The 57,671-nt window shown below is 31.5% G+C and carries 60 protein-coding genes and 1 pseudogene (1 of these 61 running past the window's edge); 27 read left to right on the forward strand and 34 right to left on the reverse strand.

Annotation, left to right across the window (positions count from 1 at the left end; translation table 11 throughout):
* Window positions 1-112 precede the first annotated feature (112 nt).
* On the forward strand, window positions 113-625 hold the full coding sequence (locus tag IF125_RS02880) for a GNAT family N-acetyltransferase (RefSeq protein ID WP_225541444.1): 513 nt from the start codon (window positions 113-115) through the stop codon (window positions 623-625).
* Window positions 626-664: 39 nt separating this feature from the next.
* Here IF125_RS02880 and IF125_RS02885 read toward each other — a convergent pair whose 3' ends face one another.
* Window positions 665-2,692, reverse strand: a complete 2,028-nt coding sequence (locus tag IF125_RS02885) for a M3 family metallopeptidase (protein ID WP_225541445.1) — start codon at window positions 2,690-2,692, stop codon at window positions 665-667.
* Between the two features lie 140 nt (window positions 2,693-2,832).
* On the opposite strand from IF125_RS02885, the gene IF125_RS02890 reads away from it, so the two are divergent.
* From IF125_RS02890 to IF125_RS02900, 3 genes are all read left to right on the forward strand, one after another.
* Window positions 2,833-3,759: a 2-hydroxyacid dehydrogenase gene (locus IF125_RS02890; protein ID WP_225541446.1), complete on the forward strand. Its 927-nt coding sequence runs from the start codon at window positions 2,833-2,835 to the stop codon at window positions 3,757-3,759.
* A 102-nt stretch (window positions 3,760-3,861) separates the two neighbouring features.
* On the forward strand, window positions 3,862-4,755 hold the full coding sequence (locus IF125_RS02895) for a helix-turn-helix domain-containing protein (RefSeq protein WP_225541447.1): 894 nt from the start codon (window positions 3,862-3,864) through the stop codon (window positions 4,753-4,755).
* Between the two features lie 175 nt (window positions 4,756-4,930).
* Entirely contained in the window at window positions 4,931-5,929 is a 999-nt protein-coding gene (locus IF125_RS02900) for a beta-ketoacyl-ACP synthase III (protein ID WP_225541448.1), read from the forward strand.
* Window positions 5,930-5,987: 58 nt separating this feature from the next.
* On the opposite strand, the gene IF125_RS02905 is transcribed toward IF125_RS02900, so the two are convergent.
* Complete coding sequence (locus IF125_RS02905; protein WP_225541449.1) at window positions 5,988-6,404, reverse strand: putative signal transducing protein; 417 nt, start codon at window positions 6,402-6,404, stop codon at window positions 5,988-5,990.
* A 79-nt stretch (window positions 6,405-6,483) separates the two neighbouring features.
* Between IF125_RS02905 and IF125_RS02910 the strand changes: the two genes are divergently transcribed.
* On the forward strand, window positions 6,484-7,230 hold the full coding sequence (locus IF125_RS02910; protein WP_225541450.1) for a dienelactone hydrolase family protein: 747 nt from the start codon (window positions 6,484-6,486) through the stop codon (window positions 7,228-7,230).
* Between the two features lie 39 nt (window positions 7,231-7,269).
* On the forward strand, window positions 7,270-7,692 hold the full coding sequence (locus IF125_RS02915; protein ID WP_225541451.1) for a PH domain-containing protein: 423 nt from the start codon (window positions 7,270-7,272) through the stop codon (window positions 7,690-7,692).
* Here IF125_RS02915 and IF125_RS02920 read toward each other — a convergent pair.
* A complete protein-coding gene (locus tag IF125_RS02920; protein WP_225541452.1) occupies window positions 7,682-8,596 on the reverse strand; it encodes an AEC family transporter in 915 nt (304 codons plus the stop codon). The genes IF125_RS02915 and IF125_RS02920 overlap by 11 nt on opposite strands.
* A 152-nt stretch (window positions 8,597-8,748) precedes the next feature.
* Window positions 8,749-9,171, reverse strand: a complete 423-nt coding sequence (locus IF125_RS02925; protein ID WP_171623939.1) for a PaaI family thioesterase — start codon at window positions 9,169-9,171, stop codon at window positions 8,749-8,751.
* Window positions 9,172-9,741: 570 nt separating this feature from the next.
* Between IF125_RS02925 and IF125_RS02930 the strand changes: the two genes are divergently transcribed.
* A complete protein-coding gene (locus tag IF125_RS02930; protein WP_171623938.1) occupies window positions 9,742-10,536 on the forward strand; it encodes an alpha/beta fold hydrolase in 795 nt (264 codons plus the stop codon).
* A gap of 108 nt (window positions 10,537-10,644) precedes the next feature.
* On the opposite strand, the gene IF125_RS02935 is transcribed toward IF125_RS02930, so the two are convergent.
* Window positions 10,645-11,031 carry a hypothetical protein gene (locus tag IF125_RS02935; protein WP_188319903.1) on the reverse strand — a complete coding sequence of 129 codons (387 nt, stop codon included), beginning with the start codon at window positions 11,029-11,031 and terminating at the stop codon, window positions 10,645-10,647.
* A 414-nt stretch (window positions 11,032-11,445) separates the two neighbouring features.
* Here IF125_RS02935 and IF125_RS02940 point away from each other — a divergent pair, with 414 nt between their 5' ends.
* The 7 genes and pseudogenes from IF125_RS02940 (at window position 11,446) to IF125_RS02970 (ending at window position 16,151) form a co-directional block, all read left to right on the forward strand.
* Window positions 11,446-11,595 (forward strand): hypothetical protein, encoded by a 150-nt coding sequence (locus IF125_RS02940; RefSeq protein WP_225541453.1) that lies wholly within the window; start codon window positions 11,446-11,448, stop codon window positions 11,593-11,595.
* Between the two features lie 12 nt (window positions 11,596-11,607).
* Window positions 11,608-12,156, forward strand: a pseudogene (locus IF125_RS02945) (DUF6266 family protein); the annotation flags it as partial.
* A 267-nt stretch (window positions 12,157-12,423) separates the two neighbouring features.
* On the forward strand, window positions 12,424-12,633 hold the full coding sequence (locus IF125_RS02950) for a helix-turn-helix domain-containing protein (RefSeq protein ID WP_225541549.1): 210 nt from the start codon (window positions 12,424-12,426) through the stop codon (window positions 12,631-12,633).
* A gap of 188 nt (window positions 12,634-12,821) precedes the next feature.
* A complete protein-coding gene (locus IF125_RS02955; protein ID WP_225541455.1) occupies window positions 12,822-13,709 on the forward strand; it encodes an alpha/beta hydrolase in 888 nt (295 codons plus the stop codon).
* Between the two features lie 136 nt (window positions 13,710-13,845).
* The gene (locus IF125_RS02960) at window positions 13,846-15,036 is read left to right on the forward strand and encodes an MFS transporter (protein WP_225541456.1); all 1,191 of its coding nucleotides are present in this window, start codon (window positions 13,846-13,848) and stop codon (window positions 15,034-15,036) included.
* A gap of 9 nt (window positions 15,037-15,045) precedes the next feature.
* Window positions 15,046-15,483 carry a hypothetical protein gene (locus IF125_RS02965; RefSeq protein ID WP_225541457.1) on the forward strand — a complete coding sequence of 146 codons (438 nt, stop codon included), beginning with the start codon at window positions 15,046-15,048 and terminating at the stop codon, window positions 15,481-15,483.
* A gap of 50 nt (window positions 15,484-15,533) precedes the next feature.
* Entirely contained in the window at window positions 15,534-16,151 is a 618-nt protein-coding gene (locus tag IF125_RS02970; protein WP_225541458.1) for a hypothetical protein, read from the forward strand.
* Window positions 16,152-16,232: 81 nt separating this feature from the next.
* Here the strand turns inward: IF125_RS02970 and IF125_RS02975 are convergent, their stop codons facing one another.
* Entirely contained in the window at window positions 16,233-17,519 is a 1,287-nt protein-coding gene (locus tag IF125_RS02975) for a hemolysin family protein (RefSeq protein WP_225541459.1), read from the reverse strand.
* 51 nt (window positions 17,520-17,570) lie between these two features.
* Here IF125_RS02975 and IF125_RS02980 point away from each other — a divergent pair, with 51 nt between their 5' ends.
* Window positions 17,571-18,335, forward strand: coding sequence for a M15 family metallopeptidase (locus tag IF125_RS02980; protein ID WP_225541460.1), 765 nt, complete (start codon window positions 17,571-17,573; stop codon window positions 18,333-18,335).
* A 63-nt stretch (window positions 18,336-18,398) separates the two neighbouring features.
* A complete protein-coding gene (locus IF125_RS02985; RefSeq protein ID WP_225541461.1) occupies window positions 18,399-18,971 on the forward strand; it encodes a hypothetical protein in 573 nt (190 codons plus the stop codon).
* A gap of 9 nt (window positions 18,972-18,980) precedes the next feature.
* On the opposite strand, the gene IF125_RS02990 is transcribed toward IF125_RS02985, so the two are convergent.
* Window positions 18,981-19,586: an alpha-ketoglutarate-dependent dioxygenase AlkB family protein gene (locus IF125_RS02990; RefSeq protein ID WP_188319908.1), complete on the reverse strand. Its 606-nt coding sequence runs from the start codon at window positions 19,584-19,586 to the stop codon at window positions 18,981-18,983.
* Between the two features lie 91 nt (window positions 19,587-19,677).
* On the opposite strand from IF125_RS02990, the gene IF125_RS02995 reads away from it, so the two are divergent.
* Window positions 19,678-19,884 carry a hypothetical protein gene (locus IF125_RS02995; protein WP_188319909.1) on the forward strand — a complete coding sequence of 69 codons (207 nt, stop codon included), beginning with the start codon at window positions 19,678-19,680 and terminating at the stop codon, window positions 19,882-19,884.
* Window positions 19,885-19,913: 29 nt separating this feature from the next.
* Here the strand turns inward: IF125_RS02995 and IF125_RS03000 are convergent, their stop codons facing one another.
* Entirely contained in the window at window positions 19,914-20,264 is a 351-nt protein-coding gene (locus IF125_RS03000; RefSeq protein ID WP_225541462.1) for a hypothetical protein, read from the reverse strand.
* A gap of 87 nt (window positions 20,265-20,351) precedes the next feature.
* Here IF125_RS03000 and lpdA point away from each other — a divergent pair, with 87 nt between their 5' ends.
* Together lpdA and IF125_RS03010 are read left to right on the forward strand one after the other, a co-directional pair.
* The gene (lpdA, locus tag IF125_RS03005) at window positions 20,352-21,743 is read left to right on the forward strand and encodes a dihydrolipoyl dehydrogenase (RefSeq protein ID WP_225541463.1); all 1,392 of its coding nucleotides are present in this window, start codon (window positions 20,352-20,354) and stop codon (window positions 21,741-21,743) included.
* Between the two features lie 141 nt (window positions 21,744-21,884).
* Window positions 21,885-22,700, forward strand: a complete 816-nt coding sequence (locus IF125_RS03010) for a T9SS type A sorting domain-containing protein (protein WP_225541464.1) — start codon at window positions 21,885-21,887, stop codon at window positions 22,698-22,700.
* 62 nt (window positions 22,701-22,762) lie between these two features.
* On the opposite strand, the gene IF125_RS03015 is transcribed toward IF125_RS03010, so the two are convergent.
* The gene (locus tag IF125_RS03015) at window positions 22,763-22,975 is read right to left on the reverse strand and encodes a heavy-metal-associated domain-containing protein (RefSeq protein WP_225541465.1); all 213 of its coding nucleotides are present in this window, start codon (window positions 22,973-22,975) and stop codon (window positions 22,763-22,765) included.
* 92 nt (window positions 22,976-23,067) lie between these two features.
* Here IF125_RS03015 and IF125_RS03020 point away from each other — a divergent pair, with 92 nt between their 5' ends.
* Window positions 23,068-23,892 carry a UDP-2,3-diacylglucosamine diphosphatase gene (locus IF125_RS03020; RefSeq protein WP_225541466.1) on the forward strand — a complete coding sequence of 275 codons (825 nt, stop codon included), beginning with the start codon at window positions 23,068-23,070 and terminating at the stop codon, window positions 23,890-23,892.
* Entirely contained in the window at window positions 23,893-24,867 is a 975-nt protein-coding gene (locus tag IF125_RS03025) for a glycosyltransferase family protein (RefSeq protein ID WP_225541467.1), read from the forward strand. It begins immediately after the preceding gene.
* Here the strand turns inward: IF125_RS03025 and IF125_RS03030 are convergent.
* From IF125_RS03030 to IF125_RS03050, 5 genes are read right to left on the reverse strand one after another with little or no spacing between them, the layout of a single operon-like run.
* Window positions 24,864-26,405: a TrkH family potassium uptake protein gene (locus tag IF125_RS03030; RefSeq protein ID WP_188319915.1), complete on the reverse strand. Its 1,542-nt coding sequence runs from the start codon at window positions 26,403-26,405 to the stop codon at window positions 24,864-24,866. The genes IF125_RS03025 and IF125_RS03030 overlap by 4 nt on opposite strands.
* Entirely contained in the window at window positions 26,405-27,772 is a 1,368-nt protein-coding gene (trkA, locus tag IF125_RS03035) for a Trk system potassium transporter TrkA (protein ID WP_171622233.1), read from the reverse strand. Before trkA ends, IF125_RS03030 begins: the two co-directional genes overlap by 1 nt.
* A 20-nt stretch (window positions 27,773-27,792) precedes the next feature.
* Window positions 27,793-28,893 (reverse strand): peptide chain release factor 2, encoded by a 1,101-nt coding sequence (gene prfB / locus IF125_RS03040; RefSeq protein ID WP_188319916.1) that lies wholly within the window; start codon window positions 28,891-28,893, stop codon window positions 27,793-27,795.
* Window positions 28,894-28,935: 42 nt separating this feature from the next.
* Window positions 28,936-29,334: a hypothetical protein gene (locus IF125_RS03045; RefSeq protein ID WP_171622229.1), complete on the reverse strand. Its 399-nt coding sequence runs from the start codon at window positions 29,332-29,334 to the stop codon at window positions 28,936-28,938.
* 33 nt (window positions 29,335-29,367) lie between these two features.
* Window positions 29,368-29,775, reverse strand: coding sequence for a DUF6146 family protein (locus IF125_RS03050; RefSeq protein ID WP_221411932.1), 408 nt, complete (start codon window positions 29,773-29,775; stop codon window positions 29,368-29,370).
* A 39-nt stretch (window positions 29,776-29,814) separates the two neighbouring features.
* Here IF125_RS03050 and arsC point away from each other — a divergent pair, with 39 nt between their 5' ends.
* Together arsC and IF125_RS03060 are read left to right on the forward strand one after the other, a co-directional pair.
* Complete coding sequence (gene arsC / locus IF125_RS03055) at window positions 29,815-30,159, forward strand: arsenate reductase (glutaredoxin) (protein ID WP_171622228.1); 345 nt, start codon at window positions 29,815-29,817, stop codon at window positions 30,157-30,159.
* 47 nt (window positions 30,160-30,206) lie between these two features.
* Window positions 30,207-30,413, forward strand: coding sequence for a hypothetical protein (locus IF125_RS03060; protein ID WP_171622226.1), 207 nt, complete (start codon window positions 30,207-30,209; stop codon window positions 30,411-30,413).
* A 156-nt stretch (window positions 30,414-30,569) separates the two neighbouring features.
* Here IF125_RS03060 and aceA read toward each other — a convergent pair whose 3' ends face one another.
* Both aceA and aceB read right to left on the reverse strand, forming a co-directional pair.
* Window positions 30,570-31,847: an isocitrate lyase gene (aceA, locus tag IF125_RS03065; protein ID WP_262903646.1), complete on the reverse strand. Its 1,278-nt coding sequence runs from the start codon at window positions 31,845-31,847 to the stop codon at window positions 30,570-30,572.
* A gap of 67 nt (window positions 31,848-31,914) precedes the next feature.
* Complete coding sequence (aceB, locus tag IF125_RS03070) at window positions 31,915-33,498, reverse strand: malate synthase A (protein WP_225541468.1); 1,584 nt, start codon at window positions 33,496-33,498, stop codon at window positions 31,915-31,917.
* Between the two features lie 118 nt (window positions 33,499-33,616).
* Between aceB and IF125_RS03075 the strand changes: the two genes are divergently transcribed.
* The gene (locus IF125_RS03075; RefSeq protein WP_188319917.1) at window positions 33,617-35,104 is read left to right on the forward strand and encodes a helix-turn-helix domain-containing protein; all 1,488 of its coding nucleotides are present in this window, start codon (window positions 33,617-33,619) and stop codon (window positions 35,102-35,104) included.
* Window positions 35,105-35,143: 39 nt separating this feature from the next.
* Here IF125_RS03075 and IF125_RS03080 read toward each other — a convergent pair whose 3' ends face one another.
* The 10 genes from IF125_RS03080 to udk all read right to left on the reverse strand — a co-directional run bounded on the left by IF125_RS03080 (window position 35,144) and on the right by udk (window position 47,445).
* Window positions 35,144-37,033, reverse strand: a complete 1,890-nt coding sequence (locus IF125_RS03080; protein WP_171622222.1) for an ABC-F family ATP-binding cassette domain-containing protein — start codon at window positions 37,031-37,033, stop codon at window positions 35,144-35,146.
* A 34-nt stretch (window positions 37,034-37,067) separates the two neighbouring features.
* A complete protein-coding gene (locus IF125_RS03085) occupies window positions 37,068-38,249 on the reverse strand; it encodes an ABC transporter permease (RefSeq protein ID WP_225541469.1) in 1,182 nt (393 codons plus the stop codon).
* Between the two features lie 6 nt (window positions 38,250-38,255).
* A complete protein-coding gene (locus tag IF125_RS03090) occupies window positions 38,256-39,248 on the reverse strand; it encodes an HlyD family secretion protein (protein ID WP_171622220.1) in 993 nt (330 codons plus the stop codon).
* 4 nt (window positions 39,249-39,252) lie between these two features.
* Window positions 39,253-40,632: a TolC family protein gene (locus IF125_RS03095; protein ID WP_171622219.1), complete on the reverse strand. Its 1,380-nt coding sequence runs from the start codon at window positions 40,630-40,632 to the stop codon at window positions 39,253-39,255.
* A 146-nt stretch (window positions 40,633-40,778) separates the two neighbouring features.
* On the reverse strand, window positions 40,779-41,456 hold the full coding sequence (locus IF125_RS03100) for a hypothetical protein (protein WP_225541470.1): 678 nt from the start codon (window positions 41,454-41,456) through the stop codon (window positions 40,779-40,781).
* 133 nt (window positions 41,457-41,589) lie between these two features.
* The gene (locus IF125_RS03105; RefSeq protein WP_225541471.1) at window positions 41,590-43,767 is read right to left on the reverse strand and encodes an FUSC family membrane protein; all 2,178 of its coding nucleotides are present in this window, start codon (window positions 43,765-43,767) and stop codon (window positions 41,590-41,592) included.
* 63 nt (window positions 43,768-43,830) lie between these two features.
* Window positions 43,831-44,997 (reverse strand): RsmD family RNA methyltransferase, encoded by a 1,167-nt coding sequence (locus IF125_RS03110; protein ID WP_225541472.1) that lies wholly within the window; start codon window positions 44,995-44,997, stop codon window positions 43,831-43,833.
* Window positions 44,998-45,120: 123 nt separating this feature from the next.
* Window positions 45,121-46,395, reverse strand: coding sequence for a methylmalonyl-CoA mutase family protein (locus IF125_RS03115; protein ID WP_225541473.1), 1,275 nt, complete (start codon window positions 46,393-46,395; stop codon window positions 45,121-45,123).
* Entirely contained in the window at window positions 46,388-46,777 is a 390-nt protein-coding gene (locus IF125_RS03120) for an FtsB family cell division protein (protein WP_171622215.1), read from the reverse strand. Before IF125_RS03120 ends, IF125_RS03115 begins: the two co-directional genes overlap by 8 nt.
* Window positions 46,777-47,445, reverse strand: a complete 669-nt coding sequence (udk, locus tag IF125_RS03125; RefSeq protein ID WP_348650875.1) for a uridine kinase — start codon at window positions 47,443-47,445, stop codon at window positions 46,777-46,779. Before udk ends, IF125_RS03120 begins: the two co-directional genes overlap by 1 nt.
* Before the next feature lie 337 nt (window positions 47,446-47,782).
* Between udk and IF125_RS03130 the strand changes: the two genes are divergently transcribed.
* Window positions 47,783-48,388, forward strand: coding sequence for a DUF4126 domain-containing protein (locus tag IF125_RS03130; protein ID WP_171622213.1), 606 nt, complete (start codon window positions 47,783-47,785; stop codon window positions 48,386-48,388).
* 75 nt (window positions 48,389-48,463) lie between these two features.
* Here the strand turns inward: IF125_RS03130 and IF125_RS03135 are convergent, their stop codons facing one another.
* The 8 genes from IF125_RS03135 to IF125_RS03170 all read right to left on the reverse strand — a co-directional run bounded on the left by IF125_RS03135 (window position 48,464) and on the right by IF125_RS03170 (window position 54,860).
* The gene (locus IF125_RS03135; protein ID WP_171622212.1) at window positions 48,464-49,168 is read right to left on the reverse strand and encodes a formyltransferase family protein; all 705 of its coding nucleotides are present in this window, start codon (window positions 49,166-49,168) and stop codon (window positions 48,464-48,466) included.
* The gene (locus tag IF125_RS03140; RefSeq protein ID WP_225541474.1) at window positions 49,169-50,023 is read right to left on the reverse strand and encodes an ATPase; all 855 of its coding nucleotides are present in this window, start codon (window positions 50,021-50,023) and stop codon (window positions 49,169-49,171) included.
* Between the two features lie 97 nt (window positions 50,024-50,120).
* Window positions 50,121-50,573, reverse strand: coding sequence for a DUF4625 domain-containing protein (locus tag IF125_RS03145; RefSeq protein WP_225541475.1), 453 nt, complete (start codon window positions 50,571-50,573; stop codon window positions 50,121-50,123).
* A 47-nt stretch (window positions 50,574-50,620) separates the two neighbouring features.
* On the reverse strand, window positions 50,621-50,941 hold the full coding sequence (locus IF125_RS03150; protein ID WP_225541476.1) for a hypothetical protein: 321 nt from the start codon (window positions 50,939-50,941) through the stop codon (window positions 50,621-50,623).
* A 7-nt stretch (window positions 50,942-50,948) separates the two neighbouring features.
* Complete coding sequence (locus tag IF125_RS03155) at window positions 50,949-53,333, reverse strand: TonB-dependent receptor (RefSeq protein ID WP_225541477.1); 2,385 nt, start codon at window positions 53,331-53,333, stop codon at window positions 50,949-50,951.
* Between the two features lie 52 nt (window positions 53,334-53,385).
* The gene (locus tag IF125_RS03160) at window positions 53,386-53,697 is read right to left on the reverse strand and encodes a hypothetical protein (RefSeq protein ID WP_225541478.1); all 312 of its coding nucleotides are present in this window, start codon (window positions 53,695-53,697) and stop codon (window positions 53,386-53,388) included.
* Between the two features lie 21 nt (window positions 53,698-53,718).
* Window positions 53,719-54,360 (reverse strand): hypothetical protein, encoded by a 642-nt coding sequence (locus IF125_RS03165; RefSeq protein WP_188319926.1) that lies wholly within the window; start codon window positions 54,358-54,360, stop codon window positions 53,719-53,721.
* Window positions 54,360-54,860 carry an RNA polymerase sigma factor gene (locus IF125_RS03170; protein ID WP_225541479.1) on the reverse strand — a complete coding sequence of 167 codons (501 nt, stop codon included), beginning with the start codon at window positions 54,858-54,860 and terminating at the stop codon, window positions 54,360-54,362. Before IF125_RS03170 ends, IF125_RS03165 begins: the two co-directional genes overlap by 1 nt.
* Before the next feature lie 319 nt (window positions 54,861-55,179).
* Here IF125_RS03170 and IF125_RS03175 point away from each other — a divergent pair, with 319 nt between their 5' ends.
* Entirely contained in the window at window positions 55,180-55,872 is a 693-nt protein-coding gene (locus IF125_RS03175; protein WP_171622204.1) for a succinate dehydrogenase cytochrome b subunit, read from the forward strand.
* A 16-nt stretch (window positions 55,873-55,888) separates the two neighbouring features.
* A protein-coding gene (locus tag IF125_RS03180; protein ID WP_225541480.1) for a fumarate reductase/succinate dehydrogenase flavoprotein subunit crosses the window boundary here: on the forward strand, window positions 55,889-57,671 show its 5' portion. It continues 230 nt past the right edge of the window; the window shows 1,783 of its 2,013 coding nt (coding positions 1-1,783); the start codon lies at window positions 55,889-55,891; its stop codon lies beyond the right edge, outside the window.

The following is a 57,671-nucleotide window of genomic DNA, read 5'->3' on the forward strand; positions in this document are numbered from 1 at the left end:
AAGATTGCAGCGGATAGCCCGACCGAGCGTAGGAATTTTTTACTATTTAATTATAATTTTGTTGGCGAGGGAACGCCCAGAAAATATTATATTTGAGTATATAAATTATTTTATGAAAGAAATTCTTTCGTTTAGAAAAGCAGTAAATGTAGATTTGGATAGAATTTGGGATATTCTACAACAGGCAATTCACAAAAGAAAAGAGGAGGGGAGTGAGCAATGGCAGAATGGCTATCCAAATAAAGAGGTGATTAAGGATGATTTGATCAATGGTTATGGATATGTTATTGTGGATGAACTCCATTTGATTATTGGGTATTTGGCTTTGATTGATCGTGAAGAGCCTGCTTATAATAATTTAGTAGGTAGTTGGTTAAGCGATAAACCTTATCTTGTTATTCATCGTTTGGCTATTGCACAAGATGTTTCGATAAAAGGAATTGGAACGTGGACTATGAAAGAAGTAGAACACATTGCTTTGCTCAAAGGCATTCATAGTATAAAGGTTGATACAAATTTTGATAATCTTTCGATGTTGAGAATTTTGGAAAAATTAGGTTATGAATATTGTGGAGAAGTGCATTACGATGGAGATCCAAGAAAAGCTTATGAGAAATTATTATAAAAATAAATCCGACTGAAATTTCAGTCGGATTTATAATAATTATACTAATCCAGCTCGCTTTAATAAAGCATCAGCTGTAGGTTTGTGTCCTCTAAATTCTTCGTATAATTTCATCGGTTCTACTGTGCCACCAGACGATAATAATTGATAGAATTTGCGTGCTGTTTCTTGGTTAAAAATTCCAGTTTCTTGGAAAAAGGCAAATGCATCAGCATCTAAAACTTCGGCCCATTTATAGGAATAATAACCAGACGAATAGCCTCCTTGGAAAATATGAGAAAAAGATGTACTCATTATATTTTTATCTACTTCTGGATATAATTCGGTTTGTTTGAATGTTGCTTTTTCAAATTGTTGTAAATCATTAATTTCTACTAAATCATTTGCGTGATAAGCCATATCCAATAATCCAAAACTCAATTGACGAACCGTTTGATAACCTTCCATAAAGGTAGAAGACTCACGCACTTTGTCTATTAATTCTTGTGGAATAATTTTACCTGTTTTATAATGTTTAGCAAATAACTTCAATGCTTCTGGTTCATAACAAAAGTTTTCATAAAATTGAGAAGGTAATTCTACAAAATCCCAATATACATTTGTTCCAGATAGACTTTCGTAAGTTGTGTTAGGTAACATTCCGTGTAATGCATGTCCAAATTCGTGGAACAATGTTGTTACTTCCTGAAATGTCAATAATGACGGTGTATCTTTTGTAGGTTTTGTAAAATTACATACTATTGATATGTGTGGTTGTTTCGAATTACCATGTACATTAGAAGCCTCTCTATAACTTGTCATCCAAGCTCCTGGGCGTTTTCCTGAACGAGGGAAGAAATCTGCATACAATAAACTCAAGAATTCCCCATTTTTATCTAAGACTTCGTAAGTCGTAACGTCCTCATTGTATTTATCTATAGTCTGAATTTCTTTGAACGTAATTCCATATAATTTTGTTGCAACATCAAAAGCACCTTGAATGACATTTTCTAATTGAAAATAAGGTTTCAATTCTTCATCAGAAAGGCTAAATTTTTTCTGTTTCAATTTCTCTGCATAATATCCATGATCCCAACGTTGTAAAGTTTCAATCCCGTCAACTTCTTTTGCAAAGGCAGCTAATTCTTTGATTTCTTTTTCTGCAAAGGGTTTTGCCTTCGTTAATAAATCATGTAAGAAATCTAAAACCGTTTCAGGTTTTTTAGCCATACGTTCTTCTAAAACATAATCAGCATGCGTTTTGTACCCTAATATTTTAGCGCGTTCTTGACGAAGTTTTACAATATTCTTGACATTTTTTTCGTTGTTGTATTCATTATTTTGATAGGCTTTTACACCATTTGCTCTAAATAATTTTTCTCTCAATTCACGATTTTCAGCATATTGCATAAACGGAATGTAACTTGGTGCGTGCAATGTAATTAACCACCCTTCGTATTTTTTTTGTTCAGCATCTGCTTTTGCTTGATCGATGACATATTGAGGTAAACCTTTCAAGTCATTTTCATCTGTGATTATCAATTCGTATGCATTGGTTTCTGCTAATACATTTTGCCCAAATTGTAACGAAAGCATGGCTAATTGTTTATCAATTTCGCGAAGTTTATTTTTATCTTCTTCGTTCAGGTTTGCTCCATTTCTCGAAAAACCTTTGTATTTTTTCTCCAATAAATAAGCTTGCTCTTCTGTTAGTTTTAGCGAATCTTTTTGATTATAAACAACTTTAATTCGTTCAAATAAATCTTGATTCAAGCGTACATCATTCCCAAATTCAGATAATAATGGCGAAACTTCTTGCGCAATTTGTTGAATTTCATCATTTGTTTCTGCTGAATTTAAATTGAAAAAGATTGAAGAAATTCGACCTAACTTTTCGCCCGAAAGTTCCATTGCCTCAATTGTATTTTCGAAAGTAGGAGCTTCTGGATTTGAAGTAATGGCATCAATTTCTGCTTTTGCTTCATCAATTGCCTGAATAAATGCAGGTTTGTAATCATCATTTTTGATTTTAGAAAAAGGAGCACTTTCAAAAGGTGTTTCAAATTTTTCTAATAGCGGATTCGTCATTTATAGTGTATTTTTAGTTTAAAATATAATTGTTTTAGCTCTTTCAAAATCTAATCCAAATGTAAAGAATCTGACAAATCGTCAAATTTAATGGGAGATTAATTTCGAGAAGAGTAAATTTGTTTTAAAAGTAATCAATTATGAGTGTAGCCTTATTATTTAATCAAAAACCAACAGAGGAATGGCAAAGAAATTTGCAGAAATTATTGCCAGAAACAAAAGTCGAAGTTTACCCAATTATTTCAAACCCTGAAGATGTAGAATTTATAGCGACTTGGAAACCGCACAAGGATTATATAAAAGAGTTTCCAAATTTGAAAGTTGTTCAATCTGTGGGAGCTGGTATTGATCATTTATTGCATACAGAAATTCCTGATTCTGTAAAGGTAACGCGCATCGTGGATTCAGCTTTGAAACAAGAGATGTTTGAGCATGTGTTGGCGTGTATAATGACATCAATGAAAAATCTATTGACGTATCATAAAAATCAGCTTCAACAGAAATGGATTCCAAAAAATTATACAAGTATTCATGAAACGACTATTACCATATTGGGATTAGGTGAGATAGGAAAACTGGTTGCAGAACGTTTTGTTGCCTTAGGTTTTCGCGTAAAAGGTTGGTCAAATTCTCAGAAGAATATAAATGGAGTAGAGACTTTTGTAGGTAAAGAAGGTTTGAATTCTGCTATTGCGAATACAGATTTTATAGTAAATATTTTACCGTTGACAACTGAGACAGAAAGTATTTTAAATTATAAGTTTTTTAATCAATGTTCTAAACAAACCGTTTTAATCAATGTTGGTCGAGGCGCTCATTTGGTCGAAAAGGATTTATTAATTGCTATTGATGAAAAGCAGATAAAAGAAGCCTATTTAGATGTATTCAGAGAAGAACCATTACCAGAAAATCACCCGTTTTGGTCGAATAAAAATATATACATAACGCCTCATATTGCGAGTGTTACTAATGCAACGACAGCTTTACAACAAGTAGCTACTAACTATAAGAAACTGAAAAATATGGAAACGTTAGAAAACGAAGTATCGTTGGATAAAGGCTATTAATTTCATCAAAATGACGTAATGTTTTGTTAAAAAGACGCTTTTAAGTTTTTACTTGTCAAAAAAATCTTTTAACATTGTAGTTGTAAAAATGACAATTCAAAAATGAGTGACTATATTCAACTTTATTCAATTGATAATATATTAAGAACTTACAAAGAAGAGGCAACTGATCGTCGGTTAGCAATATTTGATGTAGGTCCAGAAAATAACTATTATTTTGTAAAACGTAAACCCTATAAATTTACGTCACTTGGGTTGATTTTAATTACAGCAGGAACATGCGAAATCACGGTTAATTTAGAACCAACGTTGATTAAACGTGATGATATTATTGTAGTTTTACCAGGTCAGTTATTCGAAATTATAGAACATTCGGCTGATTTTGCAGTACAAGCGATCTTTATTGATTCGGATTTGATTATAGAAGCTGGATTCCATGTGAAATCACATAATCTGGTTGAATTTTTGTCGTCTAAGTATCCTAAAATAATTTCATTAGATAAAAAAATTGTACGTGATATGCGTTATAATTTGAATAAAATCAGTAAATACACGATAAAAAACGATAATATCTTCGCAAAAGATTTGGTTTTACATCATTTTTCTGTCCTAATGTATGAAATGGGAAATTATTATAACCAAGCAGTAACAGCTAAAAGCGCAACGAAAGAAGTCAGAAAAGAAGAGTTAGCAAAACAGTTTTTGTATCTGGTTTCGACGCATTTTCGACGTCAACGCAATGTACAGTTTTATGCAGATGAAATGTTTATCAGCCGAAAGCATTTGACTAAAATTATTGTCGAAGTCTTTAATAAATCCCCAAAACAAATTATTGCAGAAGCTATTATATTGGAAGCTAAAGTTTTATTGAAAAACCCAAAACATAGTGTTTCTGATGTTGTAACTGAATTGAACTTTATTGACACTTCGGTTTTTAGTAAATTTTTCAAAAATTATGCAGGCATTTCTCCTACAACTTTTATAGCTTCAACCTAATTATTGACGTAAATCAATACAATTTTAAAATCTTCTTAAAACGTCTTTTTGACATATTATTACGTTTATTGTGCTAACTGATTTCGTAAATTGGATAGACCTTTGTTGCTCAAATTTTGAATGATGCGTCTTTTTGTAGACGTTATTTTCTTAAAGTTTGATTGAAAAGAATTTTATGAAGGTAGATTTTACAAAAAAAATATTTGCACATATTTCAGCAATTGGAGGTTATGTGCCAGAAAATAAACGAACTAATTCTGATTTAGAAAAAATTACAGATACTTCTGATGAATGGATTGTAAAAAGAACAGGAATTAAAGAACGACGAATTTTAGAGGAAGGTTTAGCAACTTCTGATATGGCAGTTCGTGCGATTCATAACTTACTTGAAACTTACCAAAAAGACATCAAAGATGTTGATGCATTAATTGTCGCTACTTCTACACCTGATATGCTGATGCCTGCAACGGCAAATATCGTTTGCGAAAAATTAGCAATAGAGAATGTATGGGCATTTGACATGAATGCAGCTTGTTCTGGATTTTTATATGCGCTCGATATGGGTGCTTCGTTGATTGAAAGCAATCGTTACAAGAATGTCTTGGTGATTGGTGCAGACAAAATTAGTGCGTATGTAGACATCAAAGATCGTTCGACGAATATCTTATTTGGTGACGGTGCGGGTGTTGTTTGGCTTGAACCAACAAACGAAGAAGGAATTTTAGATGCCTTGTTGTTAAGCAACGGAACTGGAAAAGAATTCTTAAACATCGAAGGAGGAGGATCTTTATATCCTGCAAGTTCGCAGTTATTGGTAGATGAGAAGCGTTATATCAGACAAGATGGTAAAATTGTTTTCAAAAATGCCATTCAATCAATGAGCGATACCTGTATAAATGTGTTAAAACGAAATGATTTTTCGGTAGAAGATGTGAATTGGTTAGTTCCGCATCAAGCGAATAAACGAATTATTGACGCTGTAGGAAACGAAATTAATATTGAAGAGGGTAAAACGTTAATCAATATAGAAAACTACGGAAACACAATCGCAGCCACTATACCGTTATGTATTTGGGAAAATACATCAAAATTAAAGAAAGGAGATTTATTGATGTTGACAGCATTTGGAGCAGGTTTCTCTTGGGGAGCAAGCTTATTGCGCTGGACTATCTAATCGATAAAATTCATATATTTTTTGTTCTAAAAGAACGGCAATTTTTGTCGTTCTTTTTTTACTGTAATCCATCAAATTCTTCTCCACACTTTTTACATTTAAAAACATTTTTGTAGTAAATAGGGTACGCCCAAAAGAGGATAGAAGATAATAACGAAAGCAAACCTTTTCTTCCTTTCATTGATTTGAAATAACTATAATACGCTTTGCTACCACATTTCGGACAGACGATAATTTCATCTAAATCATTCGTATAATCAGTTGCGTTAATCTCATCCAAAACCTTCATAGCACGGGCAGTGTCTTCTTCTTTTATCTTCACTTTTACGCCACCTATTGCATTAGACAAGAACTGATTTATTCCAACCGAATGTTCATCAAAAACAAATGCATCTATATTTTCACTTTCCAATTTCGAACGTAAAATATGCGCTTCAATCGGAGTTTCAAATGTTTTTAATGTAATTAGTTCCATAATAATTGTGTTAAATATTCAATTCGTATCGTTTATAAAATTAGTTCTTTTTAACTTAATGTTCTAATATTTTTAGAAGATGAAGACTATTATTCAATATTTATTTTTAATCGTATTACTGATGAACACAGCAAATGCACAAAACCTAAAACAAGTTGTTTACAAAGATGGTATGCAAAAACTAAATGGTTTAGTCACGGAAAATGAGACGAATAAATTGCCAGGAGTTTTGATTCTTCCTGCTTGGAAAGGTGCAGATAATGAAGCAAAACAAGCTGCATTAGACTTGTCAAAAGAGGGATATATAGCATTTATTGCAGACATTTATGGCGAAGGTAATTATCCAACTAACAATGCAGAGGCAGCTAAAATTGCAGGGAAATATAAGACAGATTATAGCGCGTATCAAAAACGAATTGAATTAGCTTTACAACAGTTAATTGAAGCGGGTGCCGATCCAAACAAAATTGCAGTAATTGGTTATTGTTTTGGTGGTACAGGTGCTTTAGAAGCAGCGCGTGCTCAGTTACCGGTGCTTGGTGTAGTTTCTATTCATGGAGGATTGGCAAAAGATACAGTTCGAGAAAATCTACCATTAAAAACAAAAATTTTAATAGAGCATCCAGCAGAAGACGAATCGGTAAAACAAGAAGATATATCGAATTTGATAATCGAAATGAATGCAGGAAATACAGATTGGCAAATGATTACCTATGCCAATTCCAAACATACCTTTACAAACCCAGAATCACCAGATTATAATAAACAAATGGCAATCAGAGCGTGGCAACACACTTTGTTGTTTTTGAAAGAGCTTTTGAAATAGAATACAAAATAAGTGTAATGTAAATTAAAGAATTATTTAATGAAAGTTTATAAAGCAAATAGAAAAGGATTTATTAATTATTTATTAGTAGGGTCAGTTTTATTTCCAATAATTATCTTTTTGATAAACTCTACAATCTTTATGGAAGAGCCACTTATTTTAATCCCTTTATTCCTCCCTTTAATTTTTATATTTTGGATTTATTTTAACACATCATATAGAATAGAGAATAAAGAGTTGTTTTACTGTTCTGGATTTCTAAAAGGAAAAATTGAAATTTTAAGTATTAAAGAAATTAAAAATGGTAAAACGATGTGGAGTGGAATAAAACCTGCTTTATCAACAAAAGGTATTATTATAAAATACAATATGTATGATGAAATATATTTGGCACCAGAAAATAATAATGAACTTATTTCAGATCTGTTGAAAATTAATCAAGATATTATCATTACACAATAAACAATTCTATCATCTCATACCAAAAAGCAGCGGTAAAGAACCCAACAATAATACTAATTCCAATAATCAAATTGGTTAATTTAGTGTTGAGTTTAAACTGCTCTGCAATGATACTCGAGGTTACTAAAGTTGGCATTGCAGCCTCGAAAATAGAGATTTTTGCTACATCACCTTTTATACCAATTACAAGGGCTAAAAGCATCACAACGGCAGGTGCAATCATCAGTTTGTAGACCATCGACATCGAGATTTGAGACCATAACTTTCTCCAACCATTAAATTTTAATTGTAATCCAACCGAAAATAAAGCTAAAGGACCAACTGTTGCAGCCAATTTATCAAAGAAAGGTTCGGTTGGAGATAAGTCGACAAATTGTGACAAAATCAATGCACTGATACAACCCAAAAAAGGAGGGAAGGTAAACAATCGTTTCAAAATAAAGGAAGAACTAATTGTTCCAGAACCGTTACTACCACCTTTTAAGGCTGATACAATTCCGATTGTAGACAAACACAAAAACATCGTTTGATCGCAAATAATCGCAATACTCAAATATTGTTCACCATAAAATGCCGAAATCAATGGAAAACCGATGAATGAAGTATTGCTATAACCACTCGCCAACTCTAACGAACGTTGCGAACGTTCAGAATACCCTTTTGCTTTGCTGTAGAACTTCATATAAAACAAACTTCCTACCGCAATTACAACTGTAGAAAGAATAGGGAAAAGCATTTCTTGCGACCATTCTACCTTCGGCAAATATTTAAACGAAACCGCCGGTAAAGCCAAATATAATATCCATGTGTTAATCCCTTTATGTGCATCGGGATGAATAGATTTGGTGGCTTTAAAAACCATTCCAGCGATTATACAAACTGCAATTAAAATAAAATTGGTCATTTTCGTGAAAATTAGAGTGCAAATTTACAATTGGAATTAAAAAACATTTTTCTAATTCGATGTTTATTTTTTATAAAATGTCTTGATTAGATATATTTAATTTATTGTATTTAAAAATGGCTTTGTTGAATTTTAAATCATTCACTAAACGACTATTTTATTCTCATCATCGTGACCAAAGATGTAGCTGCATGTGTTTCTTTCCCAGTTTCTTCGTTTACAACATATACCTCTGTTCGTATGGTACTTATCTTTTTTCCACCTTTTATCACATACGCTTTCGACAATAAATAATCGCCCAATGCTGGTCTCAAATAATTTACCTTTAGTTCTACGGTTACCACATAACAATCATCCTCATAATGCGAAACAGCTGCATACCCAGAAGAAACATCAACCAAAGAAGCAATCATTGCACCATTAAACATCCCATGTTTACGCGTCATCATCTCTTGTTTCGGTATCTTGATAGAAACATAATCAGTTTCACATTCAATCAATAAAGCGTTATAGAATTTTAATGTTTCCGAACGATTAAAACTTGCTTCTATTAACTTTCTTTTTTCTGGTGTCATAAAAAATATACTTTCAACAAATATAGAGATTTGTCAAAAGCAAATTAACGTTAAACTCTTATGTTACTTAAGTTTTCTTCTCTGATAATTTTGTCCTTCTAAGCGTTTAGAATAGTCCAAACAGCTTTTAATAGAAAGCACCTTATTTTAAAATCGCCAATAGTAGAGTCAAACTATAAAGATTTAGCACTTAAAATTCTATTCTCTATCTACATTTCTTTTTTTAATGCGATTTTGAAATGAGATCAAAAATGACGTTTTTTTTTCAAGCAATAGAAGTATATAACTAACTTTATATAGAAAATTTTACAAAAGTTTCACATAAAATTAACTGTTTACCGAAAAATGTTTTATAAATTTGGGTAATAAAGTATTTAAAAAATGAAATTAACACCTTTACATATGTCGATTTGCAAACAGGTTTGGACTATCCAAACGTGGGAATATCATGTATGCTAAAAAGAAAGATTTTATTTTTTACTATACTTTATAATTCCCTGTCGAACTTCGATGGGGATTTTTTTTAAAATTAAACTAAAACAACAATTACCCCTATAAAATTAAATAACAATGCAAAGTTTACAACAATTAACACTTCCAGTTTGGCCCTTAGAGGACAACACAATCTTAAACAATGTTTCGGTAACATTTCAATTATTTGGACTACCATTAGGTACAGCTCCTATTATTTTGATTAACCATTCCTTGCACGGAGATTCAGATTGTACCTATCATTGGGATGGTGTAATGGGAAAAAACAAAGCAATTGATTTGAATGAATATACGGTAATTAGTATTGATATTCCTGGAAATGGCATTTCCGAAACCATTAAATACGACTATATTCCGCGCGATCACATTACAGCACGAGATGTGGCAGTGTTGTTTTGGTTAACGTTATTTGAATTGGAAGTACAGGAAATTTTTGCCATTATTGGTGCAGATTTAGGTGGAGGAATAGCATGGGAAATGGCGTGTCTGTTTCCAAATAAGGTGTTGAACATCATTCCGATTGCAGCAAGTCCTAAGACAACAGATTGGTTAGAAAAAGAACCCACTGCAAAAAGTGAGTACCTAAAATCTATTTTCTATTCGATAGATATTTCACGTAACAGAGGAGATATTTTGGAAGTTTCTCAATACATCAAATCGAAAATACATGTCATTTATGTAAAAGAAGGTAACCTTTTTAATAAAGCAGAACTAAAACGATATTATGCTAAACTGCAAGAGTTTAATAAACATGTACAGTTTCATGAAATACAACAAATAGAAGACAACGAATTATTAAAACACAACATCGACAAAGTCGAAAAAATAGTAGACGGTATCCTCGAAAAAGAATACATTAATAATGTCGCATAAACCAAAAAGCTCCTGTGAAGGAGCTTTTTATATTTCATATTACGTATTTAAAATTAAAAGTAGCATCATTTAAAAATGAAATGATGAGTAAATGATTTAATAAGTAGTTTATTTAATGATTTGTATCTTTTTTAAAAGTGTTTCAATTTCAGAATTTGTATATTTATCAATAGGATCAACCATTTCATTATCTTCTTTATGGTGATATTCACCAGCATCAAATGCATTATAACAATCCCAAGAAATATCAGGAAAAGCATAGTTATTAAAAAATAATTCATTTGTAATCCAATATCCATAAATTTTACAAATCATTTCGTTAGCATCGTAATAGTCTATATCTTTATTCCAATATTTAATTGCAATTAAAATAGATAACTTTTCAATTAACTCACTTGGGAATTCTGTAGGATGATTTAAAATAATATCTAATTCTTTATCGGAATTTAATAATTCTAAAAAGATAAGTTCTGTCTCAATATTTGTGTGTTTCATAATATAAAGCATGTATATATTATAGTGAATTATAAGTTATTTTAATGCAAGATATTCAAATACATCAAAAAACCAATATACTTTCTTCTACCTCAAAACTACAATCCTACAATTTTTCTTCGACAATTGTTCGGGAAAAGGTGCTTTTTTCCTATGGTTTGTCGAACAATCCTCGAAGCATCCTCGAACGAAAGTCGAACAAAACCAAAATCGACCAAAAATACATTTCCTCTCTATATGTGATGAAAAAAGGGTTTGCAAGGAATTAGAAATTGCTCAAAATGGTTATTGTATAAAAAGTCGATGGACAAATGTGGACAAAACAGGACAAATTCGGACATCAAAATGTGTTTTTGTAAATCCTATCTAATCTAATGTTAACTTTAAGATTATTAATTTTAAAAATGTAATATTATGGCCGAAATTAAAAAAGAAATTTTAGGTGGTTTCTCTGGAAAAGTAGGAACCGTAGTAGGTGCAAACTGGCGTGGAAAGGATATTATCCGTAGTTTTCCAAAGTCAAATAATAAAGCACCTACTGATTTGCAATTGTTGCAACGATAAAAGTTTAAGAAAGCTGTCAAATTTTTGCAGCCAATTCGTATTCTTCTTAACGAATATTTTGGGAACAAAACTGGTGTACATTCTCGCTATAACTTGGCGGTGTCTTATACCATAAGCAATGCCTTGGACGTGGTAGATGACTTAGCTGTTATCGTAATGGAGCGCATATTGGTATCAAAGGGCGATCTGGTTGGTTTTTTGCGACCTACTTTAGTGCCTTCTGCTGTTGATAGTTTTGAATTGCAATGGGAAGATAATTCGGGGCAAGGAAATGCAAAAGGTACGGATATCGTAAATGTTGTTTGTTACTGTGAAGAACTGGATATATTTGAAGTTTATCATAGTATAGAATCTCGTGGAGGTTCGAGTGCTAATATTCAATTACCTACAAATTTTAATGGTAAAAAGGTTAATTTTTGGACGTTCCTAAACAATCAGCTAAAGGGAATGTCGAGTACAAGTATTTATCTTGGAGAACATACGGTAGAATACGTGCTGTTTAGATTTTTTGACAGGCTGAGAATAGCAATAAGAAACGTTATTTTGAGCGAAGTTGTGTAAGAAAATTGTATCGTGAAAAAGGTTTTTGACATAAAAATTTATTTTCGATACAATTTTATTTTTACACTAAATCGAATGTTACTCGAACAGATGAATTCTTGTTTATTATGTTCTCTTGATTTTTTTATCTCTCGATGTAGATATAATTTTTTGTATTAAACATTTGGAATTTAGGTGATTATGTTGTAAGTTGGTACTTTATATTAATTTTAATATTAGATGGATGATCACCTATTTTTACAAAAAAATGGAGAGGCATTTAAGGAAATGAAACTTCTACTACTGGAATTACAAAGAACTCTTCTATTGTTAAGAGAAAATCAAAAATTCTATGATAACGCAGATCTAAAACGTTTACTTAACGTGAGTGATATAACATTGTATCGTATGAGGAAAATGAACAAAATTCCTTATTTTAAAGTCGGGAATAAGTATTATTATCCAATGCAATTCTTTAAACAAAAAGCTCTTAATTAGGAGCTTTTTTTGTAAGAGATGTGGTTGGGTGTAAATTATTATAATAGTGTTTAATTATCATAAATTATACAATAAATTTTGTAAAAACTTATTGTATAATCTTTTCTGTTAAATTAGTTGTGTGATATGAATATATTGAAATTAAGTGTCTTATACTACATTCTTATAGATTTTTCTAAAAATATGTTATGAATAAAAGTTTTACCTATTATTTGACGATACTTGTAATTAAATTAAAAGGAATTAAGAATACCTTTTCAGTATCTCCTATTGATTATTTGAGATTAAGAAAAAATGACGTTTATTCACCTAATAGTAGATTTTATAAGACGGATAAAATTTCAACTTTTTCGGTATTAGATACAAAAGTCACTCAAATAGAAAAAAGAAATAAAACGGATAAGTTGTTGATTTATCTTCATGGAGGTGCATTTGTGTCAGGACCTATGCAACATCATTGGGACACGATAGAATCAATCTCTAAAAAAACAAATGTTAATATTTGGATGTGTATATATCCAAAAGCACCTGAAAATAAAATAGATGAAATATCCATAAATATTGATAAAATTTACCAAAAAGCATTAATTAGCTATAAAAGCATGAATATTATATTAATGGGTGATTCGGTAGGTGCCACTTTAGTATTATCGCTTACACAAAGGTTAGTTGTAAACGATAGAAAGCTTCCTTCTAAATTGATTCTTATTTCGCCTGTTTTGGATGCTACGCTAAAAAATAAAAAAATAAATGAGGTTGATAAAAAAGATATCATGTTATCTAAAGTAGGAGTTTTGAGTGCTAAAAGTATGTGTTCGGATAATTTGAATGATGTTAGAATTTCGCCAATAAATGGAGCTTTTAGACTTTTCCCAAAAACATATTTATACATAGCTGAAAATGATATAACTTATCCAGATCAACTTATTTTTTTATCAGAATTGAACAAAGAAAAAGTAGCTCACGAAATAATAATAGGAAAAGAGATGCCGCATATTTGGCCCTTACTACCCGTTATGAAAGAAGCTAAGGTTGATCTTAATCAACTAATTTGTCATATAAATGAAGTGTGTTAGAATATTATTCATAACTAAATAGAGCTCATAAATACTAGCTTTAGTTGTAGAGTATATTTGTATTTTTCTTCATTTCCTTTTACTATAAACGAGGAGGTTTCCATTGAGATAAATTACCTTTGCAAAAATATCCGTTATGCTTTCTGCGATCAAGAAAAAACTAAATTCAGATCCCGTTTATAATCTTCAGTTTATCTTAATGTGTTTGAGTTCGTTGCTATTTGCGGCGAGTTTTAATATGATGATTCCAGAGCTCCCTGCTTATTTGAGTAGTTTGGGAGGAGCAGAATACAAGGGGTTTATTATTGCTTTGTTTACTTTAACCGCAGGAATTTCGAGACCTTTTAGTGGGAAATTAACCGACAAAGTTGGTCGTGTTCCCATTATGGCAGTCGGTTCGTTTGTCTGTTTTTTGTGTGGAATATTATATCCTATTTTGACAACTGTTTCGGGCTTTTTGTTCTTGCGATTGGTGCATGGTTTTTCGACAGGTTTTAAACCCACTGCAACAGCAGCCTATATTGCAGATATTATTCCGCGCGAACGTTGGGGCGAAGCTTTGGGATTGCATGGGATTTGTTTCAGTATCGGAATGGCAATTGGACCAGCTTTAGGAAGTACGATTACATTATATTCTTCGATTAATGTTATGTTTTTTACTTCTTCTTTTTTTGCATTATTATCGATATTGATTTTATTCAACATGAAAGAAACGTTGCAAAATAAACAAAAATTTTCGTTTGGATTATTGAAAATTTCACGATATGAAGTTGTAGCAAAAGAGGCACTTCCAGCAGCATTGATTACATTTTTATCTTATATTGCTTATGGCTCTATATTAACATTAATTCCAGATTGGACCGAACATTTAGGTTTTCAAAATAAAGGTGTTTTCTTTATTGTTTTTACCATTTCTTCGATGTTAGTACGTTTCTTTGCAGGAAAGATATCAGACCAAAAAGGACGTGTTTTGGTTATAAAATTAGGTTTAGTATTGCTCATTATGGCATTGGTTATTTTGGCTTCAGTAGATGCTAAAATAGGTTTAATTTTGGGTGGATTGATGTATGGAATTTCGACCGGAATTCTTTCTCCAGCGCTTAATGCATGGACGATAGATTTTAGTAAACCCGAAGAACGTGGCAAGGCAATGGCAACTATGTACATTGCGATGGAAGCGGGGATAGGGTTTGGAGCATTGTGTGCAGGATGGTATTTTCAGGATTATATTGCCCGTATTCCGATGGTGATTTATGTTTCGGCAGCGATTTGTTTTTTGGGAACAATATATATGTTAAAGTTTAAAAATACGCCACAAACCATTTAATAAAATAGAATGAAGACAGCATTATACGAATTTATAGCACAGCAGATTGAGGAAAAAATAAACTATCTGAATGGTTTGATTGAGGATTTGCGCATATCGAACAACGATACCAAAAGTAGTATGGGCGATAAATACGAAACATCGCGCGAAATGATGCAACAAGAAATTACACGTATTCAGAATCAGTTGAATGAAGTCTTGATTCAACAAGAGGTTTTTTCTACTTTAAAAGTGATTGAGAATACAACCATTTCTCGAGGCAGTTATGTAGAAACAACAATGGGTAATTTTTGTATTTCGGTTAGTTTTGGCGAAATTGTTTTTGAGAATAAAAAGATATTTGTGTTGTCAACCCATACACCTTTGGCTAAAATATTAGTTGGTAAATCCGAAAATGATACGTTCGAGATGAATGGCAGATTGTTTAAGATTACGAAAGTGGAGTAGCAATTCTGATGAATAAATAGTTTGAAAAGCGACCAAGTTGGTCGCTTTTTTTGTTTTTTTTAGGGATTGGAACAGTTACGCCTACTGCAAAATTGGATGTACAAGGTAATGCACGTATTGCAATTATGGAAAATGCTTCAGCGACATCTAAACCTGTGTATTGGAATCAGACTACAAAAACTTTAGAAGCCTTTAATGGTACAGTTAAACCTTTTACTACTTATAAATATACTATTAGCTTAAAAGATTCGGACTGGATTAGTGATCTTAATCTTAATATTTCTACTACGGATTATACAGTTATTGTAACTTCAGCACAATTTAGATTATTAAATGATGCACAAAGTTCAAGTAAAGCAATGGGGGGAGTTAGTTTAAACAATCAATCAATTAATACTGTTTCAAGTGCTTTTAATGATGCTGGATCTGCTAAAACAGAACTTGGTAAATTAACAGTTGCTGATAAAGATGTACATACTTTCCAAAAAGATGGAACATGGAGAATTTATGCAGATTATAAAGACGCAGCACCTGTTTCGAAAACTACCTACGAATGGGGTTTTGATATATTGGTTATTAACAACTCTATGGTTAAAGTAGGAACTGCACAAACTGGAGCTATCATATCAGGTGGATTTTTAAATATTCCAAAACCATCTGATTTGTAAACTAATAGGTAATTTTATAGTTCTAAAAATATCTCAATCCATAGGTTGAGATATTTTGTTTTATGCAAGTTGTAAATTCTATTATTGATACGTTTCACATTTTCGATAGGCTAATATTTTATCAATTCGGTTGCCATCTTTGTCTACAATCTCGAGTGTTAAATCATCTACTTCTACTTTATCTCCTACATTTGGAATGGTTTCGTATTTATCTAAAAAGATTCCGGCAACAGTTACATAGCGGTTTTCAATTTCTTCGTCTATATCAATTTCAAAGAATTTTTCGAATTCATAAATCGAAAATTGTCCATCAATTAGCCATGTGCCATCTTCGCGCTCTACGATTTCATAATCTTCGTTTTGGCTTTCTGGCGTATCTCCAACCAACTCATCTAAAATATCATTTATAGTAACTATTCCTGCAGTCGTACCATATTCATCTAAAATAATTGCAAAATGTGCTTGCGAGTTCTGTAACATTTCCAATAAAGGATAACTAAACGAATTTTCGTTGACAAATATAGGCTTGTGTATGTATTTTTTTAGGGTAAAATCTTCTTTACTTACGCCAAACATATCCTTTAATTTTAAGATACCAACGATTTCGTCTAAGTTATTATTCTTGGTAACAGGATAAGCAGAATATTTGTTTTTCTTGACTTTAGCACGTGCTTTTTCGTAATCGTCTGAAATGTCCAATGAGGCAATTTCCGAACGATGTGTAGCCAATGTGTTCACGCGTCGATCTCCCAATTCGAATACACGTTCTAAGATTTCGTGTTCTTTTTCCTGTATTTCACCACCTTCTGTACTTTCTTTGATAATGCTTTTAATTTCTTCTTCTGTCACCACTTCACTACCATCATCTTTAATACCGAAGAGTTTCAAGAAAAAATCATTTGTAGCCGTAAGTAACCAAACAAAAGGTGAGGTGATAGCAGATAACCATTTCATTGGTTTAGAAACGATGGTTGAAACGGTTTCGGGAAACTTCATTCCCAATCGTTTTGGTAATAATTCGCCAAAGACAATCGAAAAATAGGTAATAATTACCACCATAATAATTGGAGAAAGAGTTTTGGCATAGGGTGCAAGAAAGGTAATATTCGTTAGAAAACTCGTTAAATCTGCCGTTAATTTGTCACCAGAAAAAACCCCTAATAATATACCGATTAAGGTAATTCCGATTTGTACAGTCGAAAGAAATTTGTTTGGATTTTCAGCCAATTCCAAAGCAGTTTTTGCACCAGAACTTCCTTTCTTCATTTGATTTTCTAACTTAAATTTTCTTGATGAAACAAGAGCCATTTCTGACATTGAAAAAATTCCGTTCAATAAAATCAATACAATTATTATAATAATCTCCACTTTTATTTTATAATTTTGATAAAAATAAACCAAAAACCAATACCGATCATAATGTCTCAATTTAATATTTTAAAATTCTCTTATTTAATTTTACTTGTATTCTTGTTGAATGTAGGCTGTGCGTTTGGAAACAACGAACAAAATTCCATAGAAAATGATACGATAACTCCAACTTTTACAACAGCTGATTTAATTGGAAAAGGGAATCCAACGATGGTTGGAAAAGGATATAAACTGTTGCCAGAAGTTGCAGAGCAGTTTGAATTGATGAAGGCTGATGCCTTGAAAGCTGGCTTTAAAATACACGTGATTTCGAGTTACAGAAATTATACGTACCAAAATGGCATTTGGGAACGAAAATATCGAGCCAATCAAGCCAAAAAAATTGGAGCAAAACAAAATATCGAAAAAATCATCGAGTATTCAACTATTCCTGGTACATCTCGTCACCATTGGGGAACTGATTTGGATATAATTGATGGAACACGTGGAATTCCCGCTGATCCATTGAATGAAAAGCATTTTAACGAAGGAGGATCAATGCGAAAATTTAAACTTTGGTTGGATGAAAATGCTTCTAAATATGGTTTTTATTTGGTCTATACAAATGAAGCATCACGAAAAGGTTTTAAGTATGAACCTTGGCATTTTACGTATAAATCTATTTCAGAACCCATGTTACAAGCGTATAAAAAACTTGATATCAAGAAGATTTTACAAGAAAATAAATTGTTAGGAAGCGAGAATTTTACAGATGATTTTATTGAAAAATATCGAACAGAAAATATACTTGATATAAATCCTGTTATAAAATAGTTAAAGCTCCTTTTTGGAGCTTTTTTTGTGGTATCTTTAGGTAAAATAAAACGGTTTAGTTTGATGAGGTTATTATTTTTTATAGCATTGTTTTTTAGCACGAATCTGATGATTTTTGCAAAAGGCTTTGTTGTGAAAGATTTTGACGGTGATGGAAAGTTTGATAAAGTATCCATTAATTTCGAAACGAAACGAATAGAATTTATTTTATCTAGTTCTGATTATGAGAAACAATGCAGTTTAACGTTTGTTGAATTGGACCCAAATGCGAGAATTGAAGAAACAAAAAAAGGGTTTAAAATGACAAATACGATTGGGAATGCGACTTTTGTGTCTTATTTCCGTTATAATCGTCAGTCAAGAAGAATAGAATTGGCAGCAATAAAGCGTACGGTTGTTTGTGCTGATTTGACAAAAGAAAATGGTGAAACATTTTTCTTGGTTTCGACAAAAGAACTTGTAGCAAAATGGAATAGTGTAGACTCTGTTTCAAGTAAAGTAATCACTCTACCTACGCTAAAAACTAAAATTGATTTAGAATCTATAAGTTTGAACAATTTTAATGATTCGTTTTTAAATAAATTTAATCAACTAAGTGTAGTGTTTTATCATTCTAAAATAGCGAAACTGAACTAATTATTGCGATTAATCAATCGTTCTAAACGTTAAATTAATTCGAGGAGTATGTACTTTTTTTGTAGGCGGTAAGCGATGTAACCAATAATCTTGCGTTTCATCTTTCATAATTAATAAACTTCCACTTACAAGCTGTAGAGCAATTACTTTTTTGGTTGCTTTATGTTTGAAAGCAAATTTTCTTTCTGCACCAAAACTTAAAGACGCAATAGCGGCATACTGTTTCAATTGTTTTTCGTCATCACTGTGCCAAGCCATTCCCTCAGATCCATCGTGATACAAATTGACTAAACACGAATTATAAGTTTCACCAGTTTTATGTTCAACCAATTTCTTTAACTCGAGTAAAGTAGTAATCCAAGGTAATGCAATTTTAGTGATTTTAGAATAGGTGTAAGTAAAAGGAAAGTCACCATACCATGCTATTTTACGTTTTGTTTCAATCAGTTTTCCGTAAATAATTGCTTGGTCATTTTTCCATTCAATTTCATGAAGTAATTTGTTGTAATAAAGATCCGCTTGTTCATCAGTCATAATTTGACCAAAATAATTTACTGTACCATCTTGTGGCAATAAATTCTCTTCAGCAGTATATAAGTCATTGAATAAGTTCACAAGCGAAAACAAATGTTTAAAAATATTTATTTGATAATAATTGGAAATTTTTAAAAAATATATTTTTATAAAAGTTAAATTTTGGTTAAATATGAGAAATTTTTATGTTAAACATCCGATTTTTGTTTGTGTAATTAGCTTTATTTTAGTGTTCATAGCTGGATATTTAAAAAAGTTAAAAGTAGATATAGCAGATTTGTTAATACAAGTTACCTATACCTTAGCCGTAATTTCTTTAATCTATGCATTAATTCGTATAAATGTATCTCGAAAAAAATATTCTGATTTAGCGAATTAATGAATCTGATTAAGCTAAAAAAGCAACGATTATTTCGTTGCTTTTTCACTTAAATACTGTTCAAATTTTAGTCCTTTAATGTTGTAAGGATCAAATCCTTTGTACAAATCGTGTAATAATTGCTTTACTTGAAAATAAGTAAACAATGTAGAATATGAAGCCTGTTCATGATAGACAGGTATTTCTACTAAAAATAGAAATCGATCATATTTCGAAATTTGAACAGTATTCCCATCTCGATTAATCAAACCAATAAAACTTCCGTCATAATCTGGTAGGTTATGAAAAATCTCGATAGCTTGAGACAAGCTACCATCCAAAGGTAATTCAGTCTCGACTTGTAAGTCGTCAGCGTAATTTTCAAAGAATATTTTCACCATGCAAAAGTAAGAAATTTTGATCTATTTTCTGGAATTCCTTTTTTTTCGAAGCAGAATGTTTAAATTAGCATTCAAATTATGGAAAAAATGAGTTACGACATTATAGTTATTGGAAGTGGTCCTGGTGGATACGTAGCAGCAATTAGAGCAGCACAATTAGGTAAAAAAGTAGCAATCGTAGAAAAAGCGGAATTAGGTGGAATTTGCCTTAATTGGGGATGTATTCCTACAAAAGCATTATTAAAATCTGCACAAGTTTTTAAATACTTGAACCATGCAGAAGATTTCGGAATTAACTTGCCTTCAGATATATCATTCGAATTTGGAAATGTAGTTGCTCGTAGTAGAGGAGTTGCAGATCGTATGAGTAAAGGAGTTCAATTCTTAATGAAAAAGAACAAAATTGAAGTGATTCAAGGTGAAGCAAAAGTTTTACCTGGTAAAAAAGTAAAAGTTACTGCTGCAGATGGATCTGTTAGTGAATTATCTTCAGAAAATATAATTATTGCAACTGGAGCACGTTCTCGTGAATTACCTGCTTTGCCACAAGATGGTAAAAAAGTTATTGGTTACCGCGGTGCTTTAGCAATGGAAAAACAGCCAAAATCTATGATTGTAGTAGGTTCTGGTGCAATTGGCGTTGAGTTTGCTCATTTCTACAATACATTAGGAACAGAGGTAACAATTGTAGAATATTTACCAAGAATTGTTCCTGTTGAAGACGAAGATATTTCAAAACAATTGCAATTGTCTTTGAAAAAATCTGGAATTAAAATTTTAACCAATGCAGAAGTTACAGGTGTTGATACATCTGGCGATTTAGTAAAAGCGACTGTTAAAACCTCAAAAGGAGAAGAAGTTCTTGAAGCAGAAGTTGTTTTATCTGCAGCTGGTGTTGTTCCAAATACAGAAAGTATTGGTTTAGAAGAAGTAGGGATCGCTACAGAAAGAGGTAAAATTGTAATTAACGATTTTTGTGAAACTTCTGTGAAAGGATACTACGCAATTGGTGATGTTGTAAAAGGAGCAGATTTAGCACACTTAGCATCAGCACAAGGAATTTTATGTGTGGAGCATATTGCAGGTGAAAAAGTAGAACCTATTGATTACGGAAATATCCCAGGTTGTACATATTGTTCACCAGAAATTGCATCTGTTGGTTTGACAGAAGCAAAAGCAATTGAGGCAGGTTACGAAGTTAAAGTTGGTAAATTTCCATTCTCAGCAAATGGAAAAGCTGTAGCAAATGGTGCTGCTGATGGTTTTGTAAAAGTTGTTTTTGATGCGAAATATGGAGAATGGTTAGGTTGTCATATGATTGGTGATGGTGTTACGGAAATGATTGCAGAAGCAGTTGTTGCACGTAAATTAGAAACAACAGCACACGAGATTATGAAATCTGTACATGCTCACCCTACAATGGCAGAAGCTATAATGGAAGCTGTTGAAGATGCTTATGGACATGCAATTCATATCTAAAACGAAAAATAATAATATAAGTTAAAAAGCAGCTATAAAGCTGCTTTTTTTATTATTACTAAATTGTTAATTTATTATAGATTGAGATTAATTTACTTTTTTTAAGTACCTTTGCGTTAAAATAATTTAAAATTAATAAATATGAAAAAATTCTATTCTTTGGTAGCAGTTGCTGCATTATCTACCTTATCTTACGCTCAAGTTAACGCTATACCAGGAGCTGATTTTGAAGATTGGACTGAGTTTACAAGTGGAGTAAATTCATATGGTTTACAATCTTATGCTGTTCAAGGAGTTGGTAAAGGGGTAGATGGATCTAATTCTTTAAATATTACTACAAATACTAGTAAAAATGATTATGTTTTTACTTCAAGATTAGGAAATACTGTTTCTGCACAACCTAAAGAAATTACGTTTTGGGTGAAAGGGACAGCTGGAAAATCATTGTCATTGAATGTTTATAAAAGTGGATCGGGTTATTATGCGTATAATGTAGGAGATTTAACTTCGGATTTAAAAGTTGTTTCTTCTGCAAATAATCAATATGGTGGTTTAATTGATACAAATGGAAATTGGGTTAAAGTAACATTAGATTTAACGGATAAAACAGATTTAAATATTGCTGATATAGAGAAAGACTTTTTTTCTTTAAAAATAGGTAAAGAAGTTGATTATGCTCTTGATATAGACAATATCCAATTATGGGATGTTAATATGAATGTTTATGATTTAATTTCAACGAAAGCAGTTTCTAATACTTTATGGACAAATACAGCTTCTTTTAATGTAAAAGAAAAATCGGTTGTAGAAGTTTACAACATGAACGGACAATTAGTAAAATCTTTTGAAGTGAAAGGAGTTCAAACAGTTGATGTATCTTCTTTAGCAAAAGGAATTTACATTGTTAAAACAACTTCTAATGGGAAAACAGCTACTCAAAAAGTAGTTAAAAAATAAGAATTCATATTCTTTAATTAATAAAAAAAGGGATTCAGTACTTCACTGAATCCCTTTTTATTTTATTCCTCTATTTTCTGAATTTTAAAACCTGCATCGGTTACAGCTTCCACAATTTCTTCTTCGTCCTCAGTTGTATTTACAGTTAACACTTTTCTTTCGTCAGTCGTATCGACCTTCCAGTTATTTTCTCCAACAGCTTCATCTAAAAAAGGTTTCACAGATTTGATACAACTGTCACAATTTATATTTGTTTTGAATTTTATTTCGTTCATAATTTTACAATTTAAATTCAAATTTATAAAGATTTCATAAGATTAAAAAAACGTTCAAGTAATATTTGATTTGGATATTTAAATAAAAATCTATGAAACGTAATCTTGATGTTGTTGTAATTTCTGATGTACATTTAGGAACTTTTGGTTGTAAGGCTCAAGAATTATTAGCCTACCTTCAATCCATCAACCCAAAAAAAATAATTCTAAATGGTGATATCGTAGACATTTGGAATTTTAAGAAAAGTTATTTTCCTGAATCTCACTTTCAAATTATCAGTTACCTGATAAACCTCTCAGAGAGAGGAATTCCAATTGTTTACATTACAGGAAATCACGATGAATTGTTACGTAAATTTTCGACTATGCATTTTGGGAATATTCTGTTAACTGATAAATTTATATTGAAACAAGGTGATAAAGTAGCGTGGATTTTTCATGGAGATGTGTTTGATGCTTCGATTCAACATTCGAAATGGATTGCGAAATTAGGAGGTTGGGGATATGATAAATTAATACAATTCAATTATTTTATCAATAAATGTTTAGAGTTTTTTGGTCGTGAACGTTATTCTTTGTCACAAAAAATTAAAAATTCAGTTAAAAAAGCAGTTAAACATATCAATGATTTTGAACAAACAGCTGCTGAACTTGCCATAGAAAACGAATATGATTATGTGATTTGTGGACATATTCATCAACCACAAATGCGTCACGTTATAGTAGAAAAAGGTAGTTGTGTTTATATGAATTCGGGTGATTGGATCGAGAATTTATCGGCTTTAGAGTGTGTAGATGGAAACTGGTCTGTATTTTATTTTGAAGAACATCACGATATTTTGATGCAAAATTTAGAAGAAATCGAATTTAATTATTCATTAGATGAGTTGATTGTTTCTATTCTTAATAAGAAGTAAATGAGAATTTTATATGCTTTACAAGGGACAGGAAATGGACATTTGGCTCGTGCGCAAAAAATATTACCCATTCTCGAAGAATACGGAGATTTAGACGTTTTTGTGAGTGGTTCTAATTCGCAATTGCAACTCGAAAATTATCAATTTAAACATCATAAGGGGCTATCGTTGTTTTATAATCAAGTCGGAAAAGTTTCGTATAAAAAAATATTGAAAGAAAATAGCTTTAAATCATTTTGGAAAGAAGTGAATCATTTTCCAATAGAGCAATATGATTTGATTATTAACGATTTTGAGCCAATTACAGCTCATTCAGCTCGTAAGAAAAAGAAAATTTGTATAGGTTTAAGTCATCAAGCGTCATTATTATTTGATGAAACGCCTAAGGTGAAGAATAAAACAGGTGAAACAATTTTGAAATACTATGCACCAACCACTAAACAGTATGGTTTTCATTTCGAAGCATACAATGATTCTATTTTTTTGCCCATTATCCGAGATAAAATTCGAATGCTCAATCCAAAAGTAGAAGATTATTATTTGGTTTATTTACCAAGTTTTCATCCTTCAGAAATCATTGAAAAATTATCGTTTATTAAAGATTCTAAATGGAAAGTGTTTTCACCTTTTATTAGACAAATTTCTAAGCAATTTAATGTTGAAATTTATCCTATTGATGAACGACTTTTTACAAAAGCTCTCGAAAATTGTAAAGGTATTTTGTGCGGTGCTGGCTTCGAATTACCTGCTGAAAGTATCTATTTAAAAAAGAAACTATTTGTAATCCCGATAAAAGGTCAGTACGAACAATTGTGTAATTGTGTAGCATTGAAAAGATTAGAGGTTGATTATTCTTATGATTTGAATATCGAAAAACTTCAGCGTTGGGTTGATTCGAGTAAAATTATTGATATATATTTTCCTGATCAAACAGAAAAGATTATTCAAAATGTTATGTTAGAAGCTATTATTTAATTATTTTTCCAAAATGCAGGTGTGAATAAAATTAAGATGGTATAAAGTTCTAAACGTCCTAAAATCATTAAAAAACAACACAATAATTTTGCACTATCAGACAAAGAATTCATTGAAGTTCCTGGTCCAAATTCGCCGATTCCAGGACCAACGTTTCCTAAAGTGGATGCCGTTAATGTTAATGAAGCTAAGATATCTTGGAAACTCATAGTTATACCATAATTCAAAAGCGCAAATAAAATAGAGCTGACAATCCATGTAAACATAAACATAACGAAGAATGCCATGACGTGGAAAACGATGGATTGATTCAGTGATCGATTGTTGTAACGAACAGGAATAATTGCGTTTGGATGTAAAATACGTTTGAATTCTATCCAACTATTTTTTAATAAAATAACGTGTCGAATAACTGTGATTCCACCTGAAGTAGAACCTGCTGAACCGCCAATAAAGAATAAAGAGAAAAAGATTAACGTGGTTACGGTTAACCAACTGGTATAATCTTCCATAGCTAAAGCAGTTGTGGAAGCGATAGAAACGACGTGGAATAAGGAACTTCTAAATGAGTGTTCTAAGTTGGACCAAGAATAGGTTTCGATGGAATAATTGGGATAAATATTAAAAAATAATACAACGAAAACTATAAATGTTACGACTGCAAGTAAGCCAACCCACCAGCGAAACTCTTCGTTACTCCATACTTTTTTAAATTGTCCTTTGATTAATAAATAGATTAATGCAAAATTAGTTCCGCCCAAAAACATCATGACAATTAGAACATATTGTATAAAAACATTGTCATTCCAATACATTAATCCCTCATTTTTGGTCGAAAAACCCGCTGTTGCAATCACACTCATCGAATGGTTTGCAGCGTCAAATAAATTCATTCCTCCAAAATAAAGCAACAAAGCAAAAAAAGCAGTTAAACCTAAGTATACTAACCATAGGTTTTTAGCAGTTTCAGTAATTCGTGGATGGATTTTATCGGTATAAATTCCGGGTGCTTCTGCCATAAAGAGCTGTCGACCGCCAATTCCAAGAAATGGTAAAATTGCAATTGTCAAAACGATGATTCCCATTCCGCCAATCCAATTGGTTGTACTTCGCCAAAATAAAATGCTTTTAGGCAGATTTTCTACATCATCGTAAATCGAAGTTCCGGTAGCAGTGTAACCTGAAACGGTTTCGTAAATGATGTTGACAAAACTAAAATTTTCGTTGATAATATGATTGTTTGGCAATAATATCAAAGAGGTGACATAAGGTAAACAGCCAGAAAGAATCAAGAAAAGCCATCCCACGCAAACCACAATATAGCCTTCGCGTTTATTGATGTGTTTTCTTCTGTCTCGTGTAAAATACATCATTGCAGTACCTCCTAATCCCACTAAACTTCCCGATAGTAAAAAAGGGTAGATTAAATTGTCATTAAAATAAACACTTACACATGTTGAAATAAACATGAAAAGTGCATTTAATAATAATAAAACACCCGAAAGATTCAGGATTACTTTGATGTTAAGCGATTTCATTATTTAAAATATTTGGTCACTTTTGGAATAAAATTCGCTTGGCTAAAAACAACCACATGATCTTTAGGTTCGATAATGAAATCTTTAGTTGGAATAGACCCTTCATTTCCACGAACAATTCCTGCAATAATAGCACCTTCTTTAAAAGGGAAATCAGAAACGGATTTATTTGCAATTTCAGAATTTTCATGAATTCTAAACTCTAAGACTTCCGCATCTAAATCCGAAATACCTGTTACATCCATCACAGATCCTTGTCTAATATAACGGAAAATGCTATCAGCTGTTAAAAGTTTTTTATTGATAAAAGCATTGATTCCAACTTCTTGACTAAGATGAATATAGTCGATATTTTCGACTAAAGCAATTGTTTTTTTAACACCTTTAGATTTTGCTAATAAACACGACATAATATTGGTTTCAGAACTTCCAGTAACGGCAATAAATGCATCAGAATCTGAAATTCCTTCTTCTAATAACAATTCTCCGTCTCGACCATCACCATTTATAATTAATATATTATTTAAATCGTCGGCTAAATCAAATGCTTTGTTTCGGTTGATTTCCAATAATTTAACATTGTGTTTATTATCTTTTAAAAGTTTAGAAACTTTAACTCCAATACTTCCACCTCCCAGTACAATTACATTTTTGTAATATTCTTGTTTTTTGCCAAGAATTTTATAAGTTTCTAAAATACCTGCTTTTTTGACTATAAAATAGACATGATCATCAATGTAAAATTCAGTTTCAGCTTCTGGAATAATGGTTTTGTATTCGCCACGTTCGTTGCTTCGAATAATAGCAATTGGCATCAAAAGATTGTCTTCACCACCTTTTGTTGTCAAATACATGTCTTTGTATTTTTTGTCCAAAATTTTACAATCCGCATCCAAAACGGTTCCAACCATAAATAATTGACCATTTGCAAATGGATGCATGGCATTAAAAGCAGATTGTTGAACAAGGGAATAAATCTCGTCAGCAGCCAATTTTTCGGGGCTAATAAGCGCATCAATTCCCATACCTTGCACCCAAAATTGATTTTCTTTGTACAAAAATTCGGGATTCGAAATTCGAGCTAAAGTGCGTTTTGCACCTAAATCTTTTGCGATTGAAGCACTTGTAAGATTTGTATTTTGGAGATGAGTAACTGATATAAAAATATCTATTTCATCAATTCCAACTTCTCGTAAAGCTTTGAAAGAAGTGATATCGCCTCGATAAGCCATTACATCCAAACTGTTTTCTATCATCAACAATTTGTCTTTGTCCATGTCCATGATGACGATGTCATTCATTTCGTTGGAAAGTAATTTTGCTAAGTGAAAACCAACTTCTCCAGCACCTCCGATTAATATTTTCATGAAAGAAATTTAGGATATAATTATTTAGACGTTTCTTTTTGTCCCATTAACATAAGGAACGATTTTAAGAATTCGTCAATTTCTCCATTCATTACAGCATCCACGTTACCTGTTTCTGTTCCTGTTCTGACGTCTTTTACTAATTTATATGGATGCATCACATAGTTGCGAATCTGAGAACCCCATTCGATTTTCATTTTATTTGCCTCAATTTCGTTGCGAGCAGCCATTTTTTTGTCTAATTCTATTTTGTATAATTCAGATTTTAACATTTCCATCGCACGTTCACGGTTTGCTAATTGTGAACGCTCAACTTGGCAAACAACTACAATTCCTGTAGGTTTATGGGTTAATTGAACTTTAGTTTCTACTTTATTTACATTTTGACCTCCAGCTCCACCAGAACGAGATGTTTGTAACTCGATATCAGCTGGACTGATTTCAATTTCGATAGAATCATCTACAATCGGTGAAACATAAACCGAAACGAAACTTGTGTGGCGTTTAGCATTACTATCAAAAGGTGAAATACGTACCAATCGATGTACACCATTTTCTCCTTTTAGATAGCCAAATGCAAACTCACCATCAACTTCTAATGTCACTGTTTTTACACCTGCAACATCACCTGATTGGAAGTTTAATTCTTTTACTTTGTACCCATGTTTTTCGGCCCACATCAAATACATACGCATTAACATTGATGCCCAATCGCATGATTCAGTACCACCAGCTCCAGCAGTGATTTGTAAGATAGCTCCAAGATTATCTCCTTCTTCTGAAAGCATATTCTTGAATTCGATATCTTCTAAAAGTTTTGTGACAACATTATACTGTTCCGTCACTTCTTCATCTGTCACTTCACCTTCGCGGTTAAATTCTACTAAAACTTCTACATCGTTTACCGCATTTGCAATGGTTTGGTATTCTTCAATCCATTTCTTTTTTCCACGCAAAATTTTCATAAAAGCTTCCGCTTCTTTGGGATTATTCCAAAATTCAGGTGAAGCTGCATGTTCTTCTTCGTTCTGAACTTCGATTTCTTTTTGCTCGATTTCCAAATATTCGTGCAAATCCTGCGTACGTTTTTGGATGTCTTTTAGTAATTCGTTGTTAAACATAATTGCAAATGTATAAAAATAGGAGATTTTATAGGTACGAGTTTAAGCATTAATCACTTTATCATCTTTTCCATTCCACGAAAGGATTTTATAAGTAAAGCCTTGTTCTGTTTTAATTTCTTGATCTTTTAGAATTAAGAATGTATCGTCCCAATCGTTATCTTCGTAACTGATTACCCAAAATAATACGTTAAATAATAATCCTTCAATAATATACAAAAGTTCTTCAACAGAGTCCACTTCGTATGTTGTAAAAGGAAAAGTAGATCTAATCCAAATTTTATCATCTTCTGAAGTCTGAATATATAAATCTCCAAAGGATGATTTATATTCATTTTCGATATGAAACTCTAATAACTCAGTATCTTTTTTATGAAGTCCTGCCAAATCAGGCATGGTTTCTATAATTTGATTGTATATAGTGGTTGAAAAATCGTTCATCTTTCTAAAATTAGGCTACAAAAATAAACGATATTATCTAATTCTGACACGATATTTACTTTCAATAAATCGGAAAAAGTTAAATAACTTATATTCAAACTCTAATCCATAATCAATTGTAGGATCTAAATCTATACTAACCGCGTATAAATCAGGGTTATAAACAAAAGGTTGCATGTGACGTTGATTCCAAATCATTACATATTGACGATTTTTTTGTTCGTAATATGATTTTGAATAATATTCTTTAGGCAAAGCAACTGTTTTAAGGTAAATGTCGTATTGAGGATCAAAAACTACAATATCATAATCTCCATCTTCATTAGGTTCAAATTTTAGAGAATTTTCATCATTGTTTGCAACAGAATTTTGGGATGTTTGATTGGTAGTGCACGCAAAAAATAGGAGAGGAAGACATATTAATAAAAATAGCTTTTTCATAATTTTTAATTTGATTAAATTTACTAAAAAATAACGAGAATGTATACGATTTTACATAATTCACGCTGTGGAAAAAGTAGAGAAGCGATGAAAGTTTTGGAAGAATCTGGAAAAGATTTTGAAGTGAGAGAGTACTTAAAAGAAGCTCTAACAAAAGAAGAATTAAAAGATATTTTGACGAAGTTAGGTTTGAAACCAATAGACATTGTAAGAACAAATGAAGAGGAATGGAAACTTAATTTTAAAGGCAAAGAATTGTCTGAAGATGAGGTTTTGAACGCAATGATAGAATTTCCAAAGTTAATTCAAAGACCGATTGTAATTGATGAAAAAAGTGGAGTAGTTGGACGACCAAAAGAATTAGTAGAGGATTTTATAAAGTAAATTTGGTTTGATAATTGTTTAGTTTTTATAAAATTAAACAATTAACGATGAATGTTTTAGATAAATTTATAAAAAACCGAAGAGAGAAAAATACCAAAATAGGATTATTAGCAACAGCGGCTACAACTGGTGTTACTGTGGCAAAATTTTTTGGTAAACGGTCGGTATATGGAATAGTTGGTGGAATTGCTGTTACATTAGCTGCCGAATATATTCGCAAGAGATATGAGAAAAAGTTGAACGCTAATCAATAATTTAATTCCTTGGCTGAATAATTAAAAAAATGTATTCATAGCTATTAATTTATTTAATCGGATTATTAAAGTTGATTATGTGTTAACTTATAAAAAAGTGAATAAAATGAAAAAAGGACGTAGTTGCGGTACGTCCTTTTTATTGAAAAGTATGTATTAGAATTGTGCGGTTTCCGTACTTTCGGCCATAGCCGTAGTAGACGAAATACCTTGTTGCACGGTATTTTGTACGTAATCGAAATATTGAGTTCCAACAAAAGATTGATGTTTTACGGCTGCAAAACCTTCTTCTTGTAACGCAAATTCTCGTTCTTGTAATTGCGAGTATCCAGCCATTCCTTTTGCTTTATAAGCTCTTGAAAGTTCGAACATTGATGTGTTCATGGCATGGAATCCTGCTAATGTGATGAATTGGAATTTATATCCCATTTCAGCTAAATCTTCACGGAACGTCTCCATTTTAGCTTCTGTCAAATGTTTAGCCCAGTTGAATGATGGCGAACAGTTGTAAGCTAATAATTGATTAGGATATTTTTCTCGAATTGCTTGAGAAAATTCTCTTGCCATTCCCAAATCTGGATTTGATGTTTCCATCCAAATCAAATCAGCGTATGCTGCATAACTTAATCCGCGATCAATTCCTTGTTCTAAACCATTTTTTACTTTATAAAATCCTTCAGAAGTTCGACTTCCTGTAAGTATAAAACGTTGATCTCTTTCGTCAATGTCAGATGTAATTAAATTAGCTGCTTCCGCATCTGTTCTTGCAACTAATAAAGTTGGCGTTCCGCAAACATCAGCTGCTAAACGTGCAGCAACTAATTTGTTAATTGCTTCTTGGGTAGGAACTAAAACTTTTCCGCCCAAATGCCCACATTTCTTTGCAGAAGACAATTGATCTTCAAAATGTACGCCTGCTGCTCCAGCTTCAATCATTTGCTTCATTAATTCGTAAGCATTTAAATTTCCACCAAAACCAGCTTCTGCATCTGCAACAATTGGAACCATATAATCAATGTTTCCTTGTTCGGTTACGGACTGAATTTCATCGCGACGACGTAAAGCATTGTTGATACGTTTTACAACCATCGGTACAGAATTAGCTGGATAAAGCGATTGATCTGGATACATTTCAGCAGAAAGATTTGCATCTGCTGCTACTTGCCATCCTGATAGATAAATTGCATCTAAGCCAGCTTGAACTTCCTGTATTGCCTGATTACCGTTCAAAGCGCCAAGTCCAGCCATAAACGGTTTAGTGTTTAAACCTTCCCATAGCTTTTTCGCTCCCATAGTTGCTAAAGTGTAATCGATGTCCAAAGAACCTCTCAGGCGAATAACATCTTCTGCCGTATAAGGACGAGTAACGTCTTTCCAACGTGGATTGGTAGCCCAATCTTGCTGAATTTTCTGAATTCTTTCTTGATTGCTCATAATTGTGTTTTTGTGTTTTGTTTGTGTGTGTATGTGTGTTGTGTGTTTCTTGGGTTATAGTGTGCTTTTAGATATACTTATAGGCTTCTAATGTTAAAAATTCTGTAAACTTGTGAGATAAAACTAATTCGTCAAAAATCTGAATTGCTAATTCATATTTTCCGTTTTTATAGTTTTCTTCTCCAACTAATTCTTTTATTTTTTGAACCTCTTCGGCTCTTAATTTTTTATATTTATCACAATTAAATTCGCATCCGTCTTCTAACGTGATGTGTTGACGTAACCATTGCCAAACCTGTGTACGTGATATTTCTGCAGTCGCAGCATCTTCCATTAGGTTGTATAATGCAGCCGCTCCACGACCAGCTAACCAACTCTCAAGGTATAAAATGCCAACATTGATATTTTCTCTAATACCTTGTTCAGTAACTGTTCCTTTAGGAAGTTCTAACAATGCTTCGGCAGTAGTTAAAACGTCTTCACGTTTGTTATCAATTTGGTTTGCTTGAGGCATATATTCATCAAAAACATTTCGTGCAATTTCTACTAATGCAGGATGTGCAACCCATGTTCCATCATGACCATTTTTAACCTCGCGCAGTTTATCATTTTTTACTTTATCGAATGCTGCTTGATTTGCTTCCTCATTATTTTTAATCGGAATTTGAGCAGCCATCCCTCCAATTGCATGTATATTTCGTTTATGACAACGTTGAATTACAGCCTGCGAGTAAGCTGCCATAAAAGGAGAAGTCATGGTAACTTGCGAACGATCTGGAACAATAAAGTTCGGATGTTTTTTGAATTTTTTGATATAAGAAAAGATATAATCCCAACGACCACAATTTAGTCCTGCGATATGATCTTTTAACGCATAAATAATTTCATCTAACTGAAATGCTGCTGTAATCGTTTCAATTAATACAGTTGCTTTAACTGTTCCTTGTTTTAATCCTAAATAATCTTGTGCAAATACAAAAACATCATTCCACCATGCGGCTTCAGCATGATGTTCTAATTTAGGGAGATAGAAATAAGGCCCACTTTGCTTGGAAAGTAACGTGTGTGCATTATGGAAAAAATATAAACCAAAGTCAAATAGTGAGCCTGATATTTCTTGCTTGTTGATTACAACATGTTTCTCATTAAGGTGCAGTCCTCTTGGACGAACCATTAAAACTGCCGTTTTATTATTTAACTGATACATTTTTCCTTTCGATTCGAAAGAAATTGTACCATTTATTGCATCTTTTAAATTTTGTTGTCCTTGAAGGTTATTATCCCATGTAGGAGAATTACTATCTTCAAAATCAGCCATAAAGGTTTTAGCACCAGAATTTAAGGCGTTAATTACCATTTTACGGTCAACAGGACCAGTTATTTCAACGCGACGATCTTGTAAATCTTCAGGAATAGGAGCGGCTGTCCAATCGCTATTTCTGATATCCTTTGTTTCTGAAAGAAAAGATGGGAAATTTCCTAAATCAAAAAAGATTTGTCTTTCGCTTCTTTCAGCCAATAGTTCTAATCGTCTATCGTTAAATTTTTTGTGTAAAGCTGTCAAAAATGTAATAGCTTCATTTGTCAAAATGTCTGGATAACTATCCAGCACTTTGTGCGATAATTTTAATTCACTTGTAATAGTATCCATTTTTTTGTGTTTTTGTTGTAATTTTGGTTTTGGTCATTCGAGCGGAATTTTACTTCCAGCGAACGTTCGCTAAATTATAAAAATTCGTTTACATTTACCAAATATTTTTGAAAAAATTATGCAAGAAGAATACATTAAATTAATTTTTGGATTAAAATTAAAGCAAGTTAGAACTGCTAAAGATTTGTCATTGTTTAAGTTATCTAAGTTAACAGGGCTTTCGAAATCTTATTTAAATGAGATCGAAAAAGGTAAAAAATATCCAAAAACTGATAAAATAGTATTGCTTGCAGAGGCTTTGGAAATACCTTACGATGAGATAGTTTCATTAAAATTAGATAAAAATTTGGCGCCAGTTGCTGAAATTTTACAATCTAATTTGTTACAAGAAATACCATTAGAGTTGTTTGGTATAGAAGAAAGAGACTTAATTGAGATCATTTCGAATGCACCTATGAAGGTGAATGCATTTATATCAACCTTGATCGAAATAGGGAATAATTATAATTTGACACGAGAAAGTTTTTTCTTAGCTTCTTTGCGTTCTTTTCAGGAAGCAAACGACAATTATTTTCCAGATATAGAAAAGGCTGCAAAAAGTTTTTTACAAGAATATTTAGTTGATTATGATGGTTTTGTATCGAATGATACCATGGAAGAAATTCTAAAAGAAGAGTTTAATTATACAATTGTTTATGAAGATTTTGACCATTTTGAAGGAAAAGATTTAGCTAAACTCCGTTCGATTTATATCAAGGATAAAAAATTATTGTATATCAATTCGATTTCGGATAACGATCAGAAACGATTTATTTTAGCAAAAGAATTAGGGTATAATTATTTAGATTTAAAGGAGCGTTTGTATACTTTTTCTTGGGCTAGTTTTGACAATTTTGATCAATTGTTGAATAATTTTTATGCTTCTTATTTTGCGGGAGCGTTATTGTTACCTGAAGATAAACTGTTGGCGGATATGAAAGATCTATTTGCTGTGGAGCACCATGATTTGTCTAAATTTCAAGAAATTTTAGGGAAATATACCGAATCACCAGAAACTGTATATCAACGAATGACTAATTTATTACCGAAGCATTTCAATATTCGCGATTTATTCTTTTTGCGATTATCAACTAAAGCGGGTTCTAATTCGTTTAAATTAACCAAAGAATTACATCTTAATCAACAACAATCGCCTCAAGCAAATGAAACAGATGAACATTATTGTCGACGTTGGGTTTCGTTGAATGTGTTGAAAGAATTAGAAAATAATCCAGAAGATCAGCATACAATTTCTGCTCAGATTTCGTTGTATCCATTCAATAATAATCAAAAATATTATGTAATTTCTTCAGCGACAAAAGATCCATTTAATCCAAGTTATTTACGAAGTGTAACGATAGGTGTTTTATATAAATCGGCTCAACGTAAAATTAAATTTATGAACGATCCTTCTATTCCAGTAAAAGAAGTGGCGGTAACGTGTGAGAACTGTGGAATGAAAGATTGTGCTGAAAGAGCTGCTGAACCAATTCGTTTTGAAAAAGATATTCGTAACAAACGTTTAAATGTTACCATTAATGATTTTATAAAAAAACAAAGTAAATAAAATATGAAAAATAAAAAAAGGAACTTTAAGTTCCTTTTTTTATTCGCTTAATTCTAACCAACGAAATTCTTTTTCTTCAATTTCGTCCACAATTTTTTGTAGTTCATCTCCAATTGTAGCAATTTTATCGTAGCTTAAATTAGGATCTGAAAGTAAATTTGTTAATTCTTCCTTTTTAACCTCAAGAATTGGTAAAGATTTATTAATTTCTTCTAATTCTCGTTGTTCTTTGAACGATAACTTTCGAGGTTTTGTTTCTTTGATCTTTTCTTTAGATTCAATTTTATCTTGAGTTGCGATTACTTTTTCACTTTTATTATCGTCAATTTCAGGTTTATTTTTATTCTCGATATGGTATTCAGTGTATGTTCCCATATAACGAGAAACCTTTCCTTCTCCTTCAAAAATCATTAATTCATCAACCACTTTATCCATAAAATAACGGTCATGGGAAACGACTAATAAACAACCTTGGTAATCTTCTAAGAAACTTTCTAAAACAGTTAATGTCGGTAAATCCAAATCATTTGTAGGCTCATCCAAAATCAAGAAGTTTGGATTTTTGTACAGAATAGCCAGTAATTGAAGGCGTTTTTTCTCTCCTCCACTTAATTTAGAAATATGAGTATGTTGTTGTTCTGGCGTAAATAAAAACATTTCTAAGAATTGTTCAGCACGCATTTCCTTTCCATTTGCAAGAGGAAAGAAATCTGCAATATCTTTTACAAATTCTATAACACGCTCATCTTGTTTAAAGTCGATTCCGTCTTGTTTAAAATGTCCGATATTTAAAGTTTCTCCACGTTCAATAACGCCACTATCAGCAGGTTCAATTCCTTCAAGCATTTTCAAGAAAGTAGTTTTACCTACACCATTTTTACCGACTAAGCCGATTTTTCCACCACGTGCAAAAATATACGAGAAATCATCTAAAATTTTCTTTTGACCAAATGCTTTCGAAACATGTTCCATCTCGATGATTTTTTGACCTAAGCGCGTCATGACCATCTCTAATTTTACTTTTTGATCGACAATTTTATGTTTGGCAACTTTTTCTGTATCATAAAAAGCATCAATACGAGATTTAGATTTTGTTGTTCGCGCTTGTGGCTGACGACGCATCCATTCAATTTCTTTGCGGTAAAGATTTTTTGCTTTATCAATTGTTGCGTTCTGATTTTCGATACGCAATGCTTTGTTTGTAATATAGGTTTCGTAATTTCCTGAATGTACATACAATGTTTTGTCCTCCATTTCTAAAATTTTGGTACATATAGCATCTAAGAAATAACGGTCGTGTGTAACAAGAATCAAGGTTTTGTTTTCTTTGTTTAAGAAATATTCTAACCATTCGACCATTTCGATATCCAAGTGGTTGGTAGGCTCATCTAAAATTAGAAGAACATATCCTGTTTCGAAACTCAAATCAATCAAAAACTTTGCTAAAGAAATACGTTTACGTTGACCACCAGAAAGCTTTCCAATTTTTTGACCCAAGAAATCAATCTTCAATTTTGATAAAATTTCTTTGATTGTCGGTTCAACTTTCCATGCATCTAAGACATCCATTTTTCCCATTAAATCAACTAATTCTGGATTTGTTGGGTCATTCTCAATCATGTTTTCATATTGACGAACAACATCTAATACTTCATTCGAATGATTAAAAATATATTCTTCACCTTTTAAATTTTCGTCGAAATCATCACTTTGGTCTAACATTAAAATTTTGACCCCTTTGTTTGGGCGAACTTCACCAGAATCGGCTGTTTCTAATCCAGCTAAAATTTTAAGTAAAGTAGATTTTCCACTTCCATTTTTGGCTACGAATGCGATTTGGTCTCCTTCGTTGACATGAAAATTAACATCTTTAAATAGTGTTCGGATTCCGTATGATTTGGTTAGATTTTCAACTGTAAGAAAATTCATGGTTTATTATCTGTTTTATGAGTTAAAAAAGAAACTAAATCTTTTCTGTTTCGATTTGCTTGATCGACTGTTTAGCTTTTCTTATTTTAACGATTAAGAGAGCCAAAGATAAGACAAAGCAAATACTTCCTATAATAATTAGATTATTTAAATGTGGTTGAATTAACCTTGGATCTCCTTTTTCGATAAAAAGAATACGAAATATTTTGAGATAATGCGTTAATGGAATGGCATCTGCAATTGTTTGTATCCATTTTGGCATGTGACTCAATGGCCAAGTAAATCCACTTAAAATGAAACTTGGAGTAGCCACGACCATCAAGACTTCTGTAGCTTTTAGTTGGCTTGGAAGTAAGATGCTGACTAAAAATCCCATAAAACAAACAGCTAAAATAAAGGCAAGAGTAGAAGAGAAGAAAGGCCAAAATTCTGTTTCTAATTTCATGTCATAAAACATTCCAAAGCAATAGTATAGTATGAAAATGAAAATCGACATGATTAGATATGGAAATGTTTTGGTAAATAATAGTGTAAATGGATTGGATGATTTTGAAATTAAGGTGTTGAATGTTTTATTTTCAAATTCTGATGCAAAAGAAAGCGCTAATCCTAATAATAAAACTTGTTGCAATACAGTTAGTAATACACCAGGAAGCATAAAATATAAGTAGTTTCCACTGCGTATATTTTGTCGAATCATAGTTGATTTGAATGGTTCGTAACTTTGAGTCGCTATATATTCTGGTACGCCTTGTTTTCGAGCTGTTTCAATTGAAATTCCTGCTTTCATAGTAGATAATACTGTTGTTACAGCAATAGCAGCTGTGTTGGATGTTAAAGTATTTGATCCATTTACGAAATATGTAATTTCGGGCAATTTCTTTTGTTGTACATCGGATTGAAAATTGCGAGGAATCACAACGACTATTTCTGCTCCGATTGCTAATGCTTTATTTTTAGAGTCGAATGTAGATGCTAAAATTTCGGCTACGTGAACCGATTCATTTTCATCTAACATTTGAATAATTTTTTGACTTGTTGTTGTGCGATCTTCATCAACGACAATAATTGGTAAATCAGTTACATTTCCTTTTTTATAGACATTTCCAATCAAAACACCATACATGATAGGCGCACCCAAGAATAAAATGGGTAAAACAGGATTCTTGAAGAAAAGTTTGAACTCTCGTATAATTAAATGAAAAATTGTTTTCATTAGAATTTATTTAGTGTTAAGATCCAAAATAACAGTTGCTTTTGTCAAGAGTTGAGCAGCTTGTTTGTTATCAACAGGAACTACTTTTACTTCATATAGGGATTGTTGCTGATCAATATCTGGATAAGCAGTCGAGATGTTTGCATAGGAATTCAGCGCTTTTATCGAAACAATTTTACCTTTGAGTTCTAAATTATTTTTATAAGGAATCTTTAATTTGACAATTTGATTTTTCTGAAGTTGACTAATTTTATTTTCAGGAATGGTAAATCTAAAAAATGTAGTTTCTTCCAGAATTCCGTTCGCTATAGCATAACCAGCCAATGCTAATTCTCCTATTTTTAGATTAATTGTTTCGATTGTCATATTTTGTGGCGCTTTGATGTATCTTTCTGCTTCTGCAACATCAATTTCTTGCAAAGCACCTAATGCACGTTCTTTTTGTCCCAAAGCCATTTGTTGTTGCTCAACACGAGCTCCATTTTCGGCATCAGCTAATTCGGCTTTTGCGGCTAAATATTGATTTTTTGCACCTTGATATTTTGCATAAACTTCATCGTAACTTTGTTGCGGTACAAGACTATCACGAAGCATATTTTTTAGTCGATGATTCGATTTTTCAGCATAATCTAATTGCTCTTTCAAGCCAGCAACTTTTGCACGTAATTGTTTCAATTGATTATCTGTCGCACCTTTTTTTGCCATTTCATATTGTGCTTCAGCTGAATTTACAGCACCTTCGGCTTGACTTTTTTTGGCATCAACTTCTGGTAATTGTAAAACAAAAAGTGTTTGTCCTTTTTTTACTTCATCGCCTTCGTGAACCAATATTTGATCTATTTTACCTGGTATTTTTGTGACAACTGTAATTTGATCACGTTCAATTTTTCCTTGAAAAACAGTTTCTTCGGTTGATTTATTTTCTTTATCAGTAGATGTGCAATTCGAAAAAAGTATTAGTCCGCTTAATGCAAATATATAGTATAAGGTATTTTTCATGATTTTAATTTGAGATTTGATTAAATAATTCACCAGAAGTTTGTAGTAATTCATAGGTTTTAGAGCGTTGATCTATAATTTGAGCATAATAACCCAGATTGGCTTTGTAATAATCATTTTCAGCAGCCAAACGCTCGGTAACATCTATTAATCCTTCTTGAAATCGTCTTGAAGCAATTTCTAAATTATTTGTTGCAATGGTATTTTGTTGATGGTTTACTTTTAATTTTTCGGAAGAAGTTTCGTAATCAATCTTATTTTTACTTAACAAGAGATTTAATTTTTCTTGCGAATCTTTCAATTTATTTTCATTAATTAAGATATCTGTTTTTGCTTGCACTAATCTATTTTTATGTTGACCACCATCTAATAATTCCCATTTTGCACCAATTCCAATCAAAATATTTGGGAATAACGTAAATTGGTTCATTTTTAAATTGACATCGCCTAATAAATCGACATCTTTTAACTTGAAACGACTTCCAAAAATAGAAGTGTAATTGGTATTTGCGAAAGCGAAAACTTGCGGAAGGTGAGAACCTTTTTCTTTCTTGTACAAAAATTCGTATGCTTTTATTGAATGTTCAAGCGCTTTCAACTCCTTTTTATTTTCTAATGTATACTCAGCCGAAATTATATGGATAGGAGTAAGTTCATACTCTATTTGTTGTAAATCTTCTGTCGATAAATGTGTTAATGTTTCTAATTTCTTGTAAAGTAATTGTCGGCTTCCATTTACTTCAACTTGTCGAGCCTCTAACTCAAGCATTGCTAATTTTATCTTTTCACGATCATATGGTATTGCCAAACCGTTTTGAATAGCTTTCTGAACTTTTAGATGTTCTTTGTCTAAACGCTTTGCAGAATTCGAAATTAATTCTTCTACTTTTTGTATCAACATCAATTGATCATAAGTTTGCAAAATGTCCTTTGTAATAACTTCTTTTTCTGCATCTTTTAAGTAATCTAAAGCTGCGCTTTTTTCTTGAATAGCGTTTAAAGCATTTGGTATTTGCAATCCTGAAAAAATGACTTGAGATGCATTTATACCAATTGTAAATAATCCAGTTGAGGTATTAAATCTTTGATTTCCTGCAAATAATTCGGTCGAAATAAGATCAATAGATTTTGTAGGAATATCAATTGTTCCGTTCGAATTTAAATAACTTCCTAAAGCAATTGCAGACAAACTTGGTTTTTGTTTACCTTTTATTTCATCATATTGAGAGTTGTTTTTATCAACTTCGAGTTGTTTATTTTTTAAATTGTAACTTGATTCAATTGCTTTTTCAACAGGTAATTTTAGTTGAGGGTCAATTAGTTGTTGACCAAAAGAAAATGAAGAGATAAGAACGAAATAACTATAATATCGATGGATAGGCATTGCTCAATTTTGGCATAAAATTAACAAAAAATATACCATGAATAAAAACTAGTATTAGAATATGATTAAAAATAAAAATCCTGAAACTTTTTAAAGGTTCAGGACTTCCAAAATAGCCAAAATAATTGGCGCATAGTTCAATGTATTTAATATTTATTATCAATTATATTTAAGGTCTCGTTTAACGATTCTTTCATCATTTTCTCTAAATAATCTATTGATCCTTGCTTGATTGTCTCCTCAATGTATTTTGTTCCTCCAATTGTTTCGCTATATTTTAACGAATTGTTTTTTAAGTCTAAAATATTGATATAAACATAGGTTTTAGCAATGTATTTTAGTTTGTTTTCGGGATCAAAATCCAAACCAGATTTTACATTGATAACGACTAAATCATCTTGAGATATTACACTTTTTAAGTTGTCAAATTTAACTGAATGAACATTTTCTTGTGTAATTAATTCGTTTGGTACGTTTTTATTGTCAAATTTATCAATTATTTGATAATCATATTGATGATCGTCTAAAATTTTGATTGCTTTTTCACGAATTATTTTAATGATGTCAACTTTCGAATTTAATTGTATCAATTGATTTTGGATTGATTTTGAATCGATATTATGGTTTAATTCTTGAGAATTATGATTAAAAAATCCAACAGTATCAATATTAATTACCACACCAACTTTACTCACAGGAACATCTAAGGCACTCTCGTACGTAGTTGTTGTATTAACAGCTAATTCTTTTGGAGCTTCTTTCTTTTGCTCACAAGATTGCATTATAAACAAGCTTCCTATCGCGAAATAAACTATTTTTTTCATATACCAACCTTTACTCTTTAAATATAGTGATTAATAATGTTTTAGTATGTTTTTTTTTAAAAAATTATTTTTTATTGTACCAAAAAAGGTAGTTATAACGTATGATTTTAGATTTTGAATAGTTAAATTATATTTATTCTTTTAACGGTTTTTCTTTTACAAAAACATGTCCAACTTTCGTGAAATCGTAAGAGATTTCGTACAAATACTCAAGTAAATCTTCAATCAACTCAGAGTCATTTTGTAAAGCCTCCGTTTCGATTTCAGTATATGCAATTGTTTTTTCTTTAAACTCGATTGTTTTGGGTAAATTTTCGGTTTCATATTCACCATAAAGTCGAATATTTTGAAGTAATAATTGCAATATTTTTTTCATTAATCGTATGTGTTCGGAAGTTAAAATAACCGAGTTGTTTTTCTTTAGAATTTTCACTAATCCAAGTGAATAGGATACAAATGATTGATTGAAAATGGTAAATTTATTCAAATCATCTGCATTTTCTTGTTTATCTTTTGGTTCTGAAATGACACGTTGAAAAACTGAATTGATATTTGCCATTGCAATAAACACGTCTTTACGCGCTAATTTATAATCTGTTGTGGTAACGTCATTATCAGCTAATTTTTTAAAAATAAGAAAAACAAATTCGTAATTAGCAATTAACGCTTTTTGAATATATTCATTCATGTTATTTTTTTCCCAAGAAGGTAAAATAATGTAGCATGAAATAAAGGCCATTAAACCACCAACTAATGTATCTATTGTTCGTTCTTGTATGATATAAAGTGAATCTTTTTGCGAATAAAAACTAAACGAAATCAAGATGTAAGCTGTTAAATAAAAGGTGCCAACAGCATATTTGTGACGTATGAATGTATATGCCATTAACATAAAGAATAACATCATTACAAATCGTACAGATAGTTGTGGAAAAATAAGTAGGATTAAAATTCCGATTAATCCACCAAAAATAGTTCCTTTTAAACGCTGTAAGTTTCTCTTTTTTGTCACGCTAAAACCAGGTTTTAAGATAACAAGAACAGTCATTAATAGCCAATAACTGTGATAGGTCATGGGAATAATAAATGTTATACAATATGCTAAAAGCATGACAATAGAGGAACGAATAGCATGTCTGAAAATAGAAGATTTTAGGTTGAGATGATCTTTTATTTTTCCGAACGAATAATCGACTGTTGGTTGAAAATGCTCTGCATGATCCAACGGATTTTTCTTTTTTTCGGTAAAAGAATCATCGTAAAAGAATTTATGAATAAATTCTATTTTATAAACAACTTGTTTTAGATTGATATAAATTTTGGATAAAACGATAGGTTTTTTGCCTTCAGCATACAATTCTTTTATTGCGTCATCAATCTTTTTTAATTCAGCATCAAAATCAAAAGAAGGTTTTTTAGGACGTTTGTTCGAATTGATATGATAAGCAATCATTTTTAGTTCGTGCGCTAATTTATTCATCATATTATAAATTTTGCGCATCGCCTTTGTATCGCCATATACTTCCCTAATTTTGACATAATCGTATTGAGTTGCAGTAATATTTTCGAAAATATCCATTAAATCTGAGAACATAAAAACAATCGATCGTCCGATTGGTGTTTGGTCTTTTACCAATTTTTTATTGGTAAAAACTAAGTCTCTGACCAAATTTTGCTTTTCATTAATGACAACATGTTCGTCAATAAGTTTTTGGACAATGTCATCATAATTAGAATCTTTATCAAACATAGAAGCTTTAATTCGGATGTATTCCGAAATATGAATCATGGCATCAGCAAGATTTTGTTGCGCCATTCTGTAGGGACGAAATGTACTAATAGCTAAACTAAAAATAGTGTACCATGCCGCACCAGCAGTAACGAATAAGGCAGTATGTAATGGAGTTAATTCTTGTCTCAAGTCGTTCATATTCATCACCATCGACATCATGATGACCATTCCGAGTGCACTTAGACGTTGTCCCCAAACGGTTAACATATTAGAAAAGAATACGATAATCGTTAAACAAATTCCTAATAAAATTGGAAAATTATTAATCGTTTTTGTTAAATATGAAACAATAAAAATTAATAAAACGGAAAGCCACATCAAGTTTCGACGTTCTTTGAATGGACCAGGAGTGTCTGTCATGTGCGCTAAAACTGCGCCAAGACTTATGGTAACACCAGCATACAAATCGCCAAAAAAACTTGCGACTATAGGAGGTATGATAATCGCCAAAGAGGTTTTTAAACCATCAGAAAGCGCTTCTCCATATATAAAGTTTTCGATTTTATTCTTAAGTTTCAAATGCAAAATTATAGGGTTGTAAAATTGTTGTATAAAATTAGCACAACTTTTCTCGAAACCCAACTAAACACGCGAAGTTTTTAGAATATGAAAACCATCTATACTTTGTGTAAAAATTAATGTTGTTTCACCACCATCTGTTATTTTAAATTTCTTTTTGACAATATCTATTGCTTGGTTATAGTTTTTTACCAAAAGATTAGCTTTAGATTTTATAATTTCTTTTTTAGCATGATTGATGTGTTTTTCCACTGAATATATTTTTCCAGGAAATTCGTTCAAAAGTTCATTAGACGTATATAAATGGGTGTTTTGATGTAATTTATGCAAATTAAATTTTTCGCTCAATAATTTGAAAGCGCCCGTTTTTAGAATAGCAACATTTGGTTCGTAAATATACTGTTGTACTGTTCCAAAATTTGCATTAGAATTGTATTCGTCTTCAAAGTTGAATGAAAATTCAGGTTGATTACTTTCTAAATTAATTGCTTTAATCAAAGGATTTTTAGTGGAGCAATTTTTATCAATAATCAGTAGAAAATCTTTTACTTCATTTTTTAAAGCAACGATATGTATTTCTGAAATGGAATCAATTTGCTGTAGGGTAGAAGTGATGTCCAATAATGGAGAAAGCTTGATGATGATTTTATTAGATTTCTCGAAAAAAGTTGGCATCCATTCTAAAATATTTGGCTCTAAATCTTCTAAAATAAATTTTCTTCCACTCGAATTTCTTCGGGCTGGATCAAGATAAATAACATCAAACTTAGATTCAGGATTGGTTTCAAAAAATGATTGAAAAGTACCAGTGTATGTTTCTAAATTTGGAGCTAAAATTTGTGCATTATGTTGTACAATTTCACTTAATTCTGGATTTTGTTCGATATGATATACTTTTTCGAAATTTTTAGCAAAAGCCATGGTGTCAATTCCAAAACCCGCGGTCAAATCGATTAATGTTTTTCCTTTAACCAAACTCGATTTATAATTTGCAGCAGCTTCAGAGCTTGCTTGTTCTAAATTGATAGATGGTGGAAAATAAATGTTTTTTGTCGAATAAAGTGTTGGAAATTTATGTTTTGCTACTTGAATTCCTTTTAATTGTTGTGCAATTTCTGCCGAAGAAATACCATCAAATAACGATTTTTTTAAACCAATAGATTTGAAATCTTCTTGCTCGATTATTTTTAAATAATCTTGAAATTCTTGTGTTAAAATACTTAGATTCAAAACGATTTTTTTAGAAATAAGCTAATGTTTTATCAAAAACAAGACTTCAGTAACACAAGGATACTGAAGTCTTATTATTATTTTGTTCGGAATGAATTTGACAAGCAATTTCATTTGCGAAATTTATTTATTTTCTTCTTTTTCTGCTAAACGAGTTGGTACAATAGGAATAAAAAGAGCTGGTTTAACTATTTTTTCTTTTGGCATTTTTTCAATGACATCAGAAGGGTTTCTAAACTTATTTACACCAATCAATTTGATATTCTGTTCATCAAAATCTTTTTGTTCTTTTTTCGCACTTGTATAAATAAAATCTTGAATGGTTTCGCTTTGTAAGGCTTTAATAAAACCACCTGCAGTTTGAATTGTTTTGAATAATTCTAATGCATTTTCTGCCATTTGATTTGTTAAGGTTTCAATATAATAAGAACCTGCAGCAGGATCGGCAAATTGATTTAAATAAGATTCTTTTTGCAATAACAATTGTTGTTTTGCTGCTAATTCTAACCCAAAATCAGATTCGTTATTTAATTCATCATAAGCACCTACAAAAACAGCATCACTCGAACCAAAAATAGCAGAAGAAGCTTCTACAGTAGAACGAATAACATTGTTGTAAATATCTAATTTAGATTTATTACGATCAGAAGTTGAGGTGAAAACAAAGGCTTCACTTTCTTTATTGTATTGTTCTAAAATCATTTTCCACAAAAAACGGAACGCTCTTAATTTTGCCACTTCGAAGAAATAATTACTTCCTACAGCAAATTTAAAATAGATTTTATCAGCAACATCAGCACCAAAGTTCTCTAAATATTCGACAGCATGTGCAAGTGTAATCGCAATTTGTTGTACATGATTTGCTCCTGCATTTTGATAAATATCTCCTTGAATTGAAATTACTTTTTCGAAATTTTCTAAAGCTAAAGCTTCTTTTATCAATTCTTTTGTTGCATTCTCAGAATCATTTTGCCACAAGCCATTTTGAGCCAAATAACCATAAGGATCTATATCCAAATATTTTAAATTCGGAAGTTTTTCAAGAGATTTTAAAGCTGATGAGCCATCATACTGAATAAATAAATCCAAGTAATTAGGAAGATCTAACGTAGAATTTGCTTCTTTTTGATTGATCAAATAACCATATAAAAAGCTATAATCTTGATTTTTATTTCCCGTATATTTTGAAATTATTTTCCAATCTTTAGAAGATTTTGGTAATGGTTGAATAGTTGAATAATCAACATCATCTTTTGTATACAATGGTTTAACATTAATTTGATCATTTGTTCCCCAAACCAACGTTTCATTATATTCTAATCCTTTCAGTTCTACTTGAACTTTATTTTTCCATTCTTTTTCAGAAATCGTATCGAAATCTTGAAATAATTTATTCATTTTCTTTATTTTGTGGCTTCTCAATTTTCTCTTGCTGAATGATAAAAATATCTTCATCATCTTTTTTCAAGAAATGTTTTTCTCTTGCGATGCGTTCTATTTCAGCAGGATTACTATTTAATTGATTTAATTTCTCTGTTTCTTTATCCAAATGTTCTTGGTAATATTGTTCATCAACTTCTAATAATTTGATTTGTTTATCTAACTCGCGATGTACGAAAAAAGAGTTTTGATCGAAAAAAATCATCCAAATTGCAAACGATACCGTTAATATAAAGTAACGATTCCAAACAAATTTGAAGACAAAAGTATCTTTAATTTTTCTTTTCGGCACTTCTGGTATTAGCTCTTCGTCAAAGATTTCTTCCGATTTTTCTTTCATTATACAGCAGTTTTTGAGTTAAGTTTTTCTTTAATTACAGTTGATAAAACTTTTACTGCGACAGAATTTTTCTTTTTCATATTTGGAATAATAATGTCTGCATAGTTTTTAGAAGGTTCGATAAATTGTTGATGCATTGGTTTCAGTGTTTTTTGATAACGCGTTAAAACTTCATCCAAATCTCGACCGCGTTCTTGTATGTCACGGCGTACACGGCGAATTAATCTTTCGTCAGAATCTGCGTGAACAAAGATTTTTACATCAAACAAATCGCGTAATTCTGGATCTGTAAGCACCAAAATTCCTTCTACGATAATAACAGACTGAGGATGTGTCAATATTGTTTCCTCTTTGCGACTATGCGTAATGAACGAATAAACAGGTTGCTCGATTGAAACTCCATTTTTAAGTAAAGCAACATGTTCTTTTAACAATTCAAAATCAATAGATCTTGGATGATCAAAATTTATTTTAGAACGTTCATCAAATGATAATTCAGGATGATCTTTATAATAATTATCTTGAGAAATAACGATGACACTTTCAGCGTTAAGATCTCTCAAAATATTGTTTACAACGGTCGTTTTTCCCGATCCTGTACCTCCTGCAATTCCTATTACCAGCATTTTTGTTTTATTATTATTTTTTATTTCGTTTGATATTTCCATTGCAAGAGTTCTCATAAAATTTCCTTAAAGATAAAATTTTCTTATTAGAAATTAAAATAAAAAGAAATGGATTCTTGCAAAATATTAAAGGGTGTCGTGAAAAAGTTTTGGTTGATTGATTTTGTGAAAAGAAATAATGATCAATCCACTTCAATATAGGTTGAGTTATTAATCGATTATTTAGATGTACTTCAAACATTTAGACTTAATTACAAAATAAAAGTACTTTGTAGCACTTGGTTTTTCTTAATCGAATGCAAAGGAAAGAAAAAAAATAAAAACTTTATCTTTTTTATTGTTATATTTATTAAATCAGAACTATATAAAATACTATACTATGAATGATTTATTATCAATGACTACTGTTTTCTCTTTATTTCTCGGAATTGGATTGGCTGCTGCAGCTGGTTTTAGGATTTTTTTACCATTATTTGTTTTAAGTTTAGTGGTGAAATTTGGCGGAAGTTTTATTAATCTTGATGATAGTTGGATGTGGATAGGAAGTACACCAGCGTTGATTACGCTTGGTGTAGCGATGTTGGTTGAAATTGGGGCTTATTATATTCCAATTATTGATAATCTTTTAGATACCGTAGCGGTACCTTTGGCAGGGATTGCAGGAACGATTGCGGTTGGCATAACGTTACCAGAAATGAATGAGGTAGCAACTTGGGCTTTAGCAATTATAGCTGGTGGTGGAACTGCGGCAGCGATTAGCGGAACTACTGCTGCTGCACGAGCAGTTTCAACTACTACAACTGCTGGTGCTGGTAATTTTTTGGTTAATACAGGTGAAACTTTTAGTTCTATTGTATTAAGTATTACAGCAATTGTATTAGCGCCATTAGCGTTTATTTTTGTATTGTTTATATTATATGTTTGTTATAGAGCATATAAAAGTGTTCAAAAAAAAGGAGATCAATTATTAGCAGAAGAATTGTAAAATAAATATTAAGGAATAAAAAAAGGTCTATTCAAAATTTTGAGTAAACCTTTTTAGTTTATTTTAATCAATAGGTTAAACTATTTTATATTTTTCTTTGTAACCTTCAAACGCTTGCATTAGGTTTTCTTCAATTACTTTAGGCATTCTTCTTGTCGCTTCAAACTCGTTTGAAGAAAGTGATTTGAATTTTGAAAGGGTCGGAATTATTTCAATCGAATTTATTAACATTTCAATTTCGATTTCATATTGACGATAAGCAACCGAATGAAAAGTATCATTTTCATAAACCGGAATATGCTGTTGTTCAATCAAAAAACCTGCATCTGCTTCTGTATCGACAAAGTGGGTAGTTACACCAATTTCTACACCTTTTGTAATTGCCCATTTTAGTGAATCTAAACCTCTTGTCAAAGGTAAAAAACCGGGATGTGTATTGATGATTTTATGATTTTCGACCAATTCATCTGGTAATAAACCTGCACCAGCTATGATGACAAAGTTAGCTTCAAAATCATTTAATTGGCGATTTAAGGTATCAGCAGTTGTTAAATCAAATTCGTATCCGAAATTTTTGCAAAATTCAATTGGATCTACCTGTATAGCCTTACTTGGACGATGTTGGTAAATGGGTTTGAAGGGATTTTCGCGTTGTACAAATGGTAGTGCAAATACTTTTATATTTTGATAACCTTTTGCTTTCAGGCCAGTTAAAACATCTTGCGTTTTACGATGAGGCGTGTTGTAAGAAATTATCGCAATTTTTGGTTGAGAAATCATTTATTTAATTAAATATTTTTTGTGATAATCCACAACGTTGTCAATCGGTTTTCTAATGATATGTCCTACAGTTAAGTGATATTCAGCAGCAACAGAACGTATAACATCTTCGTATATGTGAGCGATAGAACCAATAAAATTTAATTCGGAATGACGTGCTTCTTCATAAGGCATAATTTGATATTCAATAAAAGAAGACATTGCATCATAAATAATTTTCTGAATAAATGGGTCATTTTTATGCTCAACCACAAATTTATTGAAGGAAGCTAAATAGGTATTTGCAAATTTGTTTTGATATACATTTTTATTTAGTTCCTCTACAGATAATTTGTAATAATCATCAAACGCTTTAGCCAAATGTGGTGGCATTTTTTTTGTATAGAAAGCGCGTAATACTCGTTTACCTAAGTCATTTCCAGAACCTTCGTCTCCTAAGATGTAAGCCAAAGATTTTGTTTCTTCACGTAAAGTTGTTCCATCAAAATAACATGAATTAGATCCTGTTCCTAAGATACAAACCATTGCAGGTTTTCCCATGTACGTAGCATAACAAGCAGCTAATAAATCATGGTCAACAACCAGTTCTGCATTAGGGAAGAAATTATTTAATCCGTTTTTTACGACTTCGTACATCGCTTCACTCGAAGTTCCAGCTCCGTAAAAAAAGACTTTCGTAAACTCATTTGCAACAGGTGCAAAATCTTCATTTTTTTGTAATTCAGCAGTAATATCTTCAGCTGTTACAAAATATGGGTTAAATCCGATTGTATTTGTTCTAAACACTTCATTCAGGTTACTATCTAAAATCACCCAATCTGTTTTAGTAGAACCGCTATCCGCTATTGCAATCATTTTTTAGTTTTGATATAATTGAGGATTGCTAAAGTAACATTCTTTTAACAATAGACATAAAAAAACGCTCGAAATTTCGAGCGTTTCTAAAATTATTTTAATGTTCGTGATCGTGATCTTCACTTACAACGATTTCGATAAAGGATTGTGTTTGATTTCCGGCGCGATCAATTAAGAATAATCCTAAGTGATAATGCCCTTCTGTAATTCCTTCTGCAGGAATATTTACTTGATGACTTAATGTGTGCTCGGTTTTTCCTGCCGGAATAGCCTCTTCCGCATCATACGTCCAATTAACATTTGCTGTTCTATGTTCATGTCCGTCTTCCGCAGAATGAATTTCAATTTTTACAGCACCTAATTCTATATTATCTTTCAAAATAGCATCAATTGTAAAGGTTTCCCCTAAATGAAATTCATCATGATCTTTTGGAGCAATCAAATTAATTTCTGGTTTTGTTGTATCTAATGAAGAGTCATCTGATGAACAAGACGTAATGAATAATGCGACGATTGAAACGAATATGTATTTTAAAATTGTATTTTTCATTGTTTTATTTTTTTGATTTGAATAGTTATTTTAAGATTTTAGTTGATTTATTTATAAACAAAATCTTGAGGCGGTCCTCGTGTAAAATGATATTCAATTGTAGAAATTTCAATTTTTTCTACTTGTTCAAAACTTTCTTTTTTGTAAAATTCTTTGTTAAGTTTTACTTCAACTTTAGGATCATCATGAGTATCAATAAAAATTGTATAAAATATAAAATGATTACACTGATGATGAATAATTTCTTTCTTTTGATTCGAAATTTCTGGCGAATGATCGATTAAAGAAAAATGTAATTGATTAAAAATCGGTATCGAAAAAAGAATAATACTAAAGAAAAGTCCGAAAATTGACTGTCTCTTTTTCATGTATCAACTATTTTCCGAACGGAATTCCGACCATAATTTGTATGTTTCGAGCTTGTTCTGGTAATTGTAAAGCACGATAAAAACTAGTGTGATTGTAATAATTTTTATTGAATAAATTAGAAACTTGAACACTTAAATTTGCATGAAAATTATTGAATTTAAGTTTCGTTTTTCCTCCAATGCCAACTAAAAAATAACTTGGAGTAAGATCTTCGTTTTGTGCAATTTTATCTTGCTTAAAGGTATATTTTCCATTTACAAAAAAGCTCAACTCATCTAAAAATCCGATATTTTGATTGACTTTATAATTAACTTGTCCAAACACATTATTCGCAGGCGTAAAAGGAAGATAATTTCCTAACTTGTTATTCTCAGTAATTTGTCGGTTATACAAATATTCGTAGACAACATTTGCATCAAAGTTTTCGTTGATTTTTTTACTAACTTCAAATTCAAAACCAGTTAATAAAGCTTTGCTTTGCGTATATTGATAAATTTGTCCGCCATGAGGAAGTATAGAAAATTGTCCCGAAGGTTTCAAGAAAATGTAATTACTGAAATAATATAAATAAGGACTTACCGATATATCCCAATCGTTTTTATGAAAAACGGATTTAAAGTCGAATGCAATTCCTTTTTCAACATCCAAATTGTCATCACCGCGCTCGTGTCTAAAACTTCCGTGATGAATTCCATTAGAACCTAATTCGATAGCTGTTGGTAAACGGAAATTTGTTCCAATATTTAAATTGAAATCCCATTGTTGATTAGGTTGAAAAGTTGCACCAATCATTCCATTCAAATTGCTAAAATTACGATCGATGGACTTACTACGATTGGCATAATAATCTGCTATGCCTGTTGAGTTTCCTTTTTCGATTAAATAATTGTATAAAAATTCATCAAAATAGCCTTCAGATTTAAAAGTAGAATAATCATAACGTAAACCAGCAGTTACTTTCCATGTATTTCCTTTTTTGAATTCTTCAATCAGAAATCCACTAAAAATGTTTCGATCATATTTTGGTAATAAATAATTGTATCCACTAATATTATTTACCTGAATTTGCGCTTTAGCACCAATTATCGTCTTGAAATTTTTACTGTGATTATGTTCAAATTTTAATTGAGAATCGTAAGTAGAAAGATTAAAATCTAATTCTAAATTCGGATTTAATAAAGGAGCTGGTTGATTTGCGTAATGTGTATGAAAAGCACTTACTTCTTGTCGACGATTATTTTGGTAGCTACCCAGAAATTTCAGAACATCTTTCGAGTTTAAGCGGAATTCATTTTCAGAAATTACTTTGAAATGATTTACTTTTTGATAAGGAAATTCGATATTTCGGTTATTTCCATCATCTTTTAAGCGATCAATAGATGGAATTCCGTGCGAACCAGGGAAAAACCCAATCTTTTGGTTAACATTAGAAACAGTTAAAATCGAGCGAAATTTTTCGCCAATATAACCAGTTTGTATTTCTGAATTAAAATCTTGTCCAGCCGTATTTTTTACTCGTTTGTTGTAAATTGGTAAATACCGATTGAGGTAATAAATGCGATCTGTTGTTGTTTTGTAATCGGCATAATCTGAATAAGAACCTTTTATTTTGTAGAAAAAATGATTTCCACGAGATTTTAAATTAAATCCAATTCCAATATTATCATTAATCGATTGATACAATGCTTTTGTTTCTCCAGAAAGCGAATGTTTTGCGGGTAAATTATTGTTATTTATTTTGATAACTCCTGCAATAGCTTCATTTCCGTACTCCAATGCAGCAGGTCCTTTTATGACTTCAATATCTTCAATATTTAGCGCATCAATCTCTAAACCATGATCGGCTCCCCATTGTTGACCTTCTTGTTTAACTCCATTTTCAGCAACAATTAATCGGTTGAAACCAAGTCCTCGTATGATTGGTTTTGACGCTGAAGACCCAATTCCAGAAGCGTTAATTCCAGCCATATTTTCTAATGATTTGGCTAAAGATCCTGCATAGTTTTCTTGAATATAGGATTGATCGACACGTTGAATATTTGCAGTCGAAAAATCGTGATGATGTCCCAAAACAGTTACTTCATCTAAATTGTATGCTTTGTGAAATGTAAGGGTAAAGACAAATTTTTGATTTTTATCAAATGTGATGTTTTGCGAAAAAGGTTCGTAACCTTGTTCATCAATTTGCACTTGGTATTGCCCTTGATATAAATTTTCTATTTTGAATTTTCCTTCAGCATTTGCATGATATTCATCGTTGTTAATATATAAGGTTGCGAAAGGAATTGGTTGTTGGTTTTTATCAATAATTTGACCTTCGAAAATATTTTGCGCAAACACAGATCCGCACAAAAATGTAGCTACAATACTACATTGTATGTTGATTGACATAAATACAATAATTTAATAACGTTAAAAAAATAAGGATGGTTTTTTACTGAAATTAAATTATATAGGGTGGTGCTCGAAGGCTTTTTTGAGTAAGTAATACTGTTTGTTTTACACGAGTTGTGTAAAGTGTTTTATCTTTTTGAATGAATGATATCGACCATTGAAATAATTCGATTTCTGAATCATTTTCGATAAAATGCTGATTGAAATGACAGACTGTACAGCTGTGATCGTGTACGTTAGAGAATTGCTCTTTTAATTCTTTGTGCTCTTCATTAAAAGCGTGTTCCAATATATGCGCAGATTGATACACTGTCATAAACAGTGAAATCATTAGCATGGTATATTGGATGAATTTTTTCATTTCTCTTGCAAAAATACTATTTTATTTCATTTCTCTCAATTCTTTTAAGTTTTGTTGAAGTTTTCTTAAAAATAGAAAATAAATAATTCCATAATAAATAGCCCCTATAATTACGATAAATGTAACAGCTGTTATGATAGCAATCCATCCGTAAAGAGAGGCGTTATCTGTAAGAGGTTGAATGTCATTTACATGTTTTGCTAAATAAATAGATTGACCTAATTCGTAATAAAACGGTGCAGAGGAAACAATCAAACTCAAAACGGTAAAAAGAATAAATAAATTGACTAATCGACGGAAAGAGATGATGTTTTTCATTAAATCAACAACAGATTGATTTAGATTTATTTTCTTGTAGTAACGATAAGCCATGACCAAAAATCCGAATGTAATGACTATACTAAAAACTGATGCAATTTCATAATTGGTAATCGTTTTCTCTTCAACTAATGATTTGACATCATTATTAAAAAAATTTTTCCCCGAAATTAAGACATAGGCATTGTAAACAAGAAAAAGGATGAATTCACAAAACGTGAAAATAAACAACCATTTTATTGTTGTTGATGATTTCTTTTTTAACATTTGAAAAATTTGATTTTGATCAAATTTTTCTTCTTCCTTGATGGAACCCCAAATTGATTTTAAGTCATCTAACTCCATTATTGTTCCATTTTAGACATTATTTCTTTCAATTTAATCTTCACACGATTCATTTTTACACGCGCATTCACTTCTGAAATTCCTAAAGTTTCGGCAATATCTTTATAAGGTAAATCTTCTAAAAAGAGGAGAACTAAAGCTCTTTCTACATCATTTAATAGACGAATAGCAGCATACAATAGGGTGATGCGTTCTTCTAAGAATTCGTCTTTTTCTTCTGACTTTAGATGAATAAAATGCGTTTCGTTTAGGTCAGTTTCGTTTGATTTTGATTTCTTTCTAATTAAAGTAATAGCGGTATTCAAACTAACTCGATACATCCATGTGCTAAATTTAGAATCGCCTTTAAATGAATCGTATGAACGCCATAATTGCAAAACAATCTCTTGAAATAAATCGTCATGAGAGTCTTTGTCGTCTGTATAAATACGACAAACCTTGTGGATTATTCCTTGATTTTTCTCGACTAATTCAGTGAAAATTTTTGCTTTATTGTCCAAACTATTGCTTTGTTGACTTTATATGTAGTATAAAAAATTGAAATGTTACAACCAAAAATAAAAAATCCTCTTATATTGCTATAAGAGGATTAACCTAACTAACTTAAACCTATGAAAAGTTGTTCTACTTTTCTATTGCAAGTATAGAGAATAATTATTGATTACACAATATTTTTTTTCAATTGTTAAAAATTTACTAAATAACTAAGAATGATTCTAAACTAACTATTATGTTAATGAAATGATATATTTCATTGTGATTAGAGTAGAGGGATGATTAAATTTGTAGAAATATCTAAAAAATTAAACGAATTGCTTTATGGCAAATGAATCATTACTAAAATCGTCGATTGGTAGGAAGTTCGCGATGGCGCTTTCAGCGTTATTTTTGATCGTGTTCTTGTTACAGCATTTCGTGATTAATGCGTTATCTGTAATTAATCCGAATGGGTTCAATGAAGTTTCGGCTTTCATGAGTAACAACCCTTTTATTCAGTACTTAATGCAACCTATCTTATTAATTGGTGTAGTTTACCACTTTGTAATGGGGTTTGTATTAGAGGCTCAAAACAAAAAAGCTCGTGGACCAGTTGCTTATCAAAAGTATAATGGTGCTGCAAATGCAACTTGGATGTCAAGAAATATGATTATTTCTGGATCTGTAATTTTAGTTTTCTTATTATTACACTTGTATGATTTTTGGGTTCCAACAATCATGGATCACTACATTACTCCAAATCCAGAGTTCGCGCAAGGAAATTACTTTATGAATCATTTAGGTCACGTATTCTCATTAGAAGGTGCTTTAGGATTTGTAAGATTAGTAATTTACATTGTTGCTTTTGTATTTTTATCATTACACTTACAACATGGTTTTGCTTCTGCATTCCAATCTATTGGTGCAAAACATAGCAAATATACACCTGTAATTGTAGCTTTCGGGAAATGGTATTCTATTTTAATTCCAGCTGGTTTCATTATCATCGCTGTTTACCATTTTTTTGTTAAATAATTAAATAATATCAAGAATGAGTATATTAGATTCTAAATCTCCACAAGGAGATATCGCAAAACAATGGAGCGAACACAAAGCTCACTTAAACTTAGTGGCTCCAAATAACCGTGATAAAATTGATGTTATTGTAGTTGGTACAGGTTTAGCTGGAGGTTCTGCTGCTGCTACTTTAGCAGAATTAGGATACAAAGTTAAAGCTTTTTGTTATCAAGATTCTCCACGTCGTGCTCACTCTATTGCTGCACAAGGAGGGATCAATGCTGCTAAAAACTATAAAGGAGATAACGACTCTATCTACCGTTTATTTTACGATACAATCAAAGGAGGTGATTACCGTGCTCGTGAGTCTAACGTTTATCGTTTAGCAGAGGTTTCAGGTAATATCATCGACCAATGTGTAATGCAAGGGGTACCTTTTGCACGTGATTACGGTGGTTTATTAGATAATCGTTCTTTTGGTGGGGTACAAGTATCTCGTACTTTCTATGCGAAAGGTCAAACAGGACAACAATTATTATTAGGTGCTTATTCAGCAATGAATCAGCAAATTCACTTAGGGCACATCCAAATGTATAATCGTCACGAAATGTTAGACATTGTACTTGTAGATGGAAAAGCTCGTGGTATTATTGCTCGTAATTTAATTACTGGTGAAATCGAAAGACATTCTGCACACGCAGTAGTTATTGCAACTGGTGGATATGGAAACGTATATTTCTTGTCTTCTAATGCAATGGGATCTAACGTAACTTCTGCTTGGAAAATTCATAAAAAAGGTGCTTTGTTTGCTAACCCATGTTATGTACAAATTCACCCTACTTGTATTCCAATTCACGGTACAAATCAATCAAAATTAACGTTGATGTCTGAATCTTTGCGTAACTCTGGTCGTATCTGGGTTCCTAAAAAGAAAGAAGACGCTGAGGCGATTCGTGCTGGTAAGAAGAAAGCAGTCGATATCAAAGAAGAAGATAGAGATTACTACTTAGAAAGACGTTATCCTGCATTCGGTAACTTAGTTCCTCGTGACGTTGCTTCTCGTGCTGCTAAAGAGCGTTGTGATGCTGGTTACGGTATTGAAGCAAACGAAACAGGAGAAGGAGTTTACTTAGATTTTACAGATGAAATTAAGAAAAAAGGTCGTGAAGTTGCATTTGCAAACGGTGATCAAAATCCATCAGATGCTGAAATTGAAAAATTAGGTAAAAAATGGATTGAAGAGAAATATGGTAACTTATTTCAAATGTATTATAAAATTACAGATGAGAATCCATATGAGAATCCAATGCGTATCTATCCTGCAATTCACTATACAATGGGTGGTGTTTGGGTTGATTACAACCTACAATCAACAATACCAGGATGTTTCGTAGCAGGAGAGGCTAACTTCTCTGATCACGGAGCTAACCGTTTAGGAGCTTCTGCCTTAATGCAAGGTTTAGCAGATGGTTATTTCGTTTTACCTTACACTATAGCAGATTATTTATCAGCTGATATCCGTACAGGTAAAATCCCAACAGATACACCTGAATTTGATGAAGCAGAGAAAGCTGTAAAAGATCAAATTCAACACTTCTTAAACAATAAAGGAACTAAAACAGTAGATAGTTTCCACAAACGTTTAGGAATCATTATGTGGAACAAAGTAGGTATGGCTCGTAACGCAGAAGGTTTAAAAGAAGCGATTGCTGAAATTGCTGCTTTGCGTGAAGAATTCTACCGTGACGTGAAAGTGCCTGGTGAGGCTAACGAAATGAATACTGAGTTAGAAAAAGCAGGACGTGTAGCTGACTTCC

This window comes from Empedobacter stercoris (genome assembly GCF_020281205.1).
In the GTDB taxonomy this organism is placed as follows: Bacteria; Bacteroidota; Bacteroidia; order Flavobacteriales; family Weeksellaceae; genus Empedobacter; species Empedobacter stercoris.

Excerpts from the sequence above, each read along its gene's own strand:
- IF125_RS02880 (WP_225541444.1), top strand. The coding sequence starts at position 113 with ATGAAAGAAATTCTTTCGTTTAGAAAAGCAGTAAATGTAGATTTGGAT.
- IF125_RS02885 (WP_225541445.1), bottom strand. The coding sequence starts at position 2,692 with ATGACGAATCCGCTATTAGAAAAATTTGAAACACCTTTTGAAAGTGCT.
- IF125_RS02890 (WP_225541446.1), top strand. The coding sequence starts at position 2,833 with ATGAGTGTAGCCTTATTATTTAATCAAAAACCAACAGAGGAATGGCAA.
- IF125_RS02895 (WP_225541447.1), top strand. The coding sequence starts at position 3,862 with ATGAGTGACTATATTCAACTTTATTCAATTGATAATATATTAAGAACT.
- IF125_RS02900 (WP_225541448.1), top strand. The coding sequence starts at position 4,931 with ATGAAGGTAGATTTTACAAAAAAAATATTTGCACATATTTCAGCAATT.
- IF125_RS02905 (WP_225541449.1), bottom strand. The coding sequence starts at position 6,404 with ATGGAACTAATTACATTAAAAACATTTGAAACTCCGATTGAAGCGCAT.
- IF125_RS02910 (WP_225541450.1), top strand. The coding sequence starts at position 6,484 with ATGAAGACTATTATTCAATATTTATTTTTAATCGTATTACTGATGAAC.
- IF125_RS02915 (WP_225541451.1), top strand. The coding sequence starts at position 7,270 with ATGAAAGTTTATAAAGCAAATAGAAAAGGATTTATTAATTATTTATTA.
- IF125_RS02920 (WP_225541452.1), bottom strand. The coding sequence starts at position 8,596 with ATGACCAATTTTATTTTAATTGCAGTTTGTATAATCGCTGGAATGGTT.
- IF125_RS02925 (WP_171623939.1), bottom strand. The coding sequence starts at position 9,171 with ATGACACCAGAAAAAAGAAAGTTAATAGAAGCAAGTTTTAATCGTTCG.
- IF125_RS02930 (WP_171623938.1), top strand. The coding sequence starts at position 9,742 with ATGCAAAGTTTACAACAATTAACACTTCCAGTTTGGCCCTTAGAGGAC.
- IF125_RS02935 (WP_188319903.1), bottom strand. The coding sequence starts at position 11,031 with ATGAAACACACAAATATTGAGACAGAACTTATCTTTTTAGAATTATTA.
- IF125_RS02940 (WP_225541453.1), top strand. The coding sequence starts at position 11,446 with ATGGCCGAAATTAAAAAAGAAATTTTAGGTGGTTTCTCTGGAAAAGTA.
- IF125_RS02950 (WP_225541549.1), top strand. The coding sequence starts at position 12,424 with ATGAAACTTCTACTACTGGAATTACAAAGAACTCTTCTATTGTTAAGA.
- IF125_RS02955 (WP_225541455.1), top strand. The coding sequence starts at position 12,822 with ATGAATAAAAGTTTTACCTATTATTTGACGATACTTGTAATTAAATTA.
- IF125_RS02960 (WP_225541456.1), top strand. The coding sequence starts at position 13,846 with ATGCTTTCTGCGATCAAGAAAAAACTAAATTCAGATCCCGTTTATAAT.
- IF125_RS02965 (WP_225541457.1), top strand. The coding sequence starts at position 15,046 with ATGAAGACAGCATTATACGAATTTATAGCACAGCAGATTGAGGAAAAA.
- IF125_RS02980 (WP_225541460.1), top strand. The coding sequence starts at position 17,571 with ATGTCTCAATTTAATATTTTAAAATTCTCTTATTTAATTTTACTTGTA.
- IF125_RS02985 (WP_225541461.1), top strand. The coding sequence starts at position 18,399 with ATGAGGTTATTATTTTTTATAGCATTGTTTTTTAGCACGAATCTGATG.
- IF125_RS02995 (WP_188319909.1), top strand. The coding sequence starts at position 19,678 with ATGAGAAATTTTTATGTTAAACATCCGATTTTTGTTTGTGTAATTAGC.
- IF125_RS03000 (WP_225541462.1), bottom strand. The coding sequence starts at position 20,264 with ATGGTGAAAATATTCTTTGAAAATTACGCTGACGACTTACAAGTCGAG.
- lpdA (WP_225541463.1), top strand. The coding sequence starts at position 20,352 with ATGAGTTACGACATTATAGTTATTGGAAGTGGTCCTGGTGGATACGTA.
- IF125_RS03010 (WP_225541464.1), top strand. The coding sequence starts at position 21,885 with ATGAAAAAATTCTATTCTTTGGTAGCAGTTGCTGCATTATCTACCTTA.
- IF125_RS03015 (WP_225541465.1), bottom strand. The coding sequence starts at position 22,975 with ATGAACGAAATAAAATTCAAAACAAATATAAATTGTGACAGTTGTATC.
- IF125_RS03020 (WP_225541466.1), top strand. The coding sequence starts at position 23,068 with ATGAAACGTAATCTTGATGTTGTTGTAATTTCTGATGTACATTTAGGA.
- IF125_RS03025 (WP_225541467.1), top strand. The coding sequence starts at position 23,893 with ATGAGAATTTTATATGCTTTACAAGGGACAGGAAATGGACATTTGGCT.
- IF125_RS03030 (WP_188319915.1), bottom strand. The coding sequence starts at position 26,405 with ATGAAATCGCTTAACATCAAAGTAATCCTGAATCTTTCGGGTGTTTTA.
- trkA (WP_171622233.1), bottom strand. The coding sequence starts at position 27,772 with ATGAAAATATTAATCGGAGGTGCTGGAGAAGTTGGTTTTCACTTAGCA.
- prfB (WP_188319916.1), bottom strand. The coding sequence starts at position 28,893 with ATGTTTAACAACGAATTACTAAAAGACATCCAAAAACGTACGCAGGAT.
- IF125_RS03045 (WP_171622229.1), bottom strand. The coding sequence starts at position 29,334 with ATGAACGATTTTTCAACCACTATATACAATCAAATTATAGAAACCATG.
- IF125_RS03050 (WP_221411932.1), bottom strand. The coding sequence starts at position 29,775 with ATGAAAAAGCTATTTTTATTAATATGTCTTCCTCTCCTATTTTTTGCG.
- arsC (WP_171622228.1), top strand. The coding sequence starts at position 29,815 with ATGTATACGATTTTACATAATTCACGCTGTGGAAAAAGTAGAGAAGCG.
- IF125_RS03060 (WP_171622226.1), top strand. The coding sequence starts at position 30,207 with ATGAATGTTTTAGATAAATTTATAAAAAACCGAAGAGAGAAAAATACC.
- aceA (WP_262903646.1), bottom strand. The coding sequence starts at position 31,847 with ATGAGCAATCAAGAAAGAATTCAGAAAATTCAGCAAGATTGGGCTACC.
- aceB (WP_225541468.1), bottom strand. The coding sequence starts at position 33,498 with ATGGATACTATTACAAGTGAATTAAAATTATCGCACAAAGTGCTGGAT.
- IF125_RS03075 (WP_188319917.1), top strand. The coding sequence starts at position 33,617 with ATGCAAGAAGAATACATTAAATTAATTTTTGGATTAAAATTAAAGCAA.
- IF125_RS03080 (WP_171622222.1), bottom strand. The coding sequence starts at position 37,033 with ATGAATTTTCTTACAGTTGAAAATCTAACCAAATCATACGGAATCCGA.
- IF125_RS03085 (WP_225541469.1), bottom strand. The coding sequence starts at position 38,249 with ATGAAAACAATTTTTCATTTAATTATACGAGAGTTCAAACTTTTCTTC.
- IF125_RS03090 (WP_171622220.1), bottom strand. The coding sequence starts at position 39,248 with ATGAAAAATACCTTATACTATATATTTGCATTAAGCGGACTAATACTT.
- IF125_RS03095 (WP_171622219.1), bottom strand. The coding sequence starts at position 40,632 with ATGCCTATCCATCGATATTATAGTTATTTCGTTCTTATCTCTTCATTT.
- IF125_RS03100 (WP_225541470.1), bottom strand. The coding sequence starts at position 41,456 with ATGAAAAAAATAGTTTATTTCGCGATAGGAAGCTTGTTTATAATGCAA.
- IF125_RS03115 (WP_225541473.1), bottom strand. The coding sequence starts at position 46,395 with ATGAATAAATTATTTCAAGATTTCGATACGATTTCTGAAAAAGAATGG.
- IF125_RS03120 (WP_171622215.1), bottom strand. The coding sequence starts at position 46,777 with ATGAAAGAAAAATCGGAAGAAATCTTTGACGAAGAGCTAATACCAGAA.
- udk (WP_348650875.1), bottom strand. The coding sequence starts at position 47,445 with ATGGAAATATCAAACGAAATAAAAAATAATAATAAAACAAAAATGCTG.
- IF125_RS03130 (WP_171622213.1), top strand. The coding sequence starts at position 47,783 with ATGAATGATTTATTATCAATGACTACTGTTTTCTCTTTATTTCTCGGA.
- IF125_RS03135 (WP_171622212.1), bottom strand. The coding sequence starts at position 49,168 with ATGATTTCTCAACCAAAAATTGCGATAATTTCTTACAACACGCCTCAT.
- IF125_RS03140 (WP_225541474.1), bottom strand. The coding sequence starts at position 50,023 with ATGATTGCAATAGCGGATAGCGGTTCTACTAAAACAGATTGGGTGATT.
- IF125_RS03145 (WP_225541475.1), bottom strand. The coding sequence starts at position 50,573 with ATGAAAAATACAATTTTAAAATACATATTCGTTTCAATCGTCGCATTA.
- IF125_RS03150 (WP_225541476.1), bottom strand. The coding sequence starts at position 50,941 with ATGAAAAAGAGACAGTCAATTTTCGGACTTTTCTTTAGTATTATTCTT.
- IF125_RS03155 (WP_225541477.1), bottom strand. The coding sequence starts at position 53,333 with ATGTCAATCAACATACAATGTAGTATTGTAGCTACATTTTTGTGCGGA.
- IF125_RS03160 (WP_225541478.1), bottom strand. The coding sequence starts at position 53,697 with ATGAAAAAATTCATCCAATATACCATGCTAATGATTTCACTGTTTATG.
- IF125_RS03165 (WP_188319926.1), bottom strand. The coding sequence starts at position 54,360 with ATGGAGTTAGATGACTTAAAATCAATTTGGGGTTCCATCAAGGAAGAA.
- IF125_RS03175 (WP_171622204.1), top strand. The coding sequence starts at position 55,180 with ATGGCAAATGAATCATTACTAAAATCGTCGATTGGTAGGAAGTTCGCG.